This is a genomic window from Mycoplana azooxidifex, from assembly GCF_014196765.1.
In the GTDB taxonomy this organism is placed as follows: Bacteria; Pseudomonadota; Alphaproteobacteria; order Rhizobiales; family Rhizobiaceae; genus Mycoplana; species Mycoplana azooxidifex.
This window is the reverse complement of record NZ_JACIEE010000002.1, coordinates 1-56254: the sequence shown is the minus strand read 5'-3', so window position 1 is coordinate 56254 and position 56254 is coordinate 1. Positions and strand designations below refer to the sequence as shown.

General features: G+C 63.6%; 54 protein-coding genes and 1 riboswitch (1 of these 55 cut by a window edge). Of the genes, 30 read left to right on the top strand and 24 right to left on the bottom strand.

Annotated features, from left to right (window positions below; translation table 11 throughout):
* A protein-coding gene (locus GGQ64_RS03685; RefSeq protein ID WP_183799316.1) for a GntR family transcriptional regulator crosses the window boundary here: on the top strand, positions 1-249 show its end. 453 nt of this gene lie to the left of the window's left edge; the window shows 249 of its 702 coding nt (coding positions 454-702); its start codon lies off the left edge, out of view; it ends in the stop codon at positions 247-249.
* 34 nt (positions 250-283) lie between these two features.
* On the opposite strand, the gene ribB is transcribed toward GGQ64_RS03685, so the two are convergent.
* From ribB to GGQ64_RS03660, 5 genes are all read right to left on the bottom strand, one after another.
* Entirely contained in the window at positions 284-919 is a 636-nt protein-coding gene (gene ribB / locus GGQ64_RS03680) for a 3,4-dihydroxy-2-butanone-4-phosphate synthase (RefSeq protein ID WP_183799313.1), read from the bottom strand.
* Positions 920-1009: 90 nt separating this feature from the next.
* A riboswitch (FMN riboswitch) is annotated at positions 1010-1156 on the bottom strand.
* A 61-nt stretch (positions 1157-1217) separates the two neighbouring features.
* Positions 1218-2006 carry an SDR family oxidoreductase gene (locus tag GGQ64_RS03675; RefSeq protein WP_183799310.1) on the bottom strand — a complete coding sequence of 263 codons (789 nt, stop codon included), beginning with the start codon at positions 2004-2006 and terminating at the stop codon, positions 1218-1220.
* A gap of 14 nt (positions 2007-2020) precedes the next feature.
* Positions 2021-3508 (bottom strand): sugar ABC transporter ATP-binding protein, encoded by a 1488-nt coding sequence (locus GGQ64_RS03670; protein ID WP_183799307.1) that lies wholly within the window; start codon positions 3506-3508, stop codon positions 2021-2023.
* 25 nt (positions 3509-3533) lie between these two features.
* On the bottom strand, positions 3534-4466 hold the full coding sequence (locus GGQ64_RS03665; RefSeq protein ID WP_183799304.1) for a substrate-binding domain-containing protein: 933 nt from the start codon (positions 4464-4466) through the stop codon (positions 3534-3536).
* Positions 4467-4590: 124 nt separating this feature from the next.
* Positions 4591-5565, bottom strand: a complete 975-nt coding sequence (locus GGQ64_RS03660) for an ABC transporter permease (protein ID WP_183799301.1) — start codon at positions 5563-5565, stop codon at positions 4591-4593.
* A gap of 209 nt (positions 5566-5774) precedes the next feature.
* Between GGQ64_RS03660 and GGQ64_RS03655 the strand changes: the two genes are divergently transcribed.
* The 5 genes from GGQ64_RS03655 (at position 5775) to GGQ64_RS03635 (ending at position 10913) form a co-directional block, all read left to right on the top strand.
* Entirely contained in the window at positions 5775-6584 is an 810-nt protein-coding gene (locus GGQ64_RS03655) for a transketolase (RefSeq protein WP_183799298.1), read from the top strand.
* Positions 6584-7552 (top strand): transketolase family protein, encoded by a 969-nt coding sequence (locus tag GGQ64_RS03650; RefSeq protein WP_183799295.1) that lies wholly within the window; start codon positions 6584-6586, stop codon positions 7550-7552. Before GGQ64_RS03655 ends, GGQ64_RS03650 begins: the two co-directional genes overlap by 1 nt.
* Before the next feature lie 84 nt (positions 7553-7636).
* Positions 7637-9106 carry an FGGY family carbohydrate kinase gene (locus tag GGQ64_RS03645; RefSeq protein WP_183799292.1) on the top strand — a complete coding sequence of 490 codons (1470 nt, stop codon included), beginning with the start codon at positions 7637-7639 and terminating at the stop codon, positions 9104-9106.
* Positions 9107-9127: 21 nt separating this feature from the next.
* Positions 9128-10078, top strand: a complete 951-nt coding sequence (locus GGQ64_RS03640; protein ID WP_183799288.1) for a sugar-binding transcriptional regulator — start codon at positions 9128-9130, stop codon at positions 10076-10078.
* A gap of 49 nt (positions 10079-10127) precedes the next feature.
* Positions 10128-10913, top strand: a complete 786-nt coding sequence (locus GGQ64_RS03635) for an SDR family oxidoreductase (protein WP_183799285.1) — start codon at positions 10128-10130, stop codon at positions 10911-10913.
* A 190-nt stretch (positions 10914-11103) separates the two neighbouring features.
* Here the strand turns inward: GGQ64_RS03635 and GGQ64_RS03630 are convergent, their stop codons facing one another.
* The 3 genes from GGQ64_RS03630 to GGQ64_RS03620 all read right to left on the bottom strand — a co-directional run bounded on the left by GGQ64_RS03630 (position 11104) and on the right by GGQ64_RS03620 (position 15435).
* Positions 11104-12228, bottom strand: a complete 1125-nt coding sequence (locus GGQ64_RS03630; RefSeq protein ID WP_183799282.1) for a zinc-dependent alcohol dehydrogenase family protein — start codon at positions 12226-12228, stop codon at positions 11104-11106.
* 38 nt (positions 12229-12266) lie between these two features.
* Positions 12267-12527, bottom strand: coding sequence for an MBL fold metallo-hydrolase (locus GGQ64_RS03625; RefSeq protein ID WP_183799279.1), 261 nt, complete (start codon positions 12525-12527; stop codon positions 12267-12269).
* Between the two features lie 64 nt (positions 12528-12591).
* A complete protein-coding gene (locus GGQ64_RS03620; protein ID WP_183799277.1) occupies positions 12592-15435 on the bottom strand; it encodes an ATP-binding protein in 2844 nt (947 codons plus the stop codon).
* A gap of 266 nt (positions 15436-15701) precedes the next feature.
* Here GGQ64_RS03620 and GGQ64_RS03615 point away from each other — a divergent pair, with 266 nt between their 5' ends.
* The 5 genes from GGQ64_RS03615 (at position 15702) to GGQ64_RS03595 (ending at position 20750) form a co-directional block, all read left to right on the top strand.
* Entirely contained in the window at positions 15702-16118 is a 417-nt protein-coding gene (locus GGQ64_RS03615) for an organic hydroperoxide resistance protein (RefSeq protein ID WP_183799274.1), read from the top strand.
* A 57-nt stretch (positions 16119-16175) separates the two neighbouring features.
* The gene (locus GGQ64_RS03610) at positions 16176-17234 is read left to right on the top strand and encodes an alpha/beta fold hydrolase (RefSeq protein ID WP_210300136.1); all 1059 of its coding nucleotides are present in this window, start codon (positions 16176-16178) and stop codon (positions 17232-17234) included.
* 75 nt (positions 17235-17309) lie between these two features.
* Complete coding sequence (locus GGQ64_RS03605; RefSeq protein ID WP_246422384.1) at positions 17310-17768, top strand: cytochrome P460 family protein; 459 nt, start codon at positions 17310-17312, stop codon at positions 17766-17768.
* Between the two features lie 632 nt (positions 17769-18400).
* Positions 18401-19708: an epoxide hydrolase family protein gene (locus GGQ64_RS03600; RefSeq protein ID WP_183799268.1), complete on the top strand. Its 1308-nt coding sequence runs from the start codon at positions 18401-18403 to the stop codon at positions 19706-19708.
* Between the two features lie 10 nt (positions 19709-19718).
* Entirely contained in the window at positions 19719-20750 is a 1032-nt protein-coding gene (locus GGQ64_RS03595; protein ID WP_183799266.1) for an adenylate/guanylate cyclase domain-containing protein, read from the top strand.
* 75 nt (positions 20751-20825) lie between these two features.
* Here GGQ64_RS03595 and GGQ64_RS03590 read toward each other — a convergent pair whose 3' ends face one another.
* Positions 20826-21761, bottom strand: a complete 936-nt coding sequence (locus tag GGQ64_RS03590) for a LysR family transcriptional regulator (RefSeq protein WP_183799263.1) — start codon at positions 21759-21761, stop codon at positions 20826-20828.
* 170 nt (positions 21762-21931) lie between these two features.
* On the opposite strand from GGQ64_RS03590, the gene GGQ64_RS03585 reads away from it, so the two are divergent.
* The 7 genes from GGQ64_RS03585 to mmsB all read left to right on the top strand — a co-directional run bounded on the left by GGQ64_RS03585 (position 21932) and on the right by mmsB (position 29254).
* Positions 21932-23140 (top strand): ABC transporter substrate-binding protein, encoded by a 1209-nt coding sequence (locus GGQ64_RS03585; protein ID WP_183799260.1) that lies wholly within the window; start codon positions 21932-21934, stop codon positions 23138-23140.
* A gap of 14 nt (positions 23141-23154) precedes the next feature.
* A complete protein-coding gene (locus GGQ64_RS03580) occupies positions 23155-23937 on the top strand; it encodes an ABC transporter ATP-binding protein (RefSeq protein WP_183799258.1) in 783 nt (260 codons plus the stop codon).
* 1 nt (position 23938) lies between these two features.
* Positions 23939-24640: an ABC transporter ATP-binding protein gene (locus tag GGQ64_RS03575; RefSeq protein ID WP_183799255.1), complete on the top strand. Its 702-nt coding sequence runs from the start codon at positions 23939-23941 to the stop codon at positions 24638-24640.
* 7 nt (positions 24641-24647) lie between these two features.
* Positions 24648-25535, top strand: a complete 888-nt coding sequence (locus tag GGQ64_RS03570; protein ID WP_183799252.1) for a branched-chain amino acid ABC transporter permease — start codon at positions 24648-24650, stop codon at positions 25533-25535.
* Between the two features lie 58 nt (positions 25536-25593).
* On the top strand, positions 25594-26520 hold the full coding sequence (locus tag GGQ64_RS03565) for a branched-chain amino acid ABC transporter permease (protein ID WP_425488491.1): 927 nt from the start codon (positions 25594-25596) through the stop codon (positions 26518-26520).
* 171 nt (positions 26521-26691) lie between these two features.
* Positions 26692-28284 (top strand): GMC family oxidoreductase, encoded by a 1593-nt coding sequence (locus GGQ64_RS03560; RefSeq protein ID WP_183799246.1) that lies wholly within the window; start codon positions 26692-26694, stop codon positions 28282-28284.
* Positions 28285-28372: 88 nt separating this feature from the next.
* Positions 28373-29254, top strand: coding sequence for a 3-hydroxyisobutyrate dehydrogenase (mmsB, locus tag GGQ64_RS03555; protein WP_183799243.1), 882 nt, complete (start codon positions 28373-28375; stop codon positions 29252-29254).
* A 4-nt stretch (positions 29255-29258) separates the two neighbouring features.
* On the opposite strand, the gene GGQ64_RS03550 is transcribed toward mmsB, so the two are convergent.
* Both GGQ64_RS03550 and GGQ64_RS03545 read right to left on the bottom strand, forming a co-directional pair.
* Positions 29259-29582 (bottom strand): hypothetical protein, encoded by a 324-nt coding sequence (locus GGQ64_RS03550; protein ID WP_183800963.1) that lies wholly within the window; start codon positions 29580-29582, stop codon positions 29259-29261.
* Positions 29583-29628: 46 nt separating this feature from the next.
* Positions 29629-30468: a LysR family transcriptional regulator gene (locus GGQ64_RS03545; RefSeq protein WP_183799240.1), complete on the bottom strand. Its 840-nt coding sequence runs from the start codon at positions 30466-30468 to the stop codon at positions 29629-29631.
* Positions 30469-30595: 127 nt separating this feature from the next.
* Between GGQ64_RS03545 and metB the strand changes: the two genes are divergently transcribed.
* Both metB and GGQ64_RS03535 read left to right on the top strand, forming a co-directional pair.
* Complete coding sequence (gene metB, locus GGQ64_RS03540; protein ID WP_183799237.1) at positions 30596-31762, top strand: cystathionine gamma-synthase; 1167 nt, start codon at positions 30596-30598, stop codon at positions 31760-31762.
* A gap of 20 nt (positions 31763-31782) precedes the next feature.
* Positions 31783-32460 carry a 5-formyltetrahydrofolate cyclo-ligase gene (locus GGQ64_RS03535; protein ID WP_183799234.1) on the top strand — a complete coding sequence of 226 codons (678 nt, stop codon included), beginning with the start codon at positions 31783-31785 and terminating at the stop codon, positions 32458-32460.
* Positions 32461-32682: 222 nt separating this feature from the next.
* Here the strand turns inward: GGQ64_RS03535 and GGQ64_RS03530 are convergent, their stop codons facing one another.
* Both GGQ64_RS03530 and GGQ64_RS03525 read right to left on the bottom strand, forming a co-directional pair.
* Complete coding sequence (locus GGQ64_RS03530) at positions 32683-33996, bottom strand: type I glutamate--ammonia ligase (RefSeq protein ID WP_246422316.1); 1314 nt, start codon at positions 33994-33996, stop codon at positions 32683-32685.
* Positions 33986-34888: a MurR/RpiR family transcriptional regulator gene (locus tag GGQ64_RS03525; protein ID WP_183799231.1), complete on the bottom strand. Its 903-nt coding sequence runs from the start codon at positions 34886-34888 to the stop codon at positions 33986-33988. The genes GGQ64_RS03530 and GGQ64_RS03525 overlap by 11 nt, the downstream gene beginning before the upstream one ends.
* A 157-nt stretch (positions 34889-35045) precedes the next feature.
* Between GGQ64_RS03525 and GGQ64_RS03520 the strand changes: the two genes are divergently transcribed.
* The 9 genes from GGQ64_RS03520 (at position 35046) to GGQ64_RS03480 (ending at position 43212) form a co-directional block, all read left to right on the top strand.
* Positions 35046-35852: an N-formylglutamate amidohydrolase gene (locus GGQ64_RS03520; RefSeq protein WP_183799229.1), complete on the top strand. Its 807-nt coding sequence runs from the start codon at positions 35046-35048 to the stop codon at positions 35850-35852.
* Positions 35852-36502 carry a cysteine hydrolase family protein gene (locus GGQ64_RS03515; protein ID WP_183799227.1) on the top strand — a complete coding sequence of 217 codons (651 nt, stop codon included), beginning with the start codon at positions 35852-35854 and terminating at the stop codon, positions 36500-36502. The genes GGQ64_RS03520 and GGQ64_RS03515 overlap by 1 nt, the downstream gene beginning before the upstream one ends.
* A 124-nt stretch (positions 36503-36626) precedes the next feature.
* Positions 36627-37799, top strand: a complete 1173-nt coding sequence (locus GGQ64_RS03510; RefSeq protein WP_183799226.1) for an ABC transporter substrate-binding protein — start codon at positions 36627-36629, stop codon at positions 37797-37799.
* A 51-nt stretch (positions 37800-37850) separates the two neighbouring features.
* Positions 37851-38585 (top strand): ABC transporter ATP-binding protein, encoded by a 735-nt coding sequence (locus GGQ64_RS03505; RefSeq protein ID WP_183799224.1) that lies wholly within the window; start codon positions 37851-37853, stop codon positions 38583-38585.
* Positions 38578-39285 carry an ABC transporter ATP-binding protein gene (locus GGQ64_RS03500; RefSeq protein ID WP_183799222.1) on the top strand — a complete coding sequence of 236 codons (708 nt, stop codon included), beginning with the start codon at positions 38578-38580 and terminating at the stop codon, positions 39283-39285. Before GGQ64_RS03505 ends, GGQ64_RS03500 begins: the two co-directional genes overlap by 8 nt.
* A 3-nt stretch (positions 39286-39288) precedes the next feature.
* Positions 39289-40179: a branched-chain amino acid ABC transporter permease gene (locus GGQ64_RS03495; protein ID WP_183799220.1), complete on the top strand. Its 891-nt coding sequence runs from the start codon at positions 39289-39291 to the stop codon at positions 40177-40179.
* 11 nt (positions 40180-40190) lie between these two features.
* Entirely contained in the window at positions 40191-41219 is a 1029-nt protein-coding gene (locus GGQ64_RS03490; protein WP_183799218.1) for a branched-chain amino acid ABC transporter permease, read from the top strand.
* Positions 41216-41884 carry an isochorismatase family protein gene (locus GGQ64_RS03485; protein WP_183799216.1) on the top strand — a complete coding sequence of 223 codons (669 nt, stop codon included), beginning with the start codon at positions 41216-41218 and terminating at the stop codon, positions 41882-41884. Before GGQ64_RS03490 ends, GGQ64_RS03485 begins: the two co-directional genes overlap by 4 nt.
* Positions 41885-41898: 14 nt before the next feature.
* A complete protein-coding gene (locus tag GGQ64_RS03480) occupies positions 41899-43212 on the top strand; it encodes an aspartate aminotransferase family protein (protein ID WP_183799214.1) in 1314 nt (437 codons plus the stop codon).
* Between the two features lie 172 nt (positions 43213-43384).
* Here the strand turns inward: GGQ64_RS03480 and GGQ64_RS03475 are convergent, their stop codons facing one another.
* The 7 genes from GGQ64_RS03475 to GGQ64_RS03445 all read right to left on the bottom strand — a co-directional run bounded on the left by GGQ64_RS03475 (position 43385) and on the right by GGQ64_RS03445 (position 51095).
* Positions 43385-44047 carry a gamma-glutamyl-gamma-aminobutyrate hydrolase family protein gene (locus GGQ64_RS03475; protein ID WP_246422314.1) on the bottom strand — a complete coding sequence of 221 codons (663 nt, stop codon included), beginning with the start codon at positions 44045-44047 and terminating at the stop codon, positions 43385-43387.
* A 63-nt stretch (positions 44048-44110) separates the two neighbouring features.
* Positions 44111-45073, bottom strand: coding sequence for an ATP-binding cassette domain-containing protein (locus GGQ64_RS03470; RefSeq protein ID WP_183799208.1), 963 nt, complete (start codon positions 45071-45073; stop codon positions 44111-44113).
* Positions 45070-45978 carry an ABC transporter ATP-binding protein gene (locus tag GGQ64_RS03465; protein ID WP_183799205.1) on the bottom strand — a complete coding sequence of 303 codons (909 nt, stop codon included), beginning with the start codon at positions 45976-45978 and terminating at the stop codon, positions 45070-45072. The genes GGQ64_RS03470 and GGQ64_RS03465 overlap by 4 nt, the downstream gene beginning before the upstream one ends.
* Complete coding sequence (locus GGQ64_RS03460; protein ID WP_183799202.1) at positions 45975-46796, bottom strand: ABC transporter permease; 822 nt, start codon at positions 46794-46796, stop codon at positions 45975-45977. The genes GGQ64_RS03465 and GGQ64_RS03460 overlap by 4 nt, the downstream gene beginning before the upstream one ends.
* Before the next feature lie 5 nt (positions 46797-46801).
* Positions 46802-47737, bottom strand: a complete 936-nt coding sequence (locus GGQ64_RS03455) for an ABC transporter permease (protein WP_183799200.1) — start codon at positions 47735-47737, stop codon at positions 46802-46804.
* An 83-nt stretch (positions 47738-47820) separates the two neighbouring features.
* Positions 47821-49413, bottom strand: a complete 1593-nt coding sequence (locus tag GGQ64_RS03450) for an ABC transporter substrate-binding protein (protein WP_183799197.1) — start codon at positions 49411-49413, stop codon at positions 47821-47823.
* Between the two features lie 56 nt (positions 49414-49469).
* The gene (locus tag GGQ64_RS03445; RefSeq protein WP_183799194.1) at positions 49470-51095 is read right to left on the bottom strand and encodes an amidohydrolase; all 1626 of its coding nucleotides are present in this window, start codon (positions 51093-51095) and stop codon (positions 49470-49472) included.
* A gap of 183 nt (positions 51096-51278) precedes the next feature.
* Here GGQ64_RS03445 and GGQ64_RS03440 point away from each other — a divergent pair, with 183 nt between their 5' ends.
* Positions 51279-52223 (top strand): LysR family transcriptional regulator, encoded by a 945-nt coding sequence (locus GGQ64_RS03440; RefSeq protein WP_183800780.1) that lies wholly within the window; start codon positions 51279-51281, stop codon positions 52221-52223.
* On the opposite strand, the gene GGQ64_RS03435 is transcribed toward GGQ64_RS03440, so the two are convergent.
* From GGQ64_RS03435 to GGQ64_RS03420, 4 genes are all read right to left on the bottom strand, one after another.
* A complete protein-coding gene (locus GGQ64_RS03435) occupies positions 52224-53024 on the bottom strand; it encodes a M55 family metallopeptidase (protein WP_183799191.1) in 801 nt (266 codons plus the stop codon).
* Entirely contained in the window at positions 53021-54058 is a 1038-nt protein-coding gene (locus GGQ64_RS03430) for a DmpA family aminopeptidase (protein ID WP_183799188.1), read from the bottom strand. Before GGQ64_RS03430 ends, GGQ64_RS03435 begins: the two co-directional genes overlap by 4 nt.
* A 28-nt stretch (positions 54059-54086) precedes the next feature.
* Positions 54087-54938 carry a D-amino-acid transaminase gene (locus GGQ64_RS03425; RefSeq protein ID WP_183799185.1) on the bottom strand — a complete coding sequence of 284 codons (852 nt, stop codon included), beginning with the start codon at positions 54936-54938 and terminating at the stop codon, positions 54087-54089.
* A gap of 338 nt (positions 54939-55276) precedes the next feature.
* On the bottom strand, positions 55277-55729 hold the full coding sequence (locus GGQ64_RS03420) for a CBS domain-containing protein (RefSeq protein ID WP_183799182.1): 453 nt from the start codon (positions 55727-55729) through the stop codon (positions 55277-55279).
* Between the last annotated feature and the right edge of the window lie 525 nt (positions 55730-56254).

Genomic DNA, 56254 nt, shown 5'->3' with positions numbered 1-56254 from the left:
GAAGGGGCCGGCTGCGGGCTCGCCTGGAACGCGATTTCCGACATCAAGGCGCACATGGACAGGGTCTGCAATCTCCAGCTCCGTCATCCCGATTCCATGTCGCGGCTGATCACCGAGCACGAGGCGATCATCAACGCCATCGACACGCGCAACGCGGACGCCGCCGAGGCCGCCATGCGCAGCCACCTCAACGGCATCCTCGCCGATCTGCCCCAAATCGAAGCCGCCAATCCCGACCTGTTCGAGTAGGGCGGTCCTGCCGTCAAATGGGATTTGAGTAGGCCTACGCTGCCTCCGCAGAACTGTTGTTCAGCCGTACCTCGAGATAGGTGATCAGGTCTTCAATGCTGATCAGCGGCAGTTGGTAAAGTTCGGCGAAGGCAACCAGTTCGGGCAGCCGGGCCATGGTGCCGTCATCGTTGGCGACCTCGCAGATCACGCCCGACGGCGCCTTGCCCGCAAGGCGGGCGAGATCGACGGCGGCCTCGGTATGGCCCGGACGACCACGCACGCCGCGCGGATGCGCGCGCAGGGGGAAGATATGGCCCGGGCGGGCGAAGTCTTCAGGCGCGGTCGCGGGATCCATCAGCGCCTTCACGGTCGCTGCGCGGTCGGCCGCGGAAATGCCGGTGGTCGTCCCTGGAAGATAGTCGACGGAAACTGTGAAGGCCGTTTTGTGATACTCGGTGTTCTGCGGAACCATCAGCGGGATGTCGAGTGCATCGAGCCGCTCGCCTTCCATCGCCACGCAGATGAGGCCGCGGGCGTGCTTCATCATGAAGGCGATCGCTTCCGGCGTTACCGCTTCAGACGCGACGATGATGTCGCCTTCGTTCTCGCGGCCTTCGTCATCGACGACCACGACCATGCCGCCGCGCGCCAGTGCCGCTATAGCGTCTTCAATTTTCGAGAGTGCCATTTCATTGCCTTTCAAGGGTTGCCGCTATCGGCGTTTTCAATCCCTTGGGCGAACAGGCCCACAGCCGCTCCGACAGGAGCGGTCGTGCAGACATGCCCTCTTCCATCCGGACTGTAACCGTCGGCTCCGGCATCGCACCGGATCTGCTGACCTTCCACTTGCATGGAAGCGCTCGCGGGCTCCCGGATCGCTCCGGATACCGCCGGTGGGGAGTTTCACCCCGCCCTGAGAACACGCGTAAATAAGGAATTTCCGCACGGAAATGCAAGAGGCCGGCTTTCGACTGGCCTTCAGGATATTACCAGCAGCAGAAGCCGCCATCGACCAGAAGGTCGACGCCCGTCACGAAACTTGCAGCGTCCGACAGCAGGAAGGCGGCGGGACCGACCATTTCGTTGACGTTGGCCATGCGCTGCATCGGCGTCTGCTCTTCAAATAGTTTCGTCTGGTGCACCATTTCCGGCCGCGTGTTCATCGGCGTCGCCGTATAGCCGGGGCTGATCGTGTTGACACGGATACCGCGGCCGACCCACTCCATCGCCATGGACTTCGTCATGTGGATAACACCAGCCTTGGAGGCGTTGTAGTGGCACTGGCTGAGGCCGCGGTTGACGATGACGCCGGACATGGAGGCGATGTTGACGATCGAGCCGCGGCCGTTCTTCAGCATCACGCGCGCCTCCGCCTGGCAGGAGAGGAAGACACCTTTCAGGTTGATGTCCATCATCGTCTGGAACTGGCTTTCCTCCATGTCCTCCGCCGGATTGGCATTGGCGATGCCAGCCGCATTGACGGCGAGCGTGAGGGGGCCGAGTTCCTTTTCGGTGCGATTGACGGCATCGGTCAGCGCCGCACCGCTGGTTACATCGGCGGCGACCTGGATGCTCCGGCGACCGGCGCGTGCGATGAAATCGGCCGTCCGGGCAAGACCGTCATCGCTGCGGCGGTCGAGCAGCGCGACGTCGGCGCCGCACTGGGCAAGGCCGATGGCGATGCGCTGGCCTATACCGCTGCCGGCGCCCGTGACGAAGGCGACATTGCCGGAGAGATCGAACAGCTTCGGCGCATTGAGCGTGATGTCGGACATGATTTCTTCCTTGTTCAGATCGTTGCCAGTTCCATGACCGAGACGTCGTTCGCGTCCTCGCGGTTCAAGATTCCGGCCTGCTTGCCCTGCGCCATCACCATGATGCGGCTGGAGACGCCAAGAACCTCCTCGAGATCCGAGCTGACCACGATGACCGCAACACCTTCGCGCGCGAGGTCCATGATGAGATCGTAGATTGACGAACGGGCGCCGACGTCGATGCCGCGCGTCGGCTCGTCCAGCACCACCACTTGCGGCTTCCGCGCCAGCCACTTGGCGAGCACGACCTTCTGCTGGTTGCCGCCCGAGAGTTCGCCCGCATTCTGGCCGCCGCGCCCCTTCACGCCGAACCGCTTGATGTAGTCCTCGGCAAATTCGCGGATGCGGCGGGAGGAGAGCCAGCCATTGTGGGCGACCTCGCCGAGGTTGGCGTATCCGATGTTCTCCGCGATCGAATGGTCGAGCACCACACCCTGGAGCTTGCGATCTTCAGGCACGAGCACGATGCCGTTGCGGATCGCATCGGTCGGTGAACGCGGCGTGACGGGCCTGCCGTGCAAAAGAACCTCGCCACTGGCGATTGGGTCGGCGCCGGTGATGGCGCGCACAAGCTCGGTGCGGCCCGCCCCCATGAGGCCGGCGATGCCGAAGACTTCGCCCTTGCGGACGGAAAAACTGATGTCGCGAAAGGCTTTCGATGGCGCGGAGAGGCCGCGCACCTCCAGCGTCACCTCATCCGTCGGGACGGGAAGCGTGGGAAACATGCGTTCAAGCGAGCGCCCGACCATCGCCTCGACGATGGTGCGGACCGGCACGTCGCCACGGTCGAATTCCTGCACCTTGGCGCCATCGCGCATGACGACGATGCGATCCGTGATCTGGCGGATCTCTTCGAGCCGATGCGAGATATAGATGATGCCGACGCCTTCGGATTTCAGCCGTTCGATCTGCCGGAAAAGGAGCTGGGTTTCCTCGCCGCCAAGCGCGGCCGTCGGCTCGTCGAGGATGAGGAGGCGGGCGTTCAGCGTCAGCGCCTTGGCGATTTCGATGAGCTGCTGCTTGCCGGTCGAAAGACCTTCGACGAGGCGATCGGGCGGAACGTCGAGACCGAGGCGGCGAAGGCCGACGCGCGCACGCTCCTCCATCACCTTGCGGTCGAGACGGCCGGACTTCATCGGGTAGCGGCCGACGAAGACGTTCTCGGCGATGGAGAGTTTTGGCAGCAGCTTCAGTTCCTGATGAATCATGCCGACGCCCTCGTCGATCGCGGCGCGAGGGTTGGCAGGAGCGTAGGGCTTGCCGAGCCAGGTCATGTCGCCCGCGGAGGGCTGGACGGTGCCGGAAATGATGTTCGACAGGGTCGATTTTCCGGCACCGTTTTCACCGAGCAGCGCCACGACCTCTCCCGGATAGATGTCGAGATCGACACCGTGGAGCACCTTGATCGGACCGTAGGATTTCTGGATTCCACGGAGCGACAGGATGGGAGAGCGGTTCGTCATGGCGCTGCTGCCTTTCGGGTCCGGCTTACGGGTGGCTCTTCACGAATTCCGGCGCGTTTTCGCAGGTCGTCAGAACGGCGTTCGGCGTCTGGCGCTCCTCCACCTTCTGGCCGGCTGCGACAGCGAGCGCGGATTCGACGGCCAGCACGCCCATCTTCTGCGTGCTCTGCGTGGCAGTCGCGATGAACGGACCATTGCACTTGGCGAGGTATTCGAGGGCCGAGACGTCACCGTCGTACCCGCCAATGATCACCTTGTCGGAGAGGTTGGCAACGTCGACCGCCTTGGCAGCCCCCATCGCGAGACCATCGGCCTGGCCGAAGATGATCGTGATGTCAGGGTTTGCCTGCAGCATGTTCTGCGCGATGTTAAAACCTTCGTCGGCCGACCACATGTTGCTCCACTGCTGATCGACCAGTTCGACGCCCGTGTTCTCGTCGATGGCGCGCTTGCAGCCGGCAAAACGATCGACTTCCGGCGTCGTGCCCTTCTGGCCGTGGATGATCGCCATCTTGCCCGAACCGCCGGCCTTGCCGATGATATACTTGCAAACTTCGTAGGCGGATTCCACGCTTTCGCCGGCGATGAAGGTGTCACCCGGCGCGCCCTCGGGCGTGCGGTCGACGTTGATCACGGGGATGCCGGCTTCGCGGGCAAGGCGGGTCGGGACGGCAGCGGCGGCAGCGCCGGCCGGGATATAGATGAAGGCGTTGATGTCCTGCGTCATCAGGTCCTGAACCTGGCTGACCTGCGTGTTGGTGTCGTTTTTCGCATCGACGACGACGACTTCAATGCCCTTTTCCTTGGCGTGCTTTTCGACGCCGAGCTTGATCTGGTTGAAGAAGTCGGCCTGCAGGTTCGGGACGGCTAGGCCGATCTTCTTCACTTCGGCGGCGGATGCCGGAAGTGCGAGAACAGAAGCGGCGGTTGCCGCCATCAGCAGTTTGGACAGTTCCATGGTTTCTCCTCCGAGTTACCCGGCGGCGCCTGCCCTCGCAGGTAGCCACCTTCCCTTTTGCCGGCCCGCACGATTGCGAACCGTTTTCCCCACCCCGCCGCTCCGGCAGCGGGGGTGAAAGTCTTTACTTGCGCTTGCGGTAGGTTTCGGCCGTAACGGCGAGCACGATGACGGCGCCGATGATGACCTGCTGCATGAAGGGCGAGACGCTGAGCAGGTTGAGGCCGTTGCGCAGCACGCCGATGATAAGGACGCCGATGATGGTGCCGCCAATGCCGCCCGTGCCGCCCGACAGCGACGTACCGCCGATGACGACCGCTGCGATGGCGTCGAGTTCATAGGAAACGCCCGAGGACGGCTGGACGGAGTCGAGGCGAGCGGCGAGCACCATGCCCGAGAGGCCGGCGAGGAAGCTGCACACGACATAGACAAGTACGGTCGCACGCTGGACATTGATGCCGGCAAGGCGCGCCACTTCGGCATTGCCGCCGATGGCGTAGAGCACGCGCCCGCCGTGGCGGTAGCGCTGATAGAGCAGACCGACAATGAAGACCACGATCATCACGGCGACCGTCAGCGTCAGGAAGCCGCCGAAGCGCACGATGGCCATCATGTTGAACCAGGCCGGAAAGCCGATGATCTGCTGGCCGTCGGTGATCATGTTCGCAAGGCCGCGCGTGATCGACATCATCGCGAGCGTCGCGATGAAGGCCGGCACGTTGAAGCGCGTGATCAACAGGCCTGCGACAAGCCCGTTCAGTGAGGCGGCGAGCAGGGCGAGCGGAATGGCGATCCCCATCGGCACGCCGGCGACGACGTTGAGATAACCGAGCACCATCATCGCCAACGCCATGACCGAGCCGACCGCAAGGTCGATACCGCCGATCAGGATGACGAACGTCATGCCGACAGCCATGACGCCCAGCACCGTGATCTGGTCGAGCACATTGAGGAAGTTGCGCACCGACAGGAACTTGTCCGTCGCAAAGGTCAGAAAGAGGCACAGCACGATGAGGCCGATCAGCGGCCCCGTGGCGCCGCGCAAGGACGGCAGCACGACGCCTGCGAACCCCTGTCTTTCTTTCACATCCGCCACCATGTGCACTCCTCCCGGCCGTTCGCGGCTTCGCGTTTGGCTTCTAGCATAAATATGCAAGACTGTGTGTAAATTCGTACCGCGACTCCTTGGAGAGTGTCAAGGCGACATATTTGAATTTTTCAGGATACTCAAATACCATTTCCGCTTGACTTGGCGGTCATTCCTGCAAATATATCTATCAGTGTATATTTATTCATCAAGAGGGTTTCATGCAGCCGAACGATCTCGACCGCATCGCTCGACAGATCCGCCTTCGCGATCTGCAGGCGGTTTTTGAAGCTGGCGCGGGCCATATCGGCGGCGAGATGTCCGCCATCGACATCCTGACCGCGCTCTATTTTCGCGTGCTGCGCATCTGGCCCGACCAGCCGAAGCATCCCGATCGCGATCGTTTCGTGCTGTCGAAGGGCCATGTGGCGCTCGCGCTTTATGTGACGCTCGCCAAGCGTGGCTTCATTCCCGAGGAAGAGGTCGCGACCTTTCTGAAGCCGCATTCGCGCCTCAACGGGCACCCGAACTGCAACAAGGTGCCCGGCGTCGAGACCAATACCGGTCCGCTCGGCCACGGCCTGCCGGTTTCCGTCGGCATGGCGAAAGCCGCCAAGCTGACGGGTGCCGCCTACCGCACCTATGTGCTGACGGGTGACGGCGAGATGCAGGAGGGCTCCAACTGGGAGGCCATCGCGTCGGCCGCGCAGTTCGGCCTCGACAACCTGACGCTCATCATCGACCACAATCGCTTCCAGCAGGGTGCGTCGCTGAAGGACACCAACAATCTGGCGCCGTTCCCCCCCAAGCTCGCGGCCTTCGGCTGGGATGTCACCGAGATCAACGGCAATGCCATGGACGAGATCGTTCCGGCGCTGGAAAAGCGTGGCAGCCGCCCGCACTGCATCGTCGCCCATACCAACAAGGGCCACGGCATTTCCTTCATGCAGGACAAGGTCGACTGGCACCACAAGGTGCCGAATGCCGAACAGTACAAGATTGCCGTGGCTGAGCTTTCGGAGGCCCTTTGATGAACGCCGTGACACCTTCTCCCAAGCTGCACGACTGCCGTGACGCCTTCGTCGCCGTGCTGGAACGCCTGGGCGCCGATAACCCCAGGATCGTGGCCGTCTGCAACGACTCGGTCGGCTCGTCCAAGCTCGGCGGCTTCAAGTCCAAGTGGCCCGAGCGCCTCGTCAATGTCGGCATTGCCGAACAGGCCCTGGTCGGCGTCGGCGCCGGTCTTGCCAATGGCGGGCTGTTGCCCTTCGTCTGTGGTGCTGCCTGCTTCCTGACCGGCCGCTCGCTGGAACAGATCAAGGCCGACATCGCCTATTCCAACGCCAATGTGAAGCTCATCGGCATCTCGTCCGGCATGGCCTATGGCGAGCTCGGCCCGACGCACCATTCCATCGAGGATTTCGCCTGGACCCGCGTGCTGCCGAACCTGCCGGTCGTCGCACCGTGCGATTCCATCGAAACGGCGGCAGCCGTGGAATGGGCCGCGACCTATGACGGCCCCGTCTTCCTGCGCCTCTCCCGCGTTGGCGTTCCGGACCTGCTTCCGGCCGGCCACAAATTCGAGCTGGGCAAGGCCAATCTGCTGCGCGATGGCGACGCGATCACGCTCATAGCCAATGGCACCGTCACCCACCGCATGGTGAAGGCGGCCGCCATCCTCGCCGAACAGGGCATCGAGGCGCGCGTCCTCAACATGGCGACCGTGCGCCCGATCGACGTCGAAGCCGTCGTGGCCGCGGCCCGGGAAACCGGCGCAATCCTGACGGCGGAGGAGCACTCCACCTTCGGCGGCCTCGGCTCCGCCATCGCCGAAGTCGTCGTGGCAGAAGCGCCCGTACCGATGAAGATCCTCGGTGTTCCCGGCATCTTTGCACCCACCGGGTCCGCCGAATTCCTGCTGGACGAGTTCGGCATGTCCCCCGCCGGCATCGCCGAAGCGGCGATCGACTTGATTGCGCGAAAGTCTTCCCGCACGTGATCGCGTGCGACTAGATTTCGTGCCGGGCGCGGCAGCACCTCCCTTGTGCCGCGCCCTCCCCAATTTCCGTTCACCGGAGCCGCTATGACGACCGCTATTCTCGCCATCGACCAAGGCACCACGAATTCAAAGGCCGTGCTTGTCTCCACCGGCGGCGAGATTTTGGCGCGTGGCGCGTCTCCGGTCGGCATCGAACATCCGCAGCCGGGCTGGGTGGAGCAAAGTCCGCTACGCCTTTGGGAATCCGTTCAGGAAGCGATCGCGGCATGCCTCGAGGCGGCGCCCGCCGTCGAGATCCTCGGCATCGCCATCTCCAACCAGCGCGAATCCGTCACCGTATGGGATGCGGCAACGGGCAAGCCGCTCGGCCCGGTGGTCAGCTGGCAGTGCCGCCGCAGCGCGCCGGACTGTGCCAAGCTGATTGCCGCCGGCCATGCGCCGCGCGTTCAGGCGCTCACCGGCCTCCCGATCGATCCGATGTTCCCCGGTCCGAAGATCAAGTGGCTGCTGGACCGCGTGCCGACCGGGCAGAGTGTACGGCTCGGCACGATCGACGCCTGGCTGATCCATTGCTTCACGGATGGCGCAGTCCATGCCTGTGACGCCGCCAATGCCGCCCGCAGCCAGCTTTACGACCTCAACCGGCAGGTCTGGTGTGACGAACTCTGCGAACTCTTCGGCGTGACCAAATCCGCCTTGCCCGAGGTGCGTGACAGCGCTTCGCGCTTCGGCGTGACGAAAAACGTGCCGGGCCTTGCCGATGGCATTCCGATCGCCTCGGCCATCGGCGACAGCCATGCCGCGCTCTTCGGCCACGGTGCCTTCAATCCCGGCGACGGCAAGGTGACCTTCGGCACGGGCTCATCGATCATGACGACCCTGCCCCGCTTCATCGCGCCCGAACAGGGCATCACCACGACCATCGCCTGGTCGATCGACGGCAAGCCGACCTATGCTTTCGAAGGCAATATCCTGGTGTCGGCCGCCGCCCTGCCCTGGATGGCCGATATGCTCGGCCTTCCAGATGTGCAGGCGCTGACCGAACTCGCAGCAACCGCTGCACCCGGCGGCCCCGGTTTCGTGCCCGCCTTCGTCGGCCTCGGCGCGCCTCACTGGCACGCCGACGCACGGGCGCTGTTCTCCGGCGTGACCTTCAACACCACCCGCGCCCAGATGGCCCGCGCAGTGACCGATTCCATCGCCTTCCAGGTGCATGACGTTTTCAAGGCCATGGTGTCACAATCGCCGACGCCGCTCGGTCGGCTTTATGCCGATGGCGGCCCGAGCAAGAACACCTTCCTCATGCAGTGCGTCGCCGATACGCTGAACCATGCAGTCATCCAGTGCGACGCGCCCGAGGCCTCCGCCCTTGGGGCAGCCTATCTCGCCGGCCTGTCGCTCGGCGTCTGGCCGGATTTAGCCGCCATTTCCGCCCTGCCGCGAGCTGTGAACGCCATCGCCCCGCGCGCTTCCGACGCTGCGGAACGGCTTCTTGTCTGGAGGGACGCAATCTACCGCTCGACCGTGTCGGGTCCTTCCTCTATGGGTGAATAAAAATTCACTGCTGGAGGTTCCATGGGACGGCTCAACGAGTTGCGACTGATCGCCCGCATTGCCCAGATGTACCATATCGAGGGCAAGCGGCAGGCAGAGATCGCAGAACTCATGCACATGTCGCAGGCCACCGTTTCGCGCATGCTGAAGCGGGCCGAGCAGGAAGACATCGTGCGCACGACGGTCATTCCCCCGGCCGGCACCTTCGCCGATCTGGAAACCGCCCTGCGCGAACGCTATAGCCTCACCGAAGCCATCGTCATCGACTGCTCGGAAGACCGTGATGGCGCGATCATGGCCCGTATCGGGGAGGCCGCAGCGCATTTCCTGGAAGTCACGCTGCAACAGGACGAAATCGTCGGCGTCTCGAGCTGGAGCCAGACCATCCTGCGCATGGTCGACAACATTCATCCGCTGAAGAACGCCAAGGCCAAGTACATCGTGCAGATCCTCGGCGGCATGGGCGATGCTTCCGTGCAGACCCACGCCACACAGCTGACCGCACGCCTTGCTCGTCTCACCGGCGGCGAACCGCGCCTGCTTCTCGTTCAGGGCATCACGTCGTCGCGTGAAGCCAAGCTCGTCATGCTCGCCGACCCTGTCGTGCGCGAGACGATGGATCTCTTCGGCCGTCTCAGCCTTGCGATCGTCGGCATCGGCGCCGTGGAGCCGTCAGAGCTTCTCGCCCGATCCGGCAACACCTTTTCCCGCCAGGAAATGGCGATGCTGCATGAGGCCGGCGCGGTGGGCGAGATTTCCTACCGGTTCTACGACAAGGACGGAAAGCCGGTCGAAACGCCGCTCAACGACCGCGTCATCGGCCTTTCGCTGGAGGAACTGCGCAGGACCAGCCGCGTCATGGCGCTGGCGGGCGGCGAATCCAAAACCCAGGCCATCGCCGGTGCCCTGAAGCTGGGCGTCATCGATGTGCTCGTCACCGACAAGTTCACAGCAGCCCGGCTGACGGCCTGATCCATCCCGGACCAGTCATCGGCCTGCTGCTCATTATGGAGAGAAGACCATGAGACGTTTTGCAGGCCAGACGGTTTTCGTCACCGGAGGCAACAAGGGCATCGGCCGCGGCATCGCCAAGCGCTTTGCCGAAGAGGGCGCGAAGGTCGCGATTGCAGCAATCGAGAAGGACACGGTCGAGGCCGCAACAGCGCTCGCCCAGGAAACCGGCGCCGAGGTCCTCGGCCTTGCGCTCGACGTGACCGACGCCAAGGCCGTGCAGGAAGCCTATGGCGAGGCCGAAGCCAAGCTCGGTGCGATCTCCGTTTCCGTGCAGAATGCCGGCGTCATCACCATCGCCAAGGTTGAGAACCTCACCGAGCGCGAGTGGGACCTCAACCTCGACGTCAACACCAAGGGCGTCTTCCTGTGCTGCCAGGAGGCGATCCGCCGCTTCCGCGCCAGCGGCACGAAGGGCCGCCTGATCAACACCGCTTCCGGCCAGGCCCGCCAGGGCTTTATCTATACCCCGCACTACGCCGCCTCGAAGTTCGGCGTCGTCGGCCTCACGCAGAGCCTTGCCAAGGAACTGGCCCGCGAAGGCATTACCGCCAACTCCATCTGCCCCGGCATCATCCACACCGAGATGTGGGACTACAACGACCGCGTCTGGGGCCAGATGCTCGGCGAATATGGCCCAGGTGAATTGATGGCCGAATGGGTCGAAGGCATCCCGATGGGCCGCGCCGGCACGCCCGCCGAAGTCGGCGCGCTCGTCGCCTTCCTCGCGTCGGCAGACGCAGCCTACATCACGGGCCAGACGATCAATATCGATGGCGGACTTATCATGTCGTGAGCATCCTGGACGCGTGGAACGCTGTTGGCGTTGTCAGGTTTTCCTCGGCTTGAGGTTGGAGAGAGAGTTGCCGGAGGATGAGCACCGCCTCCGTCAGCTATAAGGACATCCGTCACCGACGGAGCAACAATCTGGTCGGAAGTGCCAGCCAGTTGGAATCTGCCGGCTCCGCCGCGCGAAGGATGCCGCGTCACATCTCGACCACCAATCGGATCACCTCGCCCTTATGCAGGCGGTCGAAGCCTTCGTTGATTTCGTCCAGCCTTATGGAGCCGCTGAGCAACTTGTTCACCGGCAGCCGCCCCGACTTATAGAGGGAGACATAGCGTGGAATATCGCGAACCGGGACGCAGGTGCCGATATAGCTGCCTTTCAGCGTACGCTCCTCCGCCACCAGGCTAACGATATTGACGGGCAGTGCGGCGGTCGGCGCCGGCAGCCCTGCCGTCACCGTCGTGCCGCCGCGCCGGGTCATCCTGTAGGCGCTTTCCAACGCCTTCTCGGAGCCGGCAAATTCAAAGGCGAAATCGGCACCGCCATTGGTGAGCTGCCGGACTTTTTCGACAGCATCCGCATCACGGGCATTGACCGTCGCCGTAGCCCCGAGATGGCGGGCAATTTCCAGTTTCTCGGCCGAAAGATCGACAGCGATCACCTGTGCAGCACCGGCAGAGATCGCTCCCAAGAGAGCGGCCAAACCCACGCCGCCCAGGCCGATGATGACGGTGGTCTGCCCCGCCTGGACCTTTGCGGTATTCACCACCGCGCCGACACCCGTCAGCACGGCGCAGCCGAAAAGCGCCGCCTCGTTGAACGGCAGGTCCTTGTCGACCTTGACGATCGAGCGGCGCGACACGACGGCATGCTCGGCAAAGGCCGAGCAGCCGATATGATGATGAACCGGTTCGCCATGAGAGCGCAGCCGGATACTGCCGGTGAGCAAAGTACCCTTGCCGTTGGCTGCCGCGCCCGGTTCGCAAAGCGCCGGTCGGCCTTCCGAGCAGGGCAGGCAATGGCCGCAACTCGGCACGAAGGCGAGCACGACATGATCGCCGATTTCAAGATCGTCGACGCCCTCTCCGAGTTCGACGACCTCGCCCGCTGCCTCATGGCCGATCGCCATCGGCATCGGACGAGGCCTGTTGCCGTTGATGACCGAGAGATCCGAATGGCAGAGTCCGGCCGCGCGGATACGCACCAGAACCTCTCCCCGTCCCGGGCGGTCCAGCTCAAGCTCCGCGATTTCCAGCGGCTTGCTCTCCGCATAGGGCATGCTCGCGCCCATCTGGCGAAGCATGGCTGCTCTGATCTTCATGTCTCTCTCCCAAAAAACTCAATCTGCGGCCAGCGAAGCTAGCATTCCGAACACCGCATGCGAAAACCTTCGCCTTCAGTTTCGATATGAGTTGCATGTGGCGCAAGGAAGTGTCCGGCCATCAGCATCGTATCGGTCTCTGCAATGCCATCCAGCAACGAGGTTCGGGTCCGCGCCGATAGCGCCTGGTCCTCGCAGCCCATGCAGCTCAGTTGCGGATATTTGAGCTGGATCGGATGATGGATGATGTCTCCCGAAAACACGCATTCCCGGCCGTGGCCGAACACGATGCCGCCCAAGGGACGGCAGGTCGGGGCAATGGCAAGACTGCGCTCCGCTGGTCAACTGCGCCGCCATTCCACGTCAATTCAGCATCGCCAGCAAGCGTGCGGCTGACTTCAGATCGGCCGTCTCCAAACTCTTCGCGAACCAAGCGAAGATTGGCTGGAGAAGGGCTCGGGCATCCTCACATTGCCCGCGGGCGGCCAAAAGGGCGGCCAGGTCGGTGGCGGTGCGCAATTCCCATGCCCGCGCGCCCTGGCGGCGGCTGAGTTCGAGTGCTCGCCTGAAATACAGTTCCGCCTCGTCGATGGCGGGTCGCGGCGCTGCCAGAACAAGGCCGCCCCTGACGCGTAACAACTCCGGGAGGTAGCCGAGTTCCCCGTTGGCCTCGACCAACCGGATTGTGGTGTCGATCAGCGCGAAAGCTTCAGCAAATCGGCCGGTTGCTGCGAGGCCCTGAATGAGCGCGATATTGAGCGGCGTGGTGAGCAGTTCGTAGGGCGCAGCATGGAGTTCTGCCAGAGAGCGCTGAAGGACATCGACACCGTTGCTTGCGTCGCCTCGACGAATGGCGATCTCCCCCCTGAAGCCGCGTCCCACGGCGAGATAAGGACCGAGAGAATGAAATTCTGCCTGGGAGAAAAGGCGATCGATGTGCGTGTCTGCGTTCTCGATGTCTCCGATCCACAGAAATACGGAGACGGCCCAGACCAGCGCGATGGAGAGCGTCAATGGATGGTCCAGGGTCTCGGCATCCCTGATCGTCTGTAGCGCCTGCTCCATTGCCCGATCCGGAAAGCCTTGCAGCCAAAGTGTCCTTGCCAGAATCGCACCAGCGAGAATCTTGCCGTCGAAGCCGAGATAGTTTGTCGTGGTTCGGTCGGAACGCGGCCCATGCCGCAACGCCGCTTCGAGCGCAGTCTGCGCACGGTAAAGCTCTCCGCTGAGGTGGAGCGAAATCCCCATCAAGGAATGCGCCAACGTGGTGGAGACAGAGTCCTCAAGCGTCCCGGCGATGACGGAACAGCGTTCCGCGTAGTGCAGCGCAGTCCTGAACTCCCCGGTGCGCAGGTAGAACATCTGCAGCGGCCCGAGAATCTGAAGCTGATCGAGCGCATCGCCAGATCGGTCGGCAATGGCAAAGCTCCTGCTCAATGCCATGTGCGCTGCATCTCTTCCTCCGTGCGTGAACATCAGAGATACGCCCAGTGCCGCCTGGAGATGCATTTCCTCCCGCCCCCCGCGTGTGGTGTCGTCGAGGGCAAGAACCGCCTGAGCCGACCACCGGTGGCATTCGGTGAGCAAAGACATCGACAGAAAGACAGGAGCGGCAGCGGCAGCGAGCAGGATGCCGATTTCGGTATTCCCGCCGGGTCCGAAGCACCATTCCAAAGCCGCGCGCACATTGGCGAGGCCGGCGAGGTGAAGCGACCTTTGCTTCGCGCTCGACAGGGTCGGCCATTCGGCGCCTGTCTCTTCCAGCCAGCGCAGATGGTGGGTCGCATGACGTGCGGCCAGGGTCGCGAGTTCGGCATCGTCGACGTCGAGTTGGAAGGCATAGGCCCGCGTCGTGTCGAGCAGGCGGTAACGCATCGTCGCGCCAGCGGGCCTTGTCGCGACCATCGATTTGGCGATGAGGCTGTCGATGGCGGCAAATACATGCGCGTCATCGACGGTCGCGCTCGTCACGACCTCCAGGGCGGCCTCGATCGAAAAATGGCCGACAAACACGGCAAGGCGCCGAAGCACCTGGCGCTCGAAATCGGACAGGAGCCCATAGCTCCAGTCCAGCGTGGCCTGAAGGGTTTTCTGGCGCGGCGGCGCGGTGCGTTGCCCCGGCCACAACAGCGTCAGGCGCTCGTCGAGAAGTGCCGCGGTCTTCTGGAGGCCGTAGCTCGCAACCCGTCCGGCCGCCAGTTCGATCGCGAGCGGCACGCCGTCGAGCTTCCGGCAAATGCCGGCGATGATTGCGGCATCCGCATCGTCGAGGTCAATCCGGGTGCCGCTTGCAGCCGCGCGCTCCACGAACAGCTGGGTCGCCGGGTAGGTTTGCGCAACGGTCGCGGTGAGTTCCAGACCGTCCGGCGCGCAAGCGAGCGGCGCCAGCTTGTAGACGTGCTCGCCTTCGACTTGAAGAGGTTCGCGGCTCGTCGTCAGAATATGGACTTGCGGCGCGGCGGCGAAAATGCGGAACGTCAAGTCTGCCGCCGCGTCTATGACATGCTCGCAAGTATCGAGGATCAGAAGGATACGCTTGTCCGCAAGGTATGAGATCAAAGCGGGCGCAGGATCATCGGATTGAAGCGACAACCCCAGCATTGAGGCCACTGTGGTCGCAACCAGGCCGGGATCGCTCAGTGCCCCCAGATCGACGAAGTGCACGGCGCCGGCGAACGCTTCGATCAGGTCGTGCCCCACCGCCACCGCGACTGTGGTCTTGCCGACCCCACCCGTACCCACGACCGTGACAAAGCGCTTGGCCGTCAGCTTGTTCGACAGGACGAGAACATCGTCGACGCGCCCGACCATGCGGGTAAGACGGCTCGGCAGATTGGCATTCGGATAGCTGGTAGCGATGTCTTCATGCACGTCTCCTTGACCGGCCGATCGCGAGACGGGCGCCACGAAGCTGTAGCCGCGCCCTGTCAGGGTCGCGATGTAGCGTGCGCCGTCCTTGCCGTCCCCCAGCGCCTTTCGCAGATTGGCCATGTGGAACCGCAGGCTGCCTTCCTCGACGGTGACGTCGGGCCAGACATGATCCAACAGATCCTTCTTGCTGACGATCTGATTGGGACGCGCGGCCAACATGGCCAGCATGTCGAAAGCGCGCGTGCCCAGATCGACCGGAGCGCCTTGCCGCAGGAGCAGCCGTTCCTTCGCAGTCAATGTGAAAGGGCCAAAACTTATCGTATCATTCGAATGCATCAATGGCCCTGTCACGATGTCCAGATTCGTTGTGCTGGCGAGCGCTAACGACCCATCACAATGCATAACGGGCGCCTCGGGCGATCTCACTCTATGTGTTCCGGACGACAGGAAGCCGCCCTGCCGGCCGGTCCAAGGAGAGCGATCATGCCCGCATCGTCCATTCCGTTCAACCTCCTACACTTCCATGACAAGACGACGGCCGACATCTCGCTGGATGGCGGGCGCAGCTGACCGACCCATGTTTTCTCAGAAGGAACTCAAATATGACCACCAACGAGAAACTGCTCTACACGGCCAAGGTCCGCACGACCGGCGGCCGGGAAGGAGCGTCCCGCAGTTCCGACGGCAAGCTGGACATCAGGCTCTCGACACCCGGCGGCCCAGGCAGCGGCACCAATCCGGAGCAGCTCTTCGCGGCCGGCTGGTCGGCCTGCTTCGAGGGTGCGATGGCGATCGCCGCCCGCAAGATGAACGTCAAGCTACCTGCCGAGCTGGCGATTGATGCCGAGGTAGACCTGAACGTTTCCGATGACGCCTATTTCCTGCGCGCCCGCCTCAATGTGAGCCTGCCCGGCGTCGATCGCGAAGTCGCCCAGGCCGTCGTGGATGCCGCGCACCAGACCTGCCCGTACTCCAAGGCCACGCGCGGCAACATCGATGTCGCGATCAATCTCGTCTAGCCCGGCACGATCGGGCGGCGCCATCTCACGGACATACGACACAGGGACGGTTTACCAATGGACACGACCAACATCCCGGAAGAAATCGATTATCGTCGCCGGTATTTCTTTGGTGCCGCTGCCGCGACCGTCGCTGCAGCGCAGCTCGTCGGGATCACGGCGGCGGGCGCGCAGACGGGCGGATCAGGTCGGCGCACGCCATCGGCCGGCGCCAGCGCGCCGTTCACTTCGCTGAAGCAGATCGACGCCGGCGTCGTGAATGTCGGATATGCGCAGACAGGTCCTGCCGACGGCCCGGCTGTCATCTTGCTGCATGGCTGGCCCTATGACATCGACAGCTTCACCGATGTCGCTCCCTTGCTGGCATCGGCCGGCTACCGCGTGATCGTCCCCTATCTGCGCGGCCACGGTACGACGCGCTTCCTCTCCAGCGATACGGTCCGCAACGGCCAGCCCTCCGCGGTGGCGCTCGACACTGTCGCCATGATGGACGCGCTGAAGATCGAAAGAGCGATCCTCGCCGGCTATGATTGGGGCGCGCGTTCGGCGAACGTCATTGCGGCGCTGTGGCCGGAGCGCTGCAAGGCCATGGTCTCGGTGAGCGGCTACCTGATCGGCAGTCGCGCAGCCGGCAAGATGCCGCTGCCGCCGAAAGCCGAACTGCAATGGTGGTACCAGTATTATTTCGCGACCGAGCGCGGCCGGGCCGGCTATGACGAGCATCGGCAAGATTTTGCCAGGCTGATCTGGGAGCTTGCCTCGCCGAAATGGGATTTCGACGACGCGACGTTCATGCGCAGTGCCGCGGCCTTGGACAATCCCGACCACGTCAGCGTCGTGATCCACAACTATCGCTGGCGCCTCGGGCTGGCCGAGGGCGAGCCGAAATACGACGCGTTCGAAGAGCGTCTGGCCGCATTTCCCGCCATCGCCTTGCCGACCATCACCATGGAAGGCGATGCAAACGGCGCGCCGCATCCTGACCCTGAAGCCTATGCCAAGAAGTTCACCGGCAGATACGAACACCGGCTGATCACAGGCGGCATCGGGCACAATCTGCCACAGGAAGCGCCGCAAGACTTCGCCCAGGCCGTCATCGACGTCGACCGCTTCTGAACGCCAGCCGAACGGAGTAACCCAATGAGACCGTCACACCTCCTGTTGTCAGGCGTCACCCTGGCTTCGGTTGCAATGGCCGCGGCTCTGGGAGCCGAGAGCGGTGCGATTGCGAAGAACGCATCGCCGATCTACGGCGTCACGATTCCCGAGGGATATCGGCAATGGGAACTGATCGCGCCGGCACTGGAGGCAGAGCCCTTGAACGAGCTTCGCGCGGTTCTGGGCAATGCCGTGGCGATCGAGGCGTATCGCGGAGCGACGCTTCCGTTTCCCGACGGAACCATTCTTGCAAAGCTTGCCTGGAAACACGTCCAGTCGCCCGAATTCGAACCCGCCTCCGTTCCGGGCGCCGCCACCACGGTCCAGATCATGGTCAAGGACTCGGTGAAGTATGCCGAGACCGGCGGCTGGGGATTCGGTCGATTTGTCGGCGGCAAGCCAGTCGACGAAGCGCAGCACCAAACCTGCTTCGCGTGCCACGAAGCCCGCGTGAAAGGCCACGATTTCGTTTTCACGCGGTTCGCGCCCTAGAGCATGTCGCACAAAAGTGTGCAGCGGTTTTGCGACAACGACATGCGAAAAAACAAGGGCTTGAAGCGCGTAAAGCGAATCCGAAGGATCGCGACGCGCTTAGCCGGATCGGAACGGTTATTCACGGCCGGGAAACGGTCGGGGAGGAGCAGACCATGACGCAACGATGGCCCATCACCAGGTGTTCGCGCGGCATCGGTCGCGCCTTGTCGGAAGCCGTGCTTCACGCCGGTCACCGTCTCGTGGCCACGGCACGGGAGCCCGCCCAACTGGCTTCGCTTATGAGATGGCTGCAGGAAACCCGTTATGGCTTGTGAAATGCTGTTAGCAGGTAATCGTGGCCGTGGATCGGGAAGCGCGTTGCAGACACGTATTCGACGACTGTCTTGGGTTTCAATCGCCGCAAACTGCCTTCTTAGACTGCGGCCCAGATCCGAGCAAACCAGTTATCTCCACCCCATTGGGCGGCGATTGGTGCACTGCCGGATCGGATCCAAGACCGTCCTTTCGCTGCCTATGAAGCGATAACAACCCATAACGGGTGTTTCTCCACGGCCTCTGCTCGAATGCCGGAGGTCACCAAGAGGCTTTGCCGGACCTGTCCGCCTGCACCTCCAACCAGGAGAATATCCATGTCTGCACTATCGCCATCCCCCACCCGGCGCCGCTTTCTTGCGACGTCCGCTCTTGTTACGTCAGCGACTGTTCTTGCCGCAGGAGGCGCCTTGAACCTGCTGCCCGTGCAGCAAGCCGCAGCGACTGAAAGCAAGGCGATCCGCCCTTTCCAGGTCAACGTCCCGGAAGAGGATCTCGTGGACCTGCGCCGACGCGTGCTGGCGACACGGTGGCCTGCCAGGGAAACCGTCGCCGATCAATCCCAGGGCGTGCAACTCGCCAAGCTGCAGGAACTCGTCCGGTATTGGGGAACGGACTACGACTGGCGAAAGGTCGAGACGAAGCTCAATGCGCTGCCGCAGTTCGTGACGGAGATCGACGGTCTCGACATTCATTTCATCCACGTTCGCTCCAGGCACCCGAAGGCCTTGCCGCTGATCATTACCCATGGCTGGCCGGGCTCGGTGCTCGAGCTCCTGAAGGCTATCGGTCCGCTTACCGATCCCACGGCTTACGGCGGACGTGCGGAGGATGCCTTCGATGTCGTCATACCTTCGATGCCCGGCTACGGCTTTTCCGAGCAGCCGACGGAGCCGGGCTGGAACGCCGACCGAATTGGGCTCGCCTGGGACATTCTCATGACGCGCCTCGGATACGAGCGCTATGTATCTCAAGGTGGTGACTGGGGTTCGGTCGTTTCGGACAAGATGGCCCGCCAGAATTTGAAGGGTCTGCTCGGAATCCACGTCAACATGCCTGCAACGGTACCCCCTGATGCCGCCAAGGCCATGAGTGCGGGCGATCCGGCGCCGGCGGGTCTCACCGAAGAGGAAAGGACCGCATACGATGCGCTCAGCACCTTCTTCACCAGGAACGGTGCCTACGGCACGATGATGACGACCCGGCCGCAGACGGTCGGCTACGGATTGACGGATTCACCCGCCGGCCTCGCCGCCTGGATGTACGACAAGTTCAACCAATGGACCTATAGCGGCGGCGATGCCGAGCGCTCGCTCACCAAGGACGAGATGCTGGACGACATCACGCTCTATTGGCTGACGAACAGCGCGATCTCGTCGGCGCAGCTCTACTGGGAGAACAACGCCAACAACTTCAACGCGGTGGATATCTCCATCCCCGCGGCCGTGACGGTGTTCCCGGGCGAGATCTATCGCGCGCCAAAGAGCTGGGTCGAGAGGAGCTATCACAACCTCATCTACTTCAACGAGGTCGACAAGGGCGGCCACTTTGCTGCCTGGGAAGAACCGGAACTCTTCGCGTCCGAGCTCCGAGAGGCGTTCAGGTCGCTGCGGCCCCTGATGTGAGGTGCCCCGGATGAATATCCGGCGCGACCAGCGTCATTTTCGCCGGCCCTGGTTCTGGCTCCTTGCACCTGTTGTGGGAGCGCTGGCCGGCGTCCTTTACGCGCTGATCTTCAACCTCGATATCGTTCACTCAGCGATTCGTGGAGCGTTTATCGGAACCCCGATAATCCTGTACGAGCGCGGCGTCCTCTTCAGTGGATCGCGCAACGCAATCCGAGAAGCTGCTACGCCAGTCTTCGTACCAGCCACGATCGCAATCTATGGGCTGATGATCGTGGTTGGCAACGCGGCTGCCGGCACCGCTCTTCACCACTTGTTCAGATATATGCAGACCGCCCGGGAAGCGATGGCAATGTCGGACTCCGGTCTATTGTATTCGCTGGCCGTATCCGCGGTGGTTGCGTTCGTGTTTCGCGTAAGTGACCTTATCGGGCCAAGCCTGTTCATCAGCCTGCTTCTCGGCCGTTACCACCGTCCCACCAGGGAGGAACGCATCTTCCTGTTCCTGGATGTCTCCGGCTCCACGCACTTTGCGGACCAACATGGTGATCTGGAGGCCCAGGCCTACCTGGGACAGATATTCAACGCACTCGCAGCGCCCGTTCGACGAACCCAAGGTTCGATCGACGACTATATAGGGGATATGGCGCTGGTTACGTGGCCCATGCGTCGTGGAATGCGCGATGCCGCATGCCTTCGTTGCGTATTCGACTTCGCCGCCACGATCAAAGCTCAATCTTCCGCGTGGCAGGCGCGGTTCGGTCAGGTGCCACAGTTTCGCGCTGTCCTGCACTGCGGTTGGGTGGTCACGGCCGAAGTTGGTCTTGAGCGGCATAAAATCGCTTACTTCGGCGATGTCGTGAACACCACCGGACGTCTTGAAACGCTGTCCAGGACGCTCGGCGAGCCTGTTTTGGTCTCCGCTGATTTGCTCGGCAGCATGCAAGGCCTGCCACAGGATTTCGCCGCCGAGCACCTCGGATTCCATGTCATCCGAGGACGGAACGAACCCCTCGAGGTTGCGGCTATCCGGCTGCGATAAGGCTACGGTCAAGCAGAGGGTCCGCTCCCTCACGACAGCCGACGTCTTGCGGCTGCTCCTGTCGTGACGATGCGTTCAGTCAGGTATCCGGGCTGTGTCATCGAGTTCCCGCAGGAAGGACGGCATGTTGGAGCGAACGATGTCGAAGAGGAAGTCGATCACCATGCGCACCCTGGGGACGCTGCGCAGGTCATGGTGGCAGATCAGCCAGTAGTTGCGTCGAAGCTCGATCTCGTCGGCAAGCACGATCTCCAGTTCCGGATATTGCTTGGCGATGAAGTGCGGCAGGATGCAAAGGCCGAGCTCATTGCGGGTCGCGGTCAGCTGGGCAAAGATGCTCGAACTCTGGAAGCGCGCCTTAATCCCGGGGTGCACGTCGCCGAGATAGTCGAGGCCCGGCGCAAAGATCATGTCCTCGATATAGCCGATGAAGGGATGCTGAAGTAGTTCGTCGCGGCTCATGACCGGCCCGTGCCGTTCGAGGTAGCGACGGGAGCCATAGACGTGCAGGCTGTAGTCGGCGATCTTCTCGCAATAGTAGGGGCCGGCCTTCGGGGGATCGAGGGAGACCGCCAGATCCGCCTCCTTTCGCGAGAGCGACATGATCTGCTGGATCGTCACCAGTTCGAGCGCCAGGTTCGGATGGCTCGACGCAAAATCGCGCAGCCGGTGCGCGAAGAAGAAATTGGCAAAGCCCTCCGGCGCACTCATGCGGATGACGCCGCGCTGCGCCGTGACGCCGCCGGAGATTTCCGCCTGCAACCGGTCCGCCTCGGCCTCGATCTTCTCCGCCGTGTCGATGAAGCGCTGGCCGACGGCAGTCAGCACATAGCCCCGCGGATTACGCTCGAACAGCTTCACCTTGAGTGCAAATTCGAGCCGGTCGATGCGGCGCGACACCGTCGCATGACTGGTCCTGAGCTGGCGCGCCGCGGTTGACAGCTGTCCTGTTCTGGCGACCGCCAGAAAGTACATGAGGTCGTCCCAGGTGAAATGCGGATTTGTGCTCATGCTTCTCCATCTGTTCAAAAATGAACAGACCCTGTTTGGAATTAATTTCAGCCAGGCCTTGCGTCAATCCGGCATTTTAGGAAACTAGCGGCGGGAGGGTCATCGTCGGGAGGACGATCGGCCAATTTTTGAACAGATCCGCCTATCTGTTGATCTCTGGGAGGAGAACTATGCGTAAGAACCTTATTGCGTCCACGGCGATTCTTTTGGCCATGGGCACGTCCGCATTTGCCGCCGACGTTTCCGACGGAAAGGTCAAGATCGGCATCCTCAACGACCAATCCGGCGTTTATGCCGATTTCGGCGGCAAGTGGTCCTATGAGGCCGCGAAGATGGCTGTCGAGGACTACGGCGGCAAGGCTGCCGGCGCGCCGGTAGAGGTTGTCACCGCCGACCACCAGAACAAGGCCGACATCGCCTCCAACATCGCCCGGCAGTGGTACGACACCGAGCAGGTCGACAGCATCATGGAACTGACGTCGTCGTCGGTCGGTCTCGCGGTGCAGGCGCTTTCCAAGGAAAAGAAGAAGATCACCATCAACACTGGTGCTGCGACGACGGAATTGACGGGCAAGCAATGCAGCCCCTACGGCTTTCACTGGGCCTACGACACCCACTCGCTCGCGGTCGGCACCGGCGGCGCGCTGGTGAAGCAGGGCGGCGACAGCTGGTTCTTCCTGACCGCCGACTACGCCTTCGGCTACTCGCTGGAAGAAAACACGGCCACTTTCGTCAAGGAGAACGGCGGTACGGTCGCAGGCTCGGTTCGCCATCCGCTTGGCACGACCGACTACTCCTCGTTCCTTCTGCAGGCCCAGTCCTCCGGCGCCAAGGTGATCGGCCTTGCCAATGCCGGCCTCGACACCTCAAACGCGATCAAGCAGGCGGCCGAGTTCGGCATCGTCGCCGGCGGCCAGCGCCTCGCTGCACTGCTCTTCACCCTCGCCGAAGTCCATGGCCTCGGCCTCGAGGCCGCTCAGGGCCTGACGCTGACCGAGGGCTTCTACTGGAACCGCGACGAAGAGTCGGCCAAGTTCGGCAAGCGCTTCTTCGAGCGCACCGGCCGCATGCCCAACATGGTCCAGGCCGGCACCTATTCGGCCGTGACCCAGTACCTGAAGGCAATCGACAAGGCCGGCACCGACGATGGCGACGCCGTATCCAAGGCGCTGCACGAAATGCCGGTCAGCGACGTGTTCGCCCAGAACGGCACGGTCGCCCCGAACGGTCGCATGATCCACGACATGTACCTGCTCGAGGTGAAGAAGCCGGGCGAGAGCGACATCGCCTGGGACTACTTCAAGGTACTGGCGACCATTCCGGGCAAGGACGCCTTCATCGATCCGGCCAAGAGCGGCTGCGATCTGGTGAGCCAGTAAGTCTGGTCGCTCATATGGCCATGTCTGAAAGACAGACGCAGCCGGATCCGCGGGTGGTGCTTTCCGCCCGCGGTCTTCGGCGCGATTTCGGTGGCTTCACCGCGGTGAAGAATGTCGACCTCGATGTCCATCACGCCCGCGTGCACGCCCTGATCGGACCGAACGGCGCCGGCAAGACGACCGTCTTCAACCTTTTGACCAAGTTCCTGCAGCCGACGCACGGCACGATCACGCTGCTCGGCACGGACATCACCAACACGCCACCGGACAAGGTGGCCCGCATGGGCCTGGTCCGCTCCTTCCAGATTTCCGCGGTCTTCCCGCATCTGACAGTGCTCGACAACGTGCGCGTGGCGCTGCAGCGGCCGAACAACCTTTCCACCCAGTTCTGGAAGCCGATGTCGTCGCTGAAGAGCCTGAACGCACGCGCCGACGAACTGATTTCCATGGTCGGCCTCGACAGATGGCGCAACGGTATCGCCGCCGACCTGTCCTATGGCCGCAAGCGCGCGCTGGAGATCGCCACCACGCTGGCGCTCGACCCGAAGGTGCTGCTGCTCGACGAGCCGATGGCCGGCATGGGCCAGGAGGACGTCGGCGTCATCGCCAACCTCATCACCGACCTTTCCAGGGACCGCGCCATCCTGATGGTCGAGCACAACCTCAAGGTCGTGGCCAACATCTGCCATCACGTCACCGTGCTGCAGCGCGGAGAAATCCTGGCCGAGGGCGACTACGCCACTGTCAGCCAGAACGAACAGGTCCGCGTCGCCTACATGGGCACGGAGGAGGCCTGAGATGAAACCGATGCTTCAGGTCAAGGGCCTCAACAGCTGGTACGGTGAGAGCCACGTGCTGCACGGCGTCGACATGACGGTCGGCGAAGGAGAGATGATCACCATTCTCGGCCGCAACGGCGTCGGCAAGTCGACGACGCTGCGCACAATCGTCGGCATCCTGCGCGAGCGAAAGGGCCAGATCCTGTTCGACGGCAAGGACATGATGAACGTGCCGCTGCACAAGACGGCGCACGCCGGCATCGGCTTCGTGCCGGAGGAGCGCGGCATTTTCGCGACGCTGACGGTGGAAGAAAACCTCATGCTGCCGCCGGTCGTCGCCAAGGGCGGCATGTCGCTGGACGAGATCTACGAGCTCTTCCCGAACCTCGCCGAGCGCCGCACGAGCCCCGGCACGAAGCTTTCCGGTGGCGAGCAGCAGATGCTGGCGATGGCCCGCATCCTGCGCACCGGCGTCAAGATGCTGCTGCTCGACGAGCCGACCGAGGGGCTTGCCCCGGTCATCGTGCAGCGCATCGGCGAAGTGCTGAAGAAACTGAAGGAGCGCGGCATGACCGTGTTGCTGGTCGAGCAGAATTTTCGCTTCGCCAGCAAGATCGCCGATCGCTTCTACCTGATGGACCACGGCCAGATGGTGGCGGATTTCCCGGTATCGGAACTGCCCAACCAGATGCCGATGCTCCACAAAGTCCTGGGGGTCTGACCGCGTCATGACCATGATTTTCGGAATTCCGATGCAGGCCCTCTTCGGGCAATTGCTGATCGGCCTGATCAACGGCTCGTTCTACGCGCTGTTGAGTCTCGGGCTCGCCGTCATCTTCGGCCTGCTTCGCGTCATCAACTTCGCCCACGGTGCGCAGTACATGCTGGGCGCCTTCGTCGCCTTCCTGCTGCTCCAGTATTTCGGCATCGGCTACTGGGCCGCCCTCATCGTCGCGCCCCTCATCGTCGGACTCCTCGGGGCCGTCATCGAGCGGACGATGCTGAGCCGGCTCTACAATCTCGATCCGCTCTACGGCCTGCTGTTCACCTTCGGACTGGCACTGACCATCGAGGGAACGTTCCGTTATCTCTACGGCGCCTCCGGCCAGCCCTACGCGCCACCACCGCTGCTTGCCGGCGGCACCAATCTCGGCTTCATGTTCCTGCCGAACTACCGTGGCTGGGTGGTCGTCGTCTCGCTGCTTGCCTGCCTCGGCACCTGGCTGCTGATCGAAAAGACAAAACTCGGCTCCTATCTGCGGGCTGCAACGGAAAATGCGACGCTCGTGCAGGTGTTCGGTGTCAACGTGCCGGTGCTCCTGACCTTCACCTACGCGCTCGGCGCCGCTCTTGCCGCATTTGCCGGCGTCCTTGCCGCGCCCATCTACCAGGTCTCACCGCTGATGGGCTCGAACATGATCATCGTCGTCTTTGCGGTGGTGGTCGTCGGCGGCATGGGCTCGATCATGGGGGCTATCGTGACCGGCTACATGCTCGGCATCGCCGAGGGCCTGACCAAGGTTTTCTATCCGGAAGCCTCCAACATCGTTATCTTTGTAATCATGGCGATCGTACTTCTGCTGCGGCCCGCCGGCCTCTTCGGAAGGGATGCGTGACATGGTGGAGCTTTCTGAGAAAATGGCGACGAAGGTCCAGCCGGAACGCAATACCTCCATGGTCCAGATCGGCTTGCTGGTCGTGGCGGTAGGGTGCCTGGCCGCGGCCCCGCTGTTCCTCTACCCGATCTTCCTGATGAAGCTCTTGTGCTTCGCGCTGTTCGCCTGCGCCTTCAACCTGCTGCTCGGCTATACCGGGCTGCTCTCCTTCGGACACGCCACCTTCTTCGGCGGGGCCGCCTACTTCACCGCCCATGCGGTCAAGGAGTGGGGCGTCACCCCCGAGATCGGCATCCTCATCGGCGTCGCGGGTGCCGCATTGCTCGGCCTCGTGGTCGGGTTCTTCGCCATCCGCCGGCAGGGCATCTATTTCGCCATGATCACGCTGGCGCTCGGGCAGATGTTCTATTTCTTCTGCCTGCAGGCCGGGTTCACCCATGGCGAGGACGGCATCCAGTCGGTGCCGCGCGGGCATCTGTTCGGCCTGATCGACCTGAACCAGCCGACCAACATGTACTACTTCGTGCTGGCCGTCTTCCTGATCGGCATTGCGATGATCTGGCGCTTCATCAACTCGCCCTTCGGCATGATCCTGAAGTCGATCCGCGAGAACGAGCAGCGTGCGATCTCGCTCGGCTATTCGGTCCGCAACTACAAGCTCGGCGCCTTCGTCATGTCGGCGGCGCTGACGGGCCTTGCCGGCGGCGTCAAGGCGCTCGTGTTCCAGTTTGCCACGCTCACCGATGTCGGCTGGCAGATGTCGGGCGAGGTGATCCTGATGACGCTGCTCGGCGGCATCGGCACGCTGATCGGGCCGATCGTCGGCGCCGGACTGGTGGTGACGCTGCAGAATTACCTCGCGACCTCCGACTTCCCGGTCACGATCATCACCGGCGTCGTCTTCATGGCCTGCGTGCTGCTCTTCCGCCGCGGCATCGTCGGTGAATTCTACGCCTCGCGGCTGGGCAAGAAGCTCGGCTTCTAGAACCATCGGGTCGCGCCCGGCACGCATCCGGGCGCGCCATAGAACGTGCGCCGGCGGCCTCCGGCGCAAAAGGCAGGGTGTCGGAAGCCGGCTCCCACCACAGCAAGGAACGGAGAAACCGGCCTGCGGCGCCCATGCGGCTCGCGGGAGAGGTCTCGCTCGGAGTTCGACATGGAACAGTTCGACTACATCGTCGTGGGCGCCGGCAGCGCCGGCTGCGTTCTGGCCAACCGGTTGTCGGCGGATCGCAGCAATCGCGTCCTGCTGCTGGAGGCCGGCGGAAGCGACAACTATCACTGGATCCACATTCCGGTCGGCTATCTCTACTGCATCAACAACCCGCGCACCGACTGGTGCTTTTCCACCGAGAAGGAAGCCGGCCTCAATGGTCGGGCACTCAACTATCCGCGCGGCAAGGTGCTCGGCGGCTGCTCCTCGATCAACGGCATGATCTACATGCGCGGCCAGTCGCGCGACTACGACCTGTGGCGCCAGCTCGGCTGCACCGGCTGGGGTTGGGACGACGTGCTGCCGTACTTCCGGAAATCGGAGGACTTCTACAAGGGGACGAGCGACCTGCACGGCGAAGGTGGCGAGTGGCGCGTGGAGAAGGCCCGCGTGCGCTGGGCCGTGCTCGGCGCCTTCCAGAAGGCGGCAAGCGAGGCCGGCATCCCCGAGACCGAGGACTTCAACCGCGGCGACAACGAGGGTTCCGGCTATTTCGACGTCAACCAGCGTTCGGGTGTGCGCTGGAACACGTCCAAGGCCTTCCTCAAGCCGGTACGCAACCGACCGAACCTGACCGTGCTCACCAAGGCGCATGCGCGCCGCCTGATCATCCAAAACGGCGAGGTCAAGGGCGTCGAATTCCAGCACGACGGCATTGCGAAGAAGGCGTATGCGGCACGCGAGACGGTGCTGAGCGCGGGCGCGATCGGCTCCCCTCACCTGCTCGAACTCTCCGGCATCGGTCGGGGCGATGTCCTGAAAGACGCCGGCATCGAGGTCGTCAGGGAGGTGAACGGCGTGGGCGAGAACCTGCAGGACCACCTGCAGCTTCGGCTGATCTACAAGGTCACCGGCGTGCCGACCCTGAACGAGAAGGCGAGCACGCTGTTCGGCAAGGCGTCGATCGGGCTCGAATACCTGGTGAAGCGCTCCGGCCCGATGGCGATGGCGCCAAGCCAGCTCGGCATCTTCACCCGTTCGGGACCGGACAAGGAGACGCCCGACCTGCAGTATCATATCCAGCCGGTTTCGCTGGAAAAGTTCGGCGAAGGCGTCCATCCGTTCCCGGCGATGACCGCGAGCGTCTGCAACCTGCGCCCCGACAGCCGCGGCTCGGTCCATGTCAAGGGTCCCGACTTTGCCCTGCAGCCGCAGATCCGCCCGAACTACCTCAGCGAACAGAGCGACCGCGACGTGGCCGTCCGTGCCATCCGCCTGACCCGCCGCATTGTCGAGCAGCCCGCCTTCGCCCGCTTCAATCCGGTGGAATTCAAGCCGGGCCCATCCTTCGAGACCGATGCGGATCTCGAAAAGGCGGCGGGCGACATCGGCACGACGATCTTCCATCCGACCGGCACCTGCCGGATGGGTGCCGACCCGGAAAGCGTCGTCGATCCGCAACTGAAGCTGCGGGCGCTCGGCAGGCTGCGCATCGCCGATGCCTCCGTCATGCCCCGCATCACCTCCGGCAATACCAATTCGCCGACGATCATGATCGCGGAGAAAGCCGCCGCCATGATCCTGGCGGAGAGGTGACCCAGCAATTCCCCGGGCGGGAATGCGCGCTCAGATCGCGCATCGTCTGCGCCGTAACCACACACATCGCCTACGAAGGACACTCAGCATGGCACAGGTCGCATTCATCGGATTGGGCAACATGGGTGGCCCGATGGCCGCAAATCTCGTCAAGGCAGGCCACAGGGTTTCGGGGTTCGACCTTTCCGGGGCCTCGCTCGCAGCCGCCGCACAAGCCGGCATCAACGCCTCCGCCACCCTGGCCGAGGCCGTGACCGGCGCAGAGGTCGTGATCACCATGCTGCCGAAAGGCGAGCATGTCGTTGCCGTTTGGGAAGGTCTGGCAAGCCTGGTTCCCACCGGAACGCTCCTGATCGACTGCTCGACGGTGGATGTGGAAAGCGCGCGTAAGGCACATTCCATCGCCCTGGCAGCCGGTTGCGCCTCGCTGGACGCACCGGTCTCCGGCGGCACCGGCGGGGCCGCAGCCGGAACGCTCACCTTCATGGCGGGCGGCTCCACCGCAGCGTTCGATCGCGCCAAACCGTTCCTGGAGGCAATGGGCCAAAAGATCGTCCATTGCGGCGCAGACGGCGCCGGCCAGGCGGCGAAGATCTGCAACAACATGATCCTCGGCATTTCGATGATCGCCGTCGGCGAGGCCTTCGCGCTGGGCGAAAGGCTCGGCCTGTCGCACCAGGCACTGTTCGACGTGGCCTCGACGTCTTCAGGCCAGTGCTGGTCGCTCACCTCCTACTGCCCGGTCCCCGGCCCCGTCCCGACCTCGCCCGCCAACAACGACTACAAACCCGGATTTGCCGTAGCGCTGATGCTGAAGGACCTGAAGCTCTCGCAGGAAGCCGCCGCCGCCAGCGGTGCCTCGACCCCGCTGGGCGCCGCTGCCGCAACGCTCTACAAGGCCTTCGACAGCGCGGGAAATGGCGGGCGCGACTTCTCCGCCATCATCGAAATGCTGCGGGGATCGCCTTGACGTTTCAGCTCACGCCATCTGCCTTGTCGGGGGTGACGAGCTTGTCGGTGTGGATGGCGAAGTCGGTCTTGCCGTCGCCGTTGACATCGGCGATGACGTAGGTGTCCGAACCGCTCTTGGAGGTGCGCAGTTCGTTGCCGCGCGCGCATGCGTTCCATGAAAGGTCTTGACCGCGGCTCCAACCAAGCGCGGAGGGGCTATCGCTCCCGTCCTGACCCGGCTGATTGCCAACGCCATCGTTTCCGGATCTGAAAAGGTTCCGTAGTGCGTTCGCTCGGGCGCGGCGGCCTGTTCTGTCATGGCTGACGTGGCACAGCTTGGTTTTCATCGTCTCTGCACGCGCCGGCCCTGCGACCAACAACCTATGCTGAAGACTAAGGGGTATCCGCCGCCGCATACCGCAATCCCTCCCGGATACGCGGGAGCATCGACGGATCGGTTTTTTCCGAGGAGACGAGATAGGCCGGATAGGCGAACGCCGGGCTGTTGGGCACGATTTCCAGCCGCCCGTCCTCGATACGGGGCCGAATGAACCCCTCGCGAAAATAGCCCGAGCCACCGGCCGCGAGGATATAGTCGAGGGCGAGCGGCCCGTGACTCACGGAGACCGCCGGGTTCGGCCGATCGGGAAAAGCAGCGCGGAAACCTGCGGCGAAATCCGCGCCCCAGTCGATGCCGATCGGATCCTCCGTCGTTGTCGGCGACGTCGTGCGGGCCAACACGAGCCTCTCCTCGAACAGCAACTCCGCAACGAGGCCCGGGCGGCGTAGAGCGCCGTAGAGCACCGCCGCATCGAGGGTACCGTCCTGCACGAGCGCCATCAGCCGGTCGGCGGTCTCGATCGTCGTTCGTACGGCGATGCTCGGGCATTCGCGCCGCATCCACAGCAGCCAGTGCTTCAGCAGCGGGCTCCAGAGGCTGAGCTCCGCGCCGATCGTCACCATCGCCGCCCGGCCGGGCGGCAGCGCAACCGTACTGCGTGCCGCCTCCCAGACCTGGACGAGGGTCGCTGCAAAGCGGAAGAACTGTTCACCCGCCGGCGTCAGCCGCGCACCCGCCTTGTTGCGCACGAAGACGGGACGTTGCAATTGCTCCTCCAGAACGCGGATCCGCGCGCTGACCGCCGTCTGCGAGATATGGAGGTTCTCCGCGGCGCTGACGAAGCTGCCGGTCTTCACCACCTCGAGAAAGGTGCGTGCATTGGTGATATCCATCCGGAATCTCCTGCCGATTGTTGCGAGAATAAGAGCAAATATACTGCAGACAAACCGCAATAGAATTCATTTGTCACAAGACAACAAGCTGGCCATTTTGCTTGCTCGACATGAGGAGCATGCGTTGATGTCCGAGCGAGCGGCAAACCAGGTTCAACCGGAAACCGTTGCCGCGGCGCACGGCGTGGCCAGCGATACCGCTTTCGGCGCGGTCGCGCCGCCACTCTACCTTTCCAGCACTTATGAATTTGCCGGGTTCGACACGCCGCGCGCGTATGACTATGGCCGTGTCGGCAACCCCACCCGGGACCTGCTGGGGGACGCGATCGCCAGGCTGGAGGGCGGCGCCGGCGCCGTACTGACGCCGAGCGGCATGGCGGCGATCGACCTTCTATTGAACCGGCTTCCTGTCGGCAGCGCGGTTCTGGCGCCGCACGATTGTTACGGCGGCACGCTGCGTCTCCTGAAGGAACGTGCCGGACTTGGACAGCTTACGCTCCAGTTGGTGGACCAGTCGGATAACCCTGCCTTCAGGGCCGCGCTTGAGGATCGCCCCGCGCTGGTCCTGATCGAGAGCCCGAGCAATCCGCTGATGCGCGTCGTGGACATCGCCGCTCTCTCCGCCCTTGCCAAGGAGGCCGGGGCACGCGTCGCCGTCGACAACACTTTCCTGTCCCCGGCCCTGCAGAAGCCGCTGTTGCTCGGCGCCGACTATGTGCTGCATTCGACGACCAAATTCCTGAACGGCCATTCGGACGTCATTGCCGGCGCGGTGATTGCGGCCGAGGCGGAGGAAGCACGCAACCTGAAACGCTGGGCCAACGCCACGGGCGCGATTGCAGCGCCCTTCGATTCCTGGCTGACGCTCCGCGGCCTCAGAACCCTCTTTGCACGCATGGCGGCGCAGGAGCGCAATGCGATGGCGGTCGCCCAACGGCTTCGCTCGCATTCAGCCGTTGCCCGCGTGCATTATCCCGGTCTCGCGGATCATCCGGACCATGCCCTTGCCGCGAGACAGCAGAAGGGCTTCGGCGCGATGATGAGCTTCGAGCTTGACGGTGGCGTGCCGGCCGTGCGCCGCTTCGTGGGCCATGTGCGCCACTTCACATTGGCCGAATCGCTCGGCGGCGTCGAAAGCCTCGTCGCGCATCCTGCCACCATGACCCATGTCGACATGGGCGCGGAAGCGCGCGCGAAGGCCGGCATCGGCGACGGGCTGCTTCGGCTTTCCGTCGGGCTCGAGCACATCGACGACCTGTTGGCCGGCCTGGAGGCCGGTCTTGCCGCCTGCTGAGGCTGCAGAGGAGAGGAGCAATGGCCGACGACGACATCCCCGCCACCTTCGCCTCGCCGGCCTGCTTCATGCATGAGGTCGACCCCGCCTATATGGGCCTGCCTGGACCACTCGACCTGCAAGCCTGGAAGGATGTGAGCCGCTGGCGCAAGGCCGAGCGGGAGCGCCTCATCGCAGAGCGTCTCGCCGTGCCCGCCGAGAAGCGGGAGCGCCAGGGAAAAGCAATCGCGGCCGGCGTATTTGCCGAGATCGGCGATGTCCGCGGCCGCATTGTCAGCGCCTATTGGCCGTTCCGCGGAGAGCCGGACCTCCGGCCCTTGCTCCAGCGGATCGCAGCGCACGGCGGGTGCACGGCGCTGCCGGTCGTGGTCGAAACGGGGAGACCGCTGGAATTCCACCTCTGGCAGGAGGGCGACGCGCTTACACGCGGCGCGTGGAACATCCCCGTACCGGCGGAGCATCGCCCGTGCACCCCGGACATCGTGCTGGCCCCGGTCGTCGGATACGACCCGGCATGCTACCGACTCGGCTATGGAGGGGGCTTCTTCGATCGAACGCTGGCGACCATGCCCACGAGACCGCGCGTCATCGGCGTCGGCTACGGCGCGTCGAAGCTCGCGACCATCTATCCGCAGATGCACGACATCGCGATGGACGTGATCGTGACCGAGACGGGCATCATTCGCCCCCAAGGCTAGGGCTGCCTTCGCACGCTGGCGCGCATACATCCGCCTAAACACGTTCCTGCCGATCAGGGAGATGGTCGCGCAACTCCCCCTGCCAATCGGCCTTCCGTTCACGAGCGATGGCCGCCACGCGCTGGCAGGAACCCTCTTAGCCCTGGCTCAACAGATCGGCGCTCCGGCCCGCGAGCTCCGCATTTACTATTGGTTGCAAATCTTCGAGTTTCAGAATGCGCGTCAGTAAGCGCTCTCGTATGCAGCACAGATTTCCGTCTGGGTCTTGCCGGCCAGATAGGCAATCTCGCCTTCCTTGTGCTTTACGTAGACGTCGGCAAAGCCTTCCGGGAACCACCCGCATACCGTTACATTGTCCCTGAAACGCTTGAGGGCCGCTTCCAGAGTCTGCGGCAGGCGGACGTAACCGCGGGCGGCGAGAGCCTTCGTGCTCAGCAACGAAAGGTCTTCCTGCGTCGCATCCGGCACCGCCAACCCTTCCTCGATGCCCTGCACGCCGGCATGGACGATCGCGGCAAGCGCCAGATGCGGGTTTGCAGCGCCGTCGGCGGCGCGAAACTCGAAATTGAATTGGTCGGCACGGGCGATGTCGCTGATATCGGAGACCGGGCAGATACGTACCGAAGCCTCGCGATCGCGGAAGCCGAGATTGTTGAAGGCCGCGCTCCAGCGGTGCGGGGTGAGGCGCAGGTAGGAGACGACGCTCGGCGCAGTGATGGCGATGATCGAGTCCAGATATTTCAGGATACCCGCGACGAACTTTCCGGCGACGTCGGAAAGTTCGTGCTTACCGTTCGGATCGTAGGTAACGGCTTTGCCGGTCGAACCCAGCACGCTCATGTGCACGTGCACGCCGTTGCCCACGCCGGCCGGATCGCGGATCGGCGTGAAGGTCGGATCGTAGCCGAGCTCGCGGGCGACGAGGCCGACGAGTTCGCGGGTGATCAGCGAATGATCGGCGATGGTGACGCCCTTCTGCGGGCCCATCGTCACCTCGAACTGGCCGGCGCCGAATTCCTTCAGGATCGTGTCGGGTGTGACGCCCGCCTCGCGCATCGCCGCGATGATCGCCTCGCAGAAATGCCGCTCCTCCTGGAAACCGCCGAGCGTGAAGGCCTTGCCGACCTCGGAGACGAGGTGCTTGATCTGGAACTCGTGCTCGAACGCGCCGTAGAGGGTGACGCCCGCCACCCTTTGCAGGCGTTCAAGGGCGGCTTCGAGGATGGAGCGCGTGCAGAATTCCCAGGGCCGGCCGTCGGTGTAGCGGATATTGCCGAGCACGAAATTCTCGTTCGGCGCGCCCTCCTCGCTTTCGATGCTCACATGCGTGGCGGGATCGGGAATGAGCACGAGGTCGCCGAACGAACCGAAGGGGCTTTCGGCGATATTGTCGAAGCAGGTGATCTGCACGTTGGTCGGCGTCCAGCCGACGCCGCGCTTCAGGCGCTTGTCCATCTGCGCCAGCGGAAAGGCCTTGCCGCGCACCTTGCCCGAAAGGTCGCCGCAGCAGGCGACCATCATTTCCTCACGTTTCATCGGCGTCCCCGTTGATCCTGTCCTGGTCATGGCCCGGCATCTCGAAGCGGATGCCGTCCCAGTCGTTGATGCGTTTCTGCGTCGCTTCCCAATCTGCCTCGGAGACGCGCACGATCAGCGCCTCGACGAGCGCCATCGGGGCCGCCACCGTATCCCAGGCCGTGCCGGCATCGATCGGCAGCGCGACGATGTGATCGGCGCTGCGGGCGGCCGGCGACATCCACTTGTCGGTGACGACGACGATGGTCGCGCCACGCTTCTCGGAGATCGTCTCGGCAAGGCGCGCAAGGCTGAGCTGGTAGCGCCGGAAGTCGAACAGCAGCACGACATCCTTCCTGCGCATGCGCAGCACATGCTCCGGCCAGAATTCCGGGTTGTCGGCCATGTGATAGATGCCGGCGCGGATCTGTCGGAGATGGATCGAGAGAAAGGCGGCGACATTGTCGCTCACGCGTCCGCCGAGCAGGAAGATGTTGCGGGATGGGTCGGCGAGGAGGTTCGCAAGGACGTCGAACTGCGCCTGTGAGACCGTCGCCGTCATTTCCTGCATGACTGCCGAAACGCGCGCCACATATTCCGACAGGAATTCAGAGTGACCGACCGGCTTCTGGCTGGATTTGAGGTCGAGCGGCGAGCGCTGTCCCTCCCTCAATTCGGCGATCAGCTGGCGTTGCAGATCCTGGAAGCCACCGCAGCCGATCTTGCTGACGAAGCGGGTGACGGAGGGGGCGCTGACGCCGGTCTTGGCCGCCAGTTCCTGGATGCTTTCGAGGCCGGTGAAGGGATAGTCCGCAAGGATGGCGTTGGCGATCTTGCGCTCGCTGGCGGTCAGCTGTGCCGCAGCCTCGCGGATCCTCGTGCGGACCGTCGTGGACGATTTCCCATCGCTCATTGGCGTTTGTTCCCATTGTCGAGCGGATATTTGCGCCATGAAAAAAATTAGTCAAACGGAAAAATAGGATTGACTATGATTGAAAAATTTCTTTGACTGATCGTCATCGGAGCCCGCGCCGCCAGCCCTCACCGGACCGCCTTACGGATACCATCCCATGCTCAGGTTCGCAGATCGCGACACGACCAGATTGCTGCGGGCGGGCGACCCCGATCCCGTGGAGCGGGTCAATTCCACCGGCGCATCGACCATCTTCATCACCTGCGAACATGCCGGCCGCTCCGTGCCTGCGGCGCTCGGCGACCTCGGCATTGCGCCGGAGGAAATGGATCGGCACATCGCCTATGACGTCGGCGCCGAAGGTGTGGCGCGTGGCCTTGCCGAACGGCTCGACGCCGCGCTCATCCTTCAGCGCTATAGCCGCCTCGTTATCGACTGCAACCGCCCTTTCGAGGCGAAGGATTGCATCGTCACGCAAAGCGACGGCACCGTAGTGCCTGTCAACGCGGACATCTCCGACCATGAACGGCGCTGCCGCTACGTGGAAATCCACCAGCCCTTGCATGAGGCCATCGCCGTCGCGCTCGACCAGCGTCAGGCGGCGGGCAAGCGACTCTTCCTCGTCTCGGTGCACAGCTTCACGCCGGTCATGCGCGCAACGGGCGCGGTTCGCGATTTCGAACTCGGCCTTCTCTACAATCACGACGCCCGCTTTTCCGAACGGCTGGCGGAGACCTTCCGCGTCGCCAATCCGGACGTCACGGTGAAACTCAACGCGCCGTACCACGTCGACGACGTCTCCGACTTCACGATCCCGGTGCATGGCGAACGGCGCGGCATTCCGCACGTGCTTCTCGAAGTGCGCAACGACCTCATCAACGACGCCCGCGGGCAACAGGAATGGGCGGATCGCCTCGCCGGTCCCCTCCGCCTTGCGGCAGACAGCCTCGAAGGAAATGCCTGATGGCCGCTGACCATCTCACCACCCGCGACGTGTCGCTCGATCCGGCCGCCTCCGCCATCCTCTTCATCGACGTGCAGAACTTTTCCGTGCGCCGCGAGGGCGGTGAGTTCAAGGACGTTTCCGACGCGGATATCGAGGGCAAGTACGGCTATTACTTCAAGCGTATCCACGAGGTCGCGATTCCGAACATGCAACGCCTGCTCACCGGCTTCCGCAAGGCCGGCATCGAGGTGCTGCACACGACGATCGAGAGCCTCACCAAGGACGGCCGCGACCGCAGCCTCGACTACAAGATCACCGGCTTCAACGTGCCGAAGGGCTCCTGGGACGGCAAGGTGATCGACGAGTTGGAACCGCTGGAGGACGAGATCGCCTTCCCGAAGAGCTCGTCCAGCGTTTTCGTCTCCACCCATATCGACTACACCCTGCGCAATCTCGGCGTAAAACAACTCGTGCTGTGTGGACTTCTGACCGATCAGTGCGTGGAATCCGCGGTGCGGGACGCCTGCGACCTCAACTACCTCGTGACGCTCGTGCCGGACGCCTGCGGCACCTATTCCGAAGAACGGCACAACACGTCGCTCAGCGCGATCAAGGGCTATTGCCGGCAGGTCTCGACCGACGATCTCTTGAAGGAAATCGGGCAGTAAGGCTGCCCGGCACGAACCGACGGGACGAAAACAAGGAGCATCCGAAAGCAGGCCGAGAACAAAACAAAAAGGGCCGGACCGCTCATTCATTTAACGCCGAACGGCATCACTAAGGGGAACGACCATGATGAAGACTTCCAAACTGCTTCTGGCGGCAGCAAGCCTTGCGCTCGCCTCCTCCGCAGCCGTCGCCGCGGACGACAAGATCGTCATCGGCGGCGCATTGTCCATGACGGGCATCCAGGCCCCGCTCGACACGCCCGGCTACAACGGCGCGCAGGTCGCGGTGAAATACCTCAACGACAATGGCGGCGTGCTCGGCAAACAGGTCGAGTTCATCAACATCGACGGCAAGTCCGATCCGGTGACGGTCGGCAATGTCGCCGTCGAACTGATCGACAAGGGCGCCCAGGTTATCGTCGCACCCTGCGACTTCGACTTCGGCTCGCCGGCGAGCCGCGAGGCCCAGTCGGCCGATCTCGTCGGCATCTCGACCTGCGCCTCCGATCCGCTCTACTCCTCCTGGTCGCTCGGCGACAAGCAGTTCACGCTCTCCATGTGGAACACCACGATGGGCGCGACGGCGGCCGACTTCGCGGTGAAGGAAAAGGGCTGGAAGACGGCCTATGTCGTCACCGACCAGTTCATCGCCTACACCAAGTCGCTGTCGAAATATTTCGTCGAGCAGTTCAAGGCCGACGGCGGCGAGATCCTGCTGGAAGACACCTACACCAACGGCGACAACAACTTTTCCGCCCAGCTCGCGCGTCTCCAGGCGCTCGGCAAGAAGCCGGACGTGATCTTCGTCTCGTCCTACGGCCAGGATATCGGCATGATCATCCGCGCCCTGCGCGAAGTCGGCTACGACGCACCGGTCCTCGGCGGCGACGCCTATGACGACCCGGCCATGCACGAAACGCTCGGTGAAAAGTTCGGCAACGACGTCTATTTCGTCACGCACACCTGGATGGGACCGGAAGCGCACCCGGACATGGCGAAGTTCATCGAACTCTACACGACCATGCACGGCAAGGCGCCGGACACCTCCTTCGTCTCGACCGGCTGGGACACGATCATGCTGATTGCCGAGGCGATCAAGGCGGCCGGCTCGACTGATGGTGCGGCCGTGGCCAAGGCGCTGGAAGACGGCCAGTTCAAGCTCCTGACCGGCGATCTCGACTACGGCACCGCGGAAGAAGGCCATGTGCCGAACAAGGCGGCGGCCGTGATCGAACTCAAGGGCGGCAAGCCGAGCTTCGTCGGATGGCGCAAGCCGGAATCCCTGCCGAAGCCCTGATCGGACATCTCGGGCCGGCTGAAAAGCCGGCCCTCCATTTTCGGAAAAGCCATGCCTGAAACGCGCCTCGCGGTAAACGACGTGTCGGTGGAATTCACCGGCCTCCGCGCCCTCGACCATGTGTCGCTCTCCGTCTCGACCGGGGAAGTCGTCGGCCTGATCGGACCGAACGGCTCCGGCAAGACGACGCTCATCAACGCCATTACCGGCCAGGTGAAGCTGGCGACCGGCACGATCACCGCGGGCGACACGACGCTGTCGGGTCTCTCGCCGCGCCGGATCGCGCTTGCGGGCGTCAGCCGCTCCTTCCAGATCGTGCGCCTCTTCAACACGATGACGGTGCTGGAGAATGTCGAAGCCGCCGCGCTGGCGAAGGGCGCGTCCCGCACTGTGGCCACCGAGCGTGCGAAAAATCTGCTCGCCGAACTCCACCTGGCGGCAAAAGCCGACGAACTCGGCGAAAGCCTCAGCTACGGCGACAAACGCCGCGTCGAAATCGCCCGGGCGCTTGCCGCCGAGCCGCGCTTCCTGCTGCTCGACGAGCCCGCCGCCGGCATGAACGACGCGGAAACGGAAACCTTGCTCCACACCCTTTCCGAGCTGCCGAAGACGCGCGGCCTCGGCCTTCTCATCATCGATCACGACATGGGCCTCATCATGCGCCTCTGCCACCGGCTGCACGTCCTCGCCTCCGGCCGCACCATCGCGGAGGGCAGTGCTGCCCACGTCCGCGGCCATCCGGCCGTCATCGAGGCGTATCTCGGCAAGGGGGCGGCCCATGCTTGAGATCAACGACCTTTCCGTCAGCTACGGCGCGATCCGCGCCGTGCGCGGCGTCAGTTTCTCCGTCGGCAAGGGCGAACTGGTGAGCCTGCTCGGCGCGAACGGCGCAGGAAAATCCTCGACCATCAAGTGCATCGCCGGCGCCCTGAAGGCGGCAGGTGGCTCGATCGCGCTCGAAGGCAAGGACATCACCACAGCCAACCCCGAACAGGTCATCCGCGCGGGGCTTGCCACCGTGCCGGAAACCCGCGACGTCTTCCCGGACCTGACCGTCGCCGAAAACCTCATGCTCGGGGCCTACATCCACCGCCGCGACCAGGCCGGCAACCGGCAAAACCTCGAAAAGCTGCACACGCTCTTCCCCCGCCTCGCCGAACGCTCGAACCAGCCGGCCGGCACGCTCTCCGGCGGCGAACAGCAGATGCTCGTCATCGCCCGCGCGCTGATGGCGCGGCCGCGCGTTCTCCTGCTCGACGAGCCCTCGCTCGGCCTCGCGCCGGCCATCGTCGAGCGCATCTTCGAGATGATCGAGACGCTGAAAAAATCCGGCCTCACCATCCTGCTCGTCGAGCAAAACGTGAACCAGGCGCTTTCCGTCGCCGACCGCGCCTACGTCATGCGATTGGGCGCGATCGCCACATCCGGCACGGCCGAAGAGATACGCGCCACCAGCGATCTCAGCGCGCACTATCTGGGAGGCTGACCCATGGCTTTCGCGATCCAGTTCGTCATCGACGTCTTGAGCCTCGGCGGCGCCTATGCGCTGATGGCGCTCGGCCTCGTCATCATCTACGGCATTCTCAGGCTGGTGAACTTCGCCTATGGCGAACTCATCATGGTCGCCGGCTACACCATGTTCCTCACCAGCGGATCCGGCCTGCCGTGGATCATCATGGCGGTGCTCGCCGTCGGCATGGCGATCGTCTTCGGTATCATTACCGACTATGTCGCCTTTCGCCCGGTGCGGGCCAAGTCGGTGACGGCGGTGCTGATCACCTCCTTCGCCTTCTCCAACCTGCTTCAGAATGCCGCCCTGCTCTTCATCTCGCCGCGCCCGCGCAACGTGCCGCTGCCGGACATCTTCTCGCAGACCGTCTCGATCGGCGGCGCGATCACGCCGGTGCGCAACCTCATCACCATTGCCGCCTCCATCGTGCTGCTCGCCGCCGTAGCCTTCCTCATGCGCAGGACGACGCTCGGCATCGCCATGCGCGCCGCGGCGACGAACTTCACCATGGCGCGCATGCTGGGCGTGCCGGCGAACCTCATCATCTCCTCGGCCTTCGCGCTGTCCGGCTTCCTCGCCGGCGTCGTCGGCATCCTGTGGATCGGGCGCATCGGCACCGTCGTGCCGGGTGTCGGCCTGGAGCCGCTGCTCGTCGCCTTCATCGCCACCGTCATCGGCGGCATGCGGAGCCTGCCCGGCGCCGTCGTCGGCGGCTTCCTGCTGGCGCTCATCGACACGACGCTCAACTACACCCTGTCGCAGGACCTGCTGAAGTTCCGCGATGCCTTCACCTTCAGCCTCGTCATCCTGATCCTGCTCTGGCGTCCGGAGGGCCTCATCAAGGGCCCGGCGAGCGGTCAGCGGACCTGAGGAGCGGACCCATGAAACACTCCTATATCACCGCCGTTGTCCTCATCGCCGTCATCGTCGCGATCGCCGTCGGCAGCCAGTTGCTCGGCATCCGCCTCTACGATCGTATTGCCACCAACCTGCTGATCTCGCTGGTGCTCGTCGTCGGCCTGCAGACCTTCATGGGCAATTCGGGGCTGCTCTCCTTCGCCCATATCGGCTTCATGGGGCTCGGCGCCTACACCTCCGCCGTGCTGACCATTCCGGCCCAGATGAAGGGCATGGCGCTGCCGGACCTCTATGAATTCATGAAGGTCGTCGAAGTTTCTCCGTACATCGCCATGCTGGCGGCAGGCGTCGTGGCCGCGCTCGTGGCGGCGTTCGTCGCCTATCCGCTGATGCGGCTTTCGGACGCCGCGGCTGTCATCACCTCCTTCGCGCTGCTCGTCGTGCTCTACACGGTCATGAACAACTGGAGCGCCCTCACCAACGGTCCGCGCACGCTTTTCGGCCTGCCGAAGACGACGGACATGGCGATCGCCGCCGTCGTCGCGGCCGTCGTGATCGTCATCGCACTCCTCTTCAAGGAATCGCGCACCGGCAAGCTCTTGCGCGCCTCGCGAGAAGACGAGGTGGCGGCCGCAGCACTCGGCGCGAACATCCCGCACTTGCGCTGGCGCGCCTTCATCCTCGCCGCCTTCATCGCCGGCATCGGCGGGGCGCTGTGGGGCCACTTCATCACCTCCTTTGCGCCAAAGGCCTTCTACCTGAAGGAGACCTTCCTCATCATCACCATGCTGGTGATCGGCGGGGCCAATACGGTGACCGGCGCCGTCGCCGGCACCATCCTCATCACCTTCGCCTATGAAGGCCTTCGCGGCACGGAAAGCGCGCTGAACGCCACCGCCATCGGCGCCGGCCAGGTCGTCGGTCTCACCGAGATCGTGCTGGCGCTCGCCATGATCGCCGTGATGATCGTCAAGCCCGGCGGTCTGTTCCCGAACCGCGAGATCGGCCACATCCTCACCCGCGCCCGTCGCAAGAAGGAGATTGTCAAGTGAGCTGGAAAACCGCCTACCGTTCCTTCTACTACGCCAATGCCGAGGCGCCGGATGACATCGTGCTGGAGCCGGAGACAACGGCGCTGCTCGTCATCGACATCCAGAACACCTATCTCGACCCGAAGGACACAGCCGAGGAAACCGCCCGCTGGCAACCCTTCTACGAGCGCATGCGCAAAACGGTGATCCCGAACACCGCGCGGCTGATCGAGGAATGCCGCAAGCGCAAGGTGGAGGTCATCTTTGCCCGCATCGCCTGCCTCAAGCCGGACGGCCGCGACCGGTCGCTGAGCCAGAAGAAGCCCGGCTTCAACTACCTGCTGCTGCCCAAGGAGCTACCGGAAGGCCAGGTGGTGCCGGAACTCGAACCGCGCGCCGACGAGATCGTCATCACCAAGACGACCGACAGCGCCCTGACGGGCACGAACCTTCGCCTCATCCTTCACAACATGGGCATCAAGAACGTGATCTGCTGCGGCATCTTCACCGACCAGTGTGTCTCCTCCACCGTGCGCAGCCTTGCCGACGAAAGTTTTGGCGTGGTCGTCGTCGACGATTGTGGCGCTGCGGCGACGGACGAACTGCACCGGCGGGAACTGGAGATCATCAACATGATCTACTGCCACGTCGTTCAGCTCGACGAGGTTCTGGCCTTCTTCAAATAGCGGAGGATAGGCGCATGTCCGGCCTCTACGCCCGCGAAAGCCGATCGGTCTCGAAAATGGCGCATCTGCGGTTCTTCCCACAGGCGGTCGTCGGCGGCAGCGGCGCTTATCTGACCGGCGACGACGGGCGAACACTCCTCGATTTCGCTGCCTCCTGGGGTGCCGCGAGCCTCGGCCACGCGCATCCCGCGATCCGCGAGGCGGTGAACCGCGCGCTCTCCGATCAGGCGGGCGCGAGCTACCTCTCCACCGCGAACGAACCGTGTGTCCTGCTTGCCGAAAAGCTGCTGTCGCTCGTGCCGGAACGTGCCCGCGGTCGCGTCTGGTTCGGTCATTCCGGCTCGGACGCCAACGAGACGGTCGCCCGCATGGTCGTCGCCGCCACCGGCCGGCCGCGCATCCTCGCCTTCGAGGGCGCCTATCACGGCGGCACAGTCGGCTCCATGGCCATATCCGGCCATCCGGCGCAGCAGGGCACGCGCGCCGCCGGTCTCACGCTCGTGCCCTATCCGAACAGCTATGCCGCCGGCAGCCCCGAGGCCGCGAAGGACGCCGCCCTCGCCGACATCGAGAAACTTTTCGCGACAGAGGTGCCGCCGCAGGAGGTTGCTGCCTTCTTCATCGAGCCGATCCAATCGGATGGCGGCATGCTGGTGCCGCCGGACGGGTTTTTCCAGGCAGTGGAAGCGCTCTGCCGCAAACATGGCATCCTCATCGTCTCGGACGAGGTGAAGGTCGGCCTCGGCCGCAGCGGCCGCTTCAACGCCTTCGAACATTGCGGGATCGAGCCGGACATCGTCGTCTTCGGCAAAGGCCTTGGCGGCGGCCTGCCGATCTCCGCGGTGGTCGGGCCGGAGGCGATCATGAACCACGCCGTCGCCTTCTCGCTGCAGACCGTGCACGGCAATCCCGTCTGCGCCGCCGCAGCGCTCGCTGTTTTGCAAACCATCGAACACGATCATCTCGTCACCCATGCGGAACGGACGGGGGCGATGCTGCGCGAGGCTCTCGACCGGCTTTCTACACGCCATCCCCTGATCGGCAACGTCCGCGGCCGCGGCCTTGCCCTGGGTGTCGAGCTTGTGACGGATCGTGCCAGCCGCGAACCGGCCGCACGCCAGACGGCCCTCACCGTCTACCGCGCCTTCCAGCTCGGCCTCGTGCTCTACTATGTCGGCATCAATTCCAACGTACTGGAGTTCACGCCTGCGCTGATATTGACGGAAAGCCAGGCACTCGAGGGCGCTGCCATCCTCGACGAGGCGCTCGCCGATGTCGCCGGGGGACGGGTCGACGAAAGGCTGCTGGTGGACTTTGCGGGCTGGTGATCCCCGCTTTGATCCGGCGATCACCTGAAAGGGCTCGAACCTAAAGCGCGTCGCGATCTTTCAGATTCGCTCGTGCGCTTTAGGCCTTTGATTTTGCGCATGTCGTAATCGCAAAACCGCTGCACACTTTTGCGCGACATGCTGTAGGGCCCTCGCCAAATAGAGCTTTTCGCTAGCTTGCAGCCTTCACGAATGCGTCAAATATTCGAGCGCCTGGATGCTCTATTGGGTCGAGCAATTCTGGATGCCACTGAAGACCCATGGCAAAAGATTGTGATTTCACCTCGATTGCTTCGACCACGCCATCCGGCCCGCGGGCGGTAACGACCACGTTGCCGGATATCTCGACGATCGCCTCCCGATGAAAGGTGTTCACGTCAAATGTCTCGGCATCGAGGATTTCAGACATTCTGGTGCCGTCGGGGATATGCACCGGATGGAGTGCATCGGATCGGTCATGGTCGAGCGCACCTGGCCACGAGGAATGCACATCCGAAACCATGCGGCAGCCGTTCAGGCAACCCAGCATTTGCATGCCATTGCAGATACCCAGAACCGGTTTGTCGCGAGCGAGAAATCCTTTCATCAACGCCACTTCGACAGCAAGACGCTCGGACTGTGGGTACTGGGACTGGTCTGCTTCGACGTACCATTCCTTGGGAAAGCTTATCCGCCCACCGACGCTCAAAAACCCATCGAACTCCTCGACTACCTGCTCGATCAAGGCAGGCACGTACGGAATGCCGAAGGCAAAGGCCCCGGCTCGGCTGATAGCGGAGAAATAACGCTTCGAGATATCATAGCGATCACCACCTGAACCGGTGTTCTCACCCATGATCACGGCTATCTTTGGCTTTCGGTCCATTGTGCTTCCAATCTCCCCCGAATTGTCCAGCATCTACGTCAAAGCCAACCGGACCCTGTGATCCACAGCGATCTCGATCAGTTCGGATGGTGCGGGTGCCGCAAAAACATCCGGAGCGGTACCGACTTCGAACAAGAAGTCGCGTCCCGCTGGCAGCGCGACATCGGTAAAGCGCTCCGGTCGCTCCCCCCGGTTCATCGCGGCGTACGGATCGGGAATGGCCGCAATCAACCTGCGCGTATAGGGATGGGCGGGCGAGGTGAAGATTTGTTGCCACGGCCCTTCCTCCACGACCTGGCCGGCGAACATCACGAGCACCCTGTTGCTCATGTGTTCCACCACGCTCAGATCATGGCTGATCATGAGGTAGGACAGGCCGAGCTTCTCCTGCAGATCCAGCAGAAGATTGATGATTTGCGCACGGATCGACACATCCAGAGCCGAAACCGGCTCGTCCAGAACCACGATTTCCGGCTCGAGGATAAGGGCACGGGCGATACCGATGCGCTGTCGCTGGCCGCCGGAAAATTCATGCGGATATCGGCTGGCCTGCTCGGGTGTCAAACCCACATTCGCCAGCATGACCTCGATGCGGTCGGATATTTCGGACTTCGCCGTGATCCCATGAAGCCGCAGGGGAGCCGCCAGGGACGTCTTGACGGACTGACGCGGATTGAGAGATGCATAGGGGTCCTGAAACACCATCTGCACCGCTCTCGCACGCTGCATCCGTCCGGGCGCACCCGGGCCGCTCAGTGGCAGGCCACGGTATCGGATCGCTCCTTCCGAGGGGGCCTGCAGCCCGAGGATCGACAGGGCCGTGGTGGACTTTCCGCAGCCGGATTCACCCACGATCGACAGGCATTCGCCCTTGGCCAGCTCGAAGCTGATGCCGTTGACGGCGTAAAGCGTCCGCCGTCCGGCCCCCAGCAGGCCGCCGCCGGAAATCGGAAAATGCACATGCAAATTGTCGACCTGCAGCAGGGGGGCGGTCATGGCTGGCGCCCTTCCGTGCCGCGCGGCGCGATAAAGCGCGTCTCGGTCAGCTTCGAACGGTCGGCGATGATGCTGTCGATATCGACCAGCCGCTGACGTCCATGCAGACTGCGGCTGCCGAGGCGCGGCAGGGCGCCGAGAAGCCCGCGGGTATATTCATGCTTGGGATCGGCAAACAGCGCCTGCGTCTCGTTCTCCTCCACCAGGCACCCGGCATACATGACGCCCACCCGCTGGCAGGTGCTGGCGATCACGCCGAGATCATGGCTGATGAAGAGCACGGCGGTGCCCCGCTCGGAGCACAGTTCCTTGATCAGCCGCAGGACTTCGGCCTGGACGGTCACGTCCAATGCGGTGGTCGGCTCGTCGGCGATCAGCAGATCGGGATTGCAGGCAAGCGCCATGGCGATCATCACGCGCTGGCGCAGCCCCCCGGACATCTGGTGCGGATAGTTGCGCGCGCGCCGGTCGGGGTTGGGCACGCGCACGTTTGCAAGTGCCTCGACAGCAAGCTTGCCCGCCTCGTCCCAGCCCTTGCCCTGATGCAGCACGAACATCTCCGCGATCTGGCGGCCGATGGTGGAAAGCGGGTTCAGCGCCGTCATTGGCTCCTGGAAGATCATGGCGATGCGATTGCCGCGCAGGTTCCGCATCTCCCGCTGTGGCAGCGCAAGCAGATTCTTCCCCTTGAACAGAATCTCGCCGCCTGAAACCGCGAGCGGCTTCTTCAGGAGGCCCATCACGGCGAGCGACGTCAGCGATTTGCCGGAGCCGGATTCGCCGACGAGACCGTAGGCCTCGCCCGGCATGATCTGGAAGGAGATACCCTTCAGAAGTGGGCGGACGGAGCGGCCGAGCGCCACGCCCAAAATCAGGTCCCTGATGTCGAGAAGCGGCGCGGTCATGGGTTGCGCGTCCTCATATGCGGGTCGAGGCTGTCGCGCAGGCCGTCGCCGAGAAGGTTGAACCCGAGCACCGACAGGAAGATGGCGAGACCGGGGAAGATCGCGACCCAAGGCGCCAGCTGGATGAGCTGGCGCGCATCCGTCAGCATCGAGCCCCAGCTCGGAAACGGCGGCTGGATGCCGAGCCCGAGGAAGGAGAGTGCGGCCTCGGACAAGACCGCCGAGCCCATGCCGAGCGTCGCCATGACGAGGATCGGCCCCATCATGTTGGGCAGGATCTGGCTGAACATGATGCGCAGATCTCCATAACCCAACGTCTGCGCGGCCTGGACGTAGCCCTGCGATTTCAGTGACAGGGTGGAGGAACGGGCGATGCGACAGGTCCAGCTCCAGTTCGTGAGGCCGAGCGCGATCAGGAGCGATGGCAGGCCGGGCCCCAGCACCGCCATCACGGCAAGCGCGAAGATCAGCGAGGGGATCGCCAGCATCACGTTGGTCAGCCCGTTCACCAGGTCGTCCCACCAGCCGCCCCAGTAACCGGCCGTCATGCCGAGGGTAATGCCGATGAGCGAGTTGATCACCTGCGAGACGATGCCGACGGTCAGCGAAATCTGCGCGCCGTACAGGATCCGGGAATAGACGTCACGCCCCTGGGCATCCGTGCCGAACCAGAAGGTTGCGTCCGGCGGCAGTTCGGAATTCATCAGGTCCGCATCGAGCACCGGATCGAAGGGCGCAATCCACGGGGCGAGCAGGCCGGCAAAGATGACCAGCGCCGTCAGCGCCGCTCCGAGCCAGAAATTGAAGCCGAGGCGCATTCCCCTCACTCCTGCTTGATGCGCGGATCGATCGCGGCATAGATCAGATCGACGGCCGTATTGATGATGAGGAACCACAGCACGATGACGAGGATCGTGCCCTGCACCACGGGAATGTCGCGGATCGCCACGCTATCGACCAGAAGCGATCCGATGCCGGGCCAGGCAAAGAGTTTTTCGATGACGACGGCCTGGCCGATCAGCGAGCCGAACTGCAGGCCGACCGTGGTGACGATCAGCACCAACGCGTTGCGCGCCACATGCCAGCGCACGACCTTCATCTTGCTCATCCCCTTGGAATGGGCGGTGCGGATGAAGTCGGCGTTGAGTACGTCGAGCACACCCGCCCGCGTGGTGCGCGCGAGAAGTGCCAGCGGCGTCACCCCGAGCGTGATGGCGGGCAGGATGAGGTTCTGCAGCGACCCGTCGCCGTAGCCGAAACTCGGCAGCCAGTTCAGTTGCAGGGCGAAGAGATACATCAGCAGCAGGCCGAGCCAGAATTGCGGCATGGAAAGACCCGACACGGCGCCGATCATCGTCGCCGTATCGAGCACCGACCCGGGCCGCAGCGCCGCGAGAAAGCCGAGCGGCACGCCGATGACGAGGGCAAAGAGCATGGCGGCGATCGCCAGTTGCAACGAGGCTCCCATCCGGTCGCCGATGAGGTCGATCACCGGCTGGCGGGTGCGAAAACTGGTGCCGAGATCGAACTGCGCCAGATCCGTGACATAGGTCCAGAAGCGCTCCGCCAGCGGCTTGCTCAGCCCGAACTCCTCGTTGAGCCGGGCCATCATCTGCGGATCTGCGGCGTGCTTGCCATCGGCAAAGAGGCTGGCGGCGAAGGTGCCGGGCACGACGGAGAAGATGACGAAGATCAGCAGCGCCACCACGACCACCGTCGGGATGACCTGCAATATGCGGCGCAGGGTGAAACGAAGCATGAGCGGTTCCGTTTTGGCCGCCCTTCCGGGCGCGACAATCGATGCGGGGGCAGCTTTGACGCCACCCCCGAACCTCTCAAGGCTTACTTGCGCGAGTCGGGAGCGTTCTCGTCGATCCAGATCTCGTCATAGGGCTGGAGCGCCAGCTCCGTCGCGTTCGGCACGAGGCCGTGGATCCACGGCTGGTAGGCCATGACCGCCTTGTTGTAGTTGAAGAACCAGACCGGCGCGTCGTCCTGCACGATATTGTTGGCCTGGCGCAGAAGATCGATCTGCTTGGCCGCGTCGCGCTCCTGCTGGGCCGCCTCATAGAGCTTGTCGAACTCCGGGCTCGCATAGCTCGTATAGTTGCAGGCCGACTGCGCCGTCTTGGAATGGAAGCAGCGCAGCGCGTTCAGCGGATCGGGACCGGACGAGTTCGACCAGATGAACGCCTGGAAGTTGTTCGACGTGACCGCGTCGCCGAGCGCCGCGCTTTCCACCGGCTTCGGCTTCACGGTGATGCCGACCTTCTTCAACATCGGCAGCAGAGCCTCGACGATCGGCACGCCCCAGCTTTCGTTCGGGCTCGCCGTCACCTCGAACTCGAAGCCATCGGCATAGCCGGCTTCGGCAAGCAGCGCCTTGGCCTTTTCCGGATCGAAGGCATAGGCCGCCTTGTCCTTGTCAAAGGCCGGCGAGGAAATCGGCAGCCAGCCGGAAGCCGGATAGGCCTTGTTCTTGACGAGGCGCTCGATGATCAGCGGCGCGTTGATGGCGTGGTTGATCGCCTGGCGCACCCGCTTGTCCTTGAAGGGTTCGAAGGCCGGGTTGAAGCCGACATTGCGGGTATAGACCTCGGCGACTTCAAGCAACTGCCCCTTCAGCGCATCTTCGCCCTGATAGGCCTGGTACTGTGTCGGGCCGAGGATCGAGACGTCGATTTCCTTGTTGCGGAAGGCGACGTCGCGCGCGGCGTCTTCGGCCATCAGCACGATGTTGATGCGGTCGAGATAGGGTTTGCCTTCCTCATAGTACTTGTCGAATTTTTCGACGACGACCTGCGAGCCCGGCACATGCTCCTTGAAGACGAACGCACCGAGACCAACGGGAGTCTTGGCGAAGCTCGATTCATCCTCCACATTGGACGGATAGATCACCGTCGTGTTCTGCATCAGAGGGAAGCCCGGATTGATCGGGCCGACATAGGTGATTTCCAGCGTGTTATCGTCGATCTTCTTCAGACCGGAAATTTCCTCCGCCTTGCCGGCGATATAGGCATCCGCACCCTTGATGTTTGCTATGTAGCTGGCGCCCGGGAAGGCATTCTTCGGATTGGCGATGCGCTTGTAGCTGTAGATGAAGTCGTCGGCCGTCAGCGGCTTGCCGTTGTGGAAGACGGCATTCTTGCGCAGGTGATAGGTGTGGACGGTGCCATCCTCGGAGACCTCCTCGGAATCAGCCAGTTCCAGCACCGGCTTGTTCTGGATGGAATCCCAGCTATAGAGCGCGCGGTGGATGGCCTGGGTGATGAACTCTTCCTGCGTGTGCGGGCTTGCCTGCACGTCGAGCGTGGCAAAGCTCGAGCCGTAGGGCGCGGTGAAGACGAGCGTTCCGCCATGGCGTTCGCCCGCGGCAAGCGCCCCGGAAGCCACGCCGAGGCTGAGCATTGCAGCCAGTGTCAGTCTTTTGAGCATTTCGTTCTCCCTCTCGTGCCATTTCCGGCATCGTTTCGATTCAAATCCGCAGGCCTTCAACGTGCGTCATGCACGACGCGGCCCGCAAGCAGGGTCAACAGGCAGCGGGTGCCCGACAGGATGGTCTCGGGCTCGGCGGCCAGAAGGTCGTTGTCGAAGACGGCGATGTCGGCCCATTGGCCCGGTACCAGCCGCCCCTTCACAGCCTCGGCCTTCTGGGAATAGGCGCCGTATTCCGTGTAGGCCTGGAGCGCCTCTTCCGGGCTCAGCCGTTCGGCGTCTTCCATGACCGTGCCCTTGCCGGTCTGGCGGGTGATCATCGCGTGCAGATTCGGGAAGGGATCGGGCGAGCAGACAGGCGAATCCGAACCGGTCGAGGGTTTCATACCCATGCGCATCCAGCTGCCGATCGGGTAGGACGGTTTTCCGCGTTCTTCGCCCAGCACGGAAATGTAGCTGTCGCCGAAATCGTGGATGAACGCCATCTGCGGCGCGGGCAGGATGCCGGCCGCCTTCATGCGCGCATCCTGCTCGGGCGTCGGGAAACCGCAATGCTCGATCCTGTGGCGCCGATCGGGATCGGGGTTCGCCGCAAGGGCCTTCTCATAGGCAGTGATGAGCTGCTCGATCGCGCCATCGCCGATGGCGTGGCAGGCCATCTGATAGCCGCGGTCGTGGCAGGATCTGACGATCGCCTCCACCTCGGCGTCCGGCAGCATCTGTACGCCGAGATTATGCGGCTCGCCCTGATAGGGCCTGGTCATCCAGGCCGTGCGCCCCCCCGCCGAGCCATCAAGGAAGATTTTCACGGCCCCTACGCGCAGCATGTCGTCACCGGCACCGGAGACAAGCCCGGCGCGCCAGGAATCTTCGACAATTGAGACGCCGGGATCGCCGAGCAGCGTCAACCAGACACGCACGGGCAGGCGACCGGAAACCTTCGCCATCTCATAGGCCTGGATTTCCGCAAAGCCCGAGAGCTGGCCGACCGCCGCATCCATGCAGCTCGTTATGCCGAGCGAGAGAAGATAGCGCCCTGCCCGCTCGATGCCGTCGATCAGTTCTTCCGTCGTCACCGCGGGCATCGTGGCCTTGATGAGGCCGATGGCGTTTTCGGCCAGAAGACCGTTGAGGCGACCGTCGGTGAGGCCGATCACACCGCCGTCCGGCACCGGTGTCGCTTCGGTTACGCCTGCAAGCTCCAATGCAAGCGAATTGGCGATGGCGACATGGCCGCAGGCGCGTGTCAGCAAGACCGGATGATCGGGCACGGCGCGGTCGAGATCTTCGCGCGTCGGATGCCGGCCGGTATCGAGCTTGACCTGGTCATAGCCGCGGGCACGAACCCAGCCACCTTTCGGCGTTGCGGCTGCGCGCTCGGCAAGCCTCTCCATCAGGGTGGCAAGCGTCGGCGCGGCGGCGGGCGTCGCGTCCACCCAGCCCATGGTGATGCCGGTCGAGATGAGATGCAGGTGGTTGTCGATGAGGCCAGGGCTGGCGAAACGGCCTTCGAGGTCGATGACCTCGGTGCGCGGCCCCTTCAGGCTCAGCATGTCGGCACTGCTGCCCGTCGCGAGGACTTTGCCCTGCCAAACGGCAACAGCTTCGCTGATGCCCTCCTCCCGGCCGCGCCAGAGACGGCCATTGTGCAGGATAAGATCGGCTTCGATTGCAACGGACATTCACCACTCCCCTGTCGGGACAACCGAGACCGGCGTCCCGTTCCTCCTGATGCAACGTGAAAGGTTGTGACTGGCTTGGCCAATTCGCTTTTGGCAAGACCCCATGCCGAATTGGCATACCTATTTCGATTGAATGACTTATGATCGATTTCACGAATGGATTGGATCGGGAGGCAGCCGGGGGTGGAGATCAAGTGGCTGGAGGACTTCGTGACGCTCGCCGACACGTCGAGTTTTTCACGAGCGGCGGACATGCGCAATGTAACGCAGCCCGCCTTCAGCCGCCGTATCAAGCTGTTGGAAAGCTGGCTCGGCGCGACACTGATCAGCCGCGCCACCATGCCGGCTGAATTGACGGCGGCGGGGCGCAGCTTCCTGCCGGTCGCGCAGGAGGCGATCCGGACCTTCTATGCGGCACGCGAAGCATTGCGGCCATCGCACGAGCCGGGCCTGGTCCGCTTCGCCGCACTTCATACGCTGACGGTGACGTTCTTTCCACACTGGTTGAAGGCCCTGGAAAAGGAGGGCGGCGCCTTCAGCACCTCGCTCATGCCCGACCGCGGCGGCATCGAGGCCAATCTTGACGCTCTCGTTGGCGACGAGGCGGATTTCTTCCTGACCTACGCCCATCCGGAAGTGCCATTCCACCTCGATCGCGGGCAATTTTCATCGCTGACGGTCGCACATGACCGGCTGATCCCGCTTGCCTCGGCACAGGTCTCCATGGCTGGCGGCACGCAGCCGGGGCTGCACATCCTCGACCACGCCGTCGCGCAGCCGCGGCTTGCCATTCCCTATCTCAGCTACGGGTTCAATTCCTTCTTCGGAGTAGCCCTGTCGCGCCTGCTCCTGCGCCGCCCGCCCTTCCGCCGCCGCACGACACATGAAAACACGATCAGCGCCGGACTGATGAACATGGCGGTCACGGGCGCAGGCGTCTGCTGGCTGCCCGAAAGCCTGGCACGCGACGAGATCGAGACTGGACGCCTCGTGCCCGCATCCGCGGATGCAGGCTGGAACCTCGACCTCGAAATCCGCCTCTACCGGCAAGCCGCAAGCCGCAGCCGCAAGGTCGAGGACCTGTGGCGCACGGCGAAGCAACTGCTGGAGCAGCGCGAGCCGGCCTGATCAGACTTTCAGAAAGACGAGGGCGCGCAAGATTTCGGCAAAATCCACGTGCTTGAAGGCGACGGCGCGGGGGCCGTGCGCATAGGCACCGGGATACCAGCCGGCACGATAGGCATCGGTCGGGTTGTTGAATTCGATGACGACCTCGTAGTGTTCGGCCCTGGTCGGCAGCACCTGCGCGAAATCTCCCGAAAGCGCTTCCGCCACGCCTTCGCGGATGAGGCGGCGCGACCAGGCGGGGGAAATCGAGGTTGCAGCGCGGCCTTTGCCTTCCAGCGTCTCAACGGCCTTCAGCCCCGGCACCATGGTCCGCGCCTCCGAACAGATGCCGGCATCGCCGGCAAGGAAGACCGAAGGCACGCCGTACTCGGCGGCGCAGAGCGCATTGACTGTGAATTCCGAGGCGACCTCACCGTTCAGCAGCAAGCGCGAAATGCGCAGGTTGGACGTGTGGGCGAGCGGATTAGCCTCGCTGCCCGCCTTGGAATGATAGCCGGTAAAGATCGCGGCCGCAAAACCGGCATCAAGGCCGAACATCATGGCGTCCGGGTGGCCGGACCAGCCGCGCACGATGCGGGCGTAGTCGGGTAGGCGGTCGAGGATCAGGTTGCGCCCGCTGTCATGGGCGTCCTTGATCACCACCTCCGTGGCGCCGGCGGCGCGCGCACCCTCGCAGGCGGCGACCACTTCTGCGGTCATCAAGGCGCGGAATTCGGTCCAGTCGGGGTGGGTGCGCTCGGCCTCGTCCCAATGGGCGATGCCGGCGGTGCCTTCGATATCGGCGGAGATGAAGACCTTCATGGATTCGTGCTCTCTTTCAGCCAGTCTGCCAGGGCGGGATAGATGCGGCCATTGCGCCCCGGTGTGGCGGAGGCCGCGCAGAGCGCGTTCAGCACCGCCTCCTGCGTGGTCTCCGCGGCAGCGCGGAAGGCGATGTCGATGAAATCGTCGGAAAGCCGCCCCTGCGTGACGATCGGCGATTTCGGCTCATGCGCCACCGGGTCCGCAGTGGTGAAACAGAGAACGACGTCGCCGCTGCCATGGCCCCAGAAGGCGCCAAGCCGGGCAAGCCCCGCCCCGCCGCGCCGGGCGACGCGTTGCAGTTGCCGGCTGTCGAGCGGCAGGTCCGTCGCCATGATGACGATAATCGAGCCGTGCTCGGGATCAGCAGGCACGCGCGGATCAGGCCGACGGCCATCCGGCAGGACGAGATCGCCGGCTGCGCCGAAATTGGCGAGGACCAGCGTGCCGAGCGTGAAATCGCGTTCGGCGATACGCAGGATCCGCGAGGCCGTGCCGATGCCCGCCTTGAAGCCGAAAGCCGTCATGCCTGAGCCGGCGCCGACCGCACCCTGCTCGACCGGGCCCGGCCGGGCTGCATCCAGCGCTGCCATGGCATCGTCGGGCGTGACGGCCAGTGCTTGAATATCGTTGATGCTGCCGTCGTTGCATTCGCAGACCAGCGGATTGACGGTCGAGGTTTTCCGTCCGATGGCCGGATTTTCGGCAATCGCCCGGCGGATCAGCGCCTCCGTGCAGGCTGCCACACCAAAGGTATTGGTCAGCAGGATCGGCGTTTCGATCGTGCCGAGTTCGGCCACCTGCATCAGACCTGCCGATTTGCCGAAGCCGTTGATGACCTCGACGGCTGCGCGCGGCTTTACGCCGAACAGATCGCCCGGATGCGGAACGACGGCCGTCACGCCGGTAAAGATGCCCTCGCTGCGCAGCGAGCGGTGCCCGACCGCAACGCCAGGCACGTCGGTGATGGCATTGTCCGGTCCCACACTCAGCCGGCTTTCCGGCATCAATCCGAGTTCACGCGCCGTCTTCATTCCATTCCTCCGAACGCTTCGGCCTTCCTTAGGACGGAACGCCGGCGGCTTCCAGATAAAGGGTCTGCAGCCGGCGCGTCGTCGGGCCGGGCTTGCCATCGCCGACCACCCGGTCGCCAATGCGCACGACCGGCATGACGAGACTGGACGCCGAGGTCTGGAACGCCTCCGCCGCCGCCTGCGCCTCCTCGGGCGTGAAGGCCCGCTCCTCAAGCATGAATCCCTCGGTTTCACAGAGCCGGGCAATCGCCCGCTGCGTACAGCCCGGCAGGGTCGCCCTTGAGGCAGCGCGGGTGAGGATGCGCCCGTCGGCGGTGATGACATGGGCGGTAGAGGACGCGCCTTCCGTCACCAGGCCTTCTTCCACCAGCCACACATCGTCGAAACCGCGGGCGCGCGCCGCCTGCTTGGCCATGACCTGGCCGAGCAGCATGGCGGTCTTGATATCCCGCCGCTGCCAGCGCGGATCCTCCGCCAGGTCGACCGCTATGCCGTTCTGCTGCGCCTTCGTGCCGGTCAGGGTCTTCGCCTGCGTGAAGCCGACGAGCAGCGGCACTAGTGCATCCGAATGGAAGAAATCGCGGTCCGCCTCGCCGCGCGAGACATGCAGGTAAACCGTGCCATCCTGCAAGGCGTTGCGGGCAATCAACCCGTTCTGGATTTCGATAATCTCTTCCCGGGAAAAGGGAAGAGAAATGCCGAGTTCCTTCAGCGAGCGTTCGAGGCGAGCGAGGTGCAGGTCATTATCGATCATCCGTCCGCCAATCAGCGCCGTCACCTCGTAGACGGCATCGCCGAACAGGAAGCCGCGATCAAAGAGCCCGATGCGGGCCTCTTCCTCCGGTACGAAATGACCGTGGACGTAGACGATCCTGCCCATCTGTTCCTCTTGCTGCGCCGGTTATCCTGGCGCGGACCATAGGAACGATTGGCGGCGGCTGACCAATTCAATTTGGGCAACATCCTATGCAAAATTCGCCTAGGCTTTATCCTTCAATCGGTTGGCGCAATCAAATGCACCGGGCGAAGCCGTACCCGCGTGCCAGCCCTTCTGCCGTCTCAGCCATTGCCGCGAGCAAGGGTATGCGCCGGATAATATCCGGGGGATGCAGGAGCACCGCGCAGACGAACGCCGGACCCCGCTCTTCGCGCTCACTCCATCGGGCGGATGGAGAGCATTGGCGAAGAGCGGGGCCGGTGTTTAACCGCTTCGCGGCGCTATTGCCTGTCACGGCTGGTTTGAGAGTGCGGCCCGCCCGGCCGAGAGATGGCGGCCAGCGCCTCGCCTGTCGCGCCCGTCCCGCCGGCGCCGGATATCGCCAGGTCTCCCAGCGAGAGAATCCCGACCAGCCTCTTCTGGCGGTCCACGACCGGGATGCGGCGGATCTGCTGGTCACCCAGGTTCCGGCACACCTGTTCGGCCTCCTCGTCCTCGAAGCAGTACTTCACGTCCGTCGTCATCACCTCGCCGACCGTCGTATCCGGCCCCTTGCCGTCGGCGACGGCGCGGATCGCGATGTCGCGATCGGTCAACATCCCGACCAGCCTGTCGTTGTCACCGACGGGAACAACCCCGGCATCGATTTCGGCCATCATCCGAGCGGCCTGCCGGATGGTCTCGCTCGGATTGGCGACGCGGACGTCGCGGGTCATGACTTCACTCACTCTCATCGCACTTCCTCCTTCGAATTCGGGGGCGACAATCACCCTCCGGGCAAACTCCCCGTTCGAGGTAGTGTTCCCCACAAGGGGCAAATCCGCGAGGCAATCCTCGGGATCATCGACAGCCGCGAGAGCCTATCGTGATTTCGCGGAAAAGCTGCGCACCTGCGAACTTGACACGAAGGCCAAACGCAAAAGGCGATCTGGAGACACTTACGCGGAGGGGTCTTTGTGCTCGCTATCCCGGGTAAGAAGCCAGAAACGCAAAAAAGCCCCTCTGCGGGGCTTTTGGGGATTTCCGGGATGATTGGTTGCGGGGGCCTGATTGCGCAGAGACTTGCAAATTCTAAGACTCAGGTCGACCCAGCACTGACACGCAGCGCTAATGCTAGAAGTTGGCATTGTGCACAATAATTTCTCTGTCCGAAATGGGGCCGGAGAACGAACCCGCTGCGCGGGAGGGCGTCTGCGGTTGAGGTAGAGGGCACATGCTGGAGGTTGCGCCTGGATTGAACGTCGTCCGGCAAAGGCAGA

Excerpts from the sequence above, each read along its gene's own strand:
- ribB (WP_183799313.1), bottom strand. The coding sequence starts at position 919 with ATGGCACTCTCGAAAATTGAAGACGCTATAGCGGCACTGGCGCGCGGC.
- GGQ64_RS03675 (WP_183799310.1), bottom strand. The coding sequence starts at position 2,006 with ATGTCCGACATCACGCTCAATGCGCCGAAGCTGTTCGATCTCTCCGGC.
- GGQ64_RS03670 (WP_183799307.1), bottom strand. The coding sequence starts at position 3,508 with ATGACGAACCGCTCTCCCATCCTGTCGCTCCGTGGAATCCAGAAATCC.
- GGQ64_RS03665 (WP_183799304.1), bottom strand. The coding sequence starts at position 4,466 with ATGGAACTGTCCAAACTGCTGATGGCGGCAACCGCCGCTTCTGTTCTC.
- GGQ64_RS03660 (WP_183799301.1), bottom strand. The coding sequence starts at position 5,565 with ATGGTGGCGGATGTGAAAGAAAGACAGGGGTTCGCAGGCGTCGTGCTG.
- GGQ64_RS03655 (WP_183799298.1), top strand. The coding sequence starts at position 5,775 with ATGCAGCCGAACGATCTCGACCGCATCGCTCGACAGATCCGCCTTCGC.
- GGQ64_RS03650 (WP_183799295.1), top strand. The coding sequence starts at position 6,584 with ATGAACGCCGTGACACCTTCTCCCAAGCTGCACGACTGCCGTGACGCC.
- GGQ64_RS03645 (WP_183799292.1), top strand. The coding sequence starts at position 7,637 with ATGACGACCGCTATTCTCGCCATCGACCAAGGCACCACGAATTCAAAG.
- GGQ64_RS03640 (WP_183799288.1), top strand. The coding sequence starts at position 9,128 with ATGGGACGGCTCAACGAGTTGCGACTGATCGCCCGCATTGCCCAGATG.
- GGQ64_RS03635 (WP_183799285.1), top strand. The coding sequence starts at position 10,128 with ATGAGACGTTTTGCAGGCCAGACGGTTTTCGTCACCGGAGGCAACAAG.
- GGQ64_RS03630 (WP_183799282.1), bottom strand. The coding sequence starts at position 12,228 with ATGAAGATCAGAGCAGCCATGCTTCGCCAGATGGGCGCGAGCATGCCC.
- GGQ64_RS03620 (WP_183799277.1), bottom strand. The coding sequence starts at position 15,435 with ATGCATTCGAATGATACGATAAGTTTTGGCCCTTTCACATTGACTGCG.
- GGQ64_RS03615 (WP_183799274.1), top strand. The coding sequence starts at position 15,702 with ATGACCACCAACGAGAAACTGCTCTACACGGCCAAGGTCCGCACGACC.
- GGQ64_RS03610 (WP_210300136.1), top strand. The coding sequence starts at position 16,176 with ATGGACACGACCAACATCCCGGAAGAAATCGATTATCGTCGCCGGTAT.
- GGQ64_RS03605 (WP_246422384.1), top strand. The coding sequence starts at position 17,310 with ATGGCCGCGGCTCTGGGAGCCGAGAGCGGTGCGATTGCGAAGAACGCA.
- GGQ64_RS03600 (WP_183799268.1), top strand. The coding sequence starts at position 18,401 with ATGTCTGCACTATCGCCATCCCCCACCCGGCGCCGCTTTCTTGCGACG.
- GGQ64_RS03595 (WP_183799266.1), top strand. The coding sequence starts at position 19,719 with ATGAATATCCGGCGCGACCAGCGTCATTTTCGCCGGCCCTGGTTCTGG.
- GGQ64_RS03590 (WP_183799263.1), bottom strand. The coding sequence starts at position 21,761 with ATGAGCACAAATCCGCATTTCACCTGGGACGACCTCATGTACTTTCTG.
- GGQ64_RS03585 (WP_183799260.1), top strand. The coding sequence starts at position 21,932 with ATGCGTAAGAACCTTATTGCGTCCACGGCGATTCTTTTGGCCATGGGC.
- GGQ64_RS03580 (WP_183799258.1), top strand. The coding sequence starts at position 23,155 with ATGGCCATGTCTGAAAGACAGACGCAGCCGGATCCGCGGGTGGTGCTT.
- GGQ64_RS03575 (WP_183799255.1), top strand. The coding sequence starts at position 23,939 with ATGAAACCGATGCTTCAGGTCAAGGGCCTCAACAGCTGGTACGGTGAG.
- GGQ64_RS03570 (WP_183799252.1), top strand. The coding sequence starts at position 24,648 with ATGACCATGATTTTCGGAATTCCGATGCAGGCCCTCTTCGGGCAATTG.
- GGQ64_RS03565 (WP_425488491.1), top strand. The coding sequence starts at position 25,594 with ATGGTCCAGATCGGCTTGCTGGTCGTGGCGGTAGGGTGCCTGGCCGCG.
- GGQ64_RS03560 (WP_183799246.1), top strand. The coding sequence starts at position 26,692 with ATGGAACAGTTCGACTACATCGTCGTGGGCGCCGGCAGCGCCGGCTGC.
- mmsB (WP_183799243.1), top strand. The coding sequence starts at position 28,373 with ATGGCACAGGTCGCATTCATCGGATTGGGCAACATGGGTGGCCCGATG.
- GGQ64_RS03550 (WP_183800963.1), bottom strand. The coding sequence starts at position 29,582 with ATGAAAACCAAGCTGTGCCACGTCAGCCATGACAGAACAGGCCGCCGC.
- GGQ64_RS03545 (WP_183799240.1), bottom strand. The coding sequence starts at position 30,468 with ATGGATATCACCAATGCACGCACCTTTCTCGAGGTGGTGAAGACCGGC.
- metB (WP_183799237.1), top strand. The coding sequence starts at position 30,596 with ATGTCCGAGCGAGCGGCAAACCAGGTTCAACCGGAAACCGTTGCCGCG.
- GGQ64_RS03535 (WP_183799234.1), top strand. The coding sequence starts at position 31,783 with ATGGCCGACGACGACATCCCCGCCACCTTCGCCTCGCCGGCCTGCTTC.
- GGQ64_RS03530 (WP_246422316.1), bottom strand. The coding sequence starts at position 33,996 with ATGAAACGTGAGGAAATGATGGTCGCCTGCTGCGGCGACCTTTCGGGC.
- GGQ64_RS03525 (WP_183799231.1), bottom strand. The coding sequence starts at position 34,888 with ATGAGCGATGGGAAATCGTCCACGACGGTCCGCACGAGGATCCGCGAG.
- GGQ64_RS03520 (WP_183799229.1), top strand. The coding sequence starts at position 35,046 with ATGCTCAGGTTCGCAGATCGCGACACGACCAGATTGCTGCGGGCGGGC.
- GGQ64_RS03515 (WP_183799227.1), top strand. The coding sequence starts at position 35,852 with ATGGCCGCTGACCATCTCACCACCCGCGACGTGTCGCTCGATCCGGCC.
- GGQ64_RS03510 (WP_183799226.1), top strand. The coding sequence starts at position 36,627 with ATGATGAAGACTTCCAAACTGCTTCTGGCGGCAGCAAGCCTTGCGCTC.
- GGQ64_RS03505 (WP_183799224.1), top strand. The coding sequence starts at position 37,851 with ATGCCTGAAACGCGCCTCGCGGTAAACGACGTGTCGGTGGAATTCACC.
- GGQ64_RS03500 (WP_183799222.1), top strand. The coding sequence starts at position 38,578 with ATGCTTGAGATCAACGACCTTTCCGTCAGCTACGGCGCGATCCGCGCC.
- GGQ64_RS03495 (WP_183799220.1), top strand. The coding sequence starts at position 39,289 with ATGGCTTTCGCGATCCAGTTCGTCATCGACGTCTTGAGCCTCGGCGGC.
- GGQ64_RS03490 (WP_183799218.1), top strand. The coding sequence starts at position 40,191 with ATGAAACACTCCTATATCACCGCCGTTGTCCTCATCGCCGTCATCGTC.
- GGQ64_RS03480 (WP_183799214.1), top strand. The coding sequence starts at position 41,899 with ATGTCCGGCCTCTACGCCCGCGAAAGCCGATCGGTCTCGAAAATGGCG.
- GGQ64_RS03475 (WP_246422314.1), bottom strand. The coding sequence starts at position 44,047 with ATGGGTGAGAACACCGGTTCAGGTGGTGATCGCTATGATATCTCGAAG.
- GGQ64_RS03470 (WP_183799208.1), bottom strand. The coding sequence starts at position 45,073 with ATGACCGCCCCCCTGCTGCAGGTCGACAATTTGCATGTGCATTTTCCG.
- GGQ64_RS03465 (WP_183799205.1), bottom strand. The coding sequence starts at position 45,978 with ATGACCGCGCCGCTTCTCGACATCAGGGACCTGATTTTGGGCGTGGCG.
- GGQ64_RS03460 (WP_183799202.1), bottom strand. The coding sequence starts at position 46,796 with ATGCGCCTCGGCTTCAATTTCTGGCTCGGAGCGGCGCTGACGGCGCTG.
- GGQ64_RS03455 (WP_183799200.1), bottom strand. The coding sequence starts at position 47,737 with ATGCTTCGTTTCACCCTGCGCCGCATATTGCAGGTCATCCCGACGGTG.
- GGQ64_RS03450 (WP_183799197.1), bottom strand. The coding sequence starts at position 49,413 with ATGCTCAAAAGACTGACACTGGCTGCAATGCTCAGCCTCGGCGTGGCT.
- GGQ64_RS03445 (WP_183799194.1), bottom strand. The coding sequence starts at position 51,095 with ATGTCCGTTGCAATCGAAGCCGATCTTATCCTGCACAATGGCCGTCTC.
- GGQ64_RS03435 (WP_183799191.1), bottom strand. The coding sequence starts at position 53,024 with ATGAAGGTCTTCATCTCCGCCGATATCGAAGGCACCGCCGGCATCGCC.
- GGQ64_RS03430 (WP_183799188.1), bottom strand. The coding sequence starts at position 54,058 with ATGAAGACGGCGCGTGAACTCGGATTGATGCCGGAAAGCCGGCTGAGT.
- GGQ64_RS03425 (WP_183799185.1), bottom strand. The coding sequence starts at position 54,938 with ATGGGCAGGATCGTCTACGTCCACGGTCATTTCGTACCGGAGGAAGAG.
- GGQ64_RS03420 (WP_183799182.1), bottom strand. The coding sequence starts at position 55,729 with ATGAGAGTGAGTGAAGTCATGACCCGCGACGTCCGCGTCGCCAATCCG.